Annotated in this window: 61 protein-coding genes (2 of these 61 only partly in view); 31 read left to right on the top strand and 30 right to left on the bottom strand. The window is 32.3% G+C overall.

Annotated features, from left to right (window positions below; genetic code table 11):
• From coaBC to V1T75_RS03535, 7 genes are all read right to left on the bottom strand, one after another.
• A protein-coding gene (gene coaBC, locus V1T75_RS03505; protein WP_330487182.1) for a bifunctional phosphopantothenoylcysteine decarboxylase/phosphopantothenate--cysteine ligase CoaBC crosses the window boundary here: on the bottom strand, positions 1-413 show its 5' portion. Its footprint begins 799 nt before the window's first position; 413 of the gene's 1212 nt are visible here — the first part of the coding sequence; its start codon is at positions 411-413; its stop codon lies beyond the left edge, outside the window.
• A gap of 1 nt (position 414) precedes the next feature.
• Complete coding sequence (locus V1T75_RS03510) at positions 415-735, bottom strand: DNA-directed RNA polymerase subunit omega (protein WP_125067943.1); 321 nt, start codon at positions 733-735, stop codon at positions 415-417.
• A 3-nt stretch (positions 736-738) separates the two neighbouring features.
• The gene (locus tag V1T75_RS03515; protein WP_330487183.1) at positions 739-1551 is read right to left on the bottom strand and encodes an outer membrane protein assembly factor BamD; all 813 of its coding nucleotides are present in this window, start codon (positions 1549-1551) and stop codon (positions 739-741) included.
• Positions 1552-1682: 131 nt separating this feature from the next.
• Positions 1683-2198, bottom strand: coding sequence for a ferritin (locus V1T75_RS03520; RefSeq protein ID WP_099216412.1), 516 nt, complete (start codon positions 2196-2198; stop codon positions 1683-1685).
• 101 nt (positions 2199-2299) lie between these two features.
• A complete protein-coding gene (dapA, locus tag V1T75_RS03525) occupies positions 2300-3175 on the bottom strand; it encodes a 4-hydroxy-tetrahydrodipicolinate synthase (RefSeq protein ID WP_330487184.1) in 876 nt (291 codons plus the stop codon).
• Complete coding sequence (locus tag V1T75_RS03530) at positions 3175-3687, bottom strand: DUF6913 domain-containing protein (protein WP_330487185.1); 513 nt, start codon at positions 3685-3687, stop codon at positions 3175-3177. The genes dapA and V1T75_RS03530 overlap by 1 nt, the downstream gene beginning before the upstream one ends.
• A 29-nt stretch (positions 3688-3716) precedes the next feature.
• Complete coding sequence (locus V1T75_RS03535; protein ID WP_330487186.1) at positions 3717-4790, bottom strand: esterase-like activity of phytase family protein; 1074 nt, start codon at positions 4788-4790, stop codon at positions 3717-3719.
• Positions 4791-4866: 76 nt separating this feature from the next.
• Between V1T75_RS03535 and V1T75_RS03540 the strand changes: the two genes are divergently transcribed.
• The gene (locus V1T75_RS03540; protein ID WP_330487187.1) at positions 4867-5265 is read left to right on the top strand and encodes a DoxX family protein; all 399 of its coding nucleotides are present in this window, start codon (positions 4867-4869) and stop codon (positions 5263-5265) included.
• A 30-nt stretch (positions 5266-5295) separates the two neighbouring features.
• Here V1T75_RS03540 and V1T75_RS03545 read toward each other — a convergent pair whose 3' ends face one another.
• The 10 genes from V1T75_RS03545 to V1T75_RS03590 all read right to left on the bottom strand — a co-directional run bounded on the left by V1T75_RS03545 (position 5296) and on the right by V1T75_RS03590 (position 14331).
• A complete protein-coding gene (locus V1T75_RS03545; protein ID WP_330487188.1) occupies positions 5296-5754 on the bottom strand; it encodes a GyrI-like domain-containing protein in 459 nt (152 codons plus the stop codon).
• A 15-nt stretch (positions 5755-5769) separates the two neighbouring features.
• A complete protein-coding gene (locus V1T75_RS03550) occupies positions 5770-6402 on the bottom strand; it encodes a hypothetical protein (RefSeq protein WP_330487189.1) in 633 nt (210 codons plus the stop codon).
• 75 nt (positions 6403-6477) lie between these two features.
• On the bottom strand, positions 6478-7158 hold the full coding sequence (locus V1T75_RS03555) for a helix-turn-helix transcriptional regulator (RefSeq protein ID WP_330487190.1): 681 nt from the start codon (positions 7156-7158) through the stop codon (positions 6478-6480).
• Between the two features lie 7 nt (positions 7159-7165).
• Positions 7166-7822 (bottom strand): lysoplasmalogenase, encoded by a 657-nt coding sequence (locus V1T75_RS03560; RefSeq protein ID WP_330487191.1) that lies wholly within the window; start codon positions 7820-7822, stop codon positions 7166-7168.
• On the bottom strand, positions 7806-8174 hold the full coding sequence (locus V1T75_RS03565) for a hypothetical protein (RefSeq protein ID WP_330487192.1): 369 nt from the start codon (positions 8172-8174) through the stop codon (positions 7806-7808). Before V1T75_RS03565 ends, V1T75_RS03560 begins: the two co-directional genes overlap by 17 nt.
• Before the next feature lie 3 nt (positions 8175-8177).
• Complete coding sequence (gene ligA, locus V1T75_RS03570; protein ID WP_330487193.1) at positions 8178-10175, bottom strand: NAD-dependent DNA ligase LigA; 1998 nt, start codon at positions 10173-10175, stop codon at positions 8178-8180.
• A 4-nt stretch (positions 10176-10179) separates the two neighbouring features.
• Entirely contained in the window at positions 10180-10743 is a 564-nt protein-coding gene (locus tag V1T75_RS03575; RefSeq protein WP_330487194.1) for a hypothetical protein, read from the bottom strand.
• Between the two features lie 131 nt (positions 10744-10874).
• Entirely contained in the window at positions 10875-11237 is a 363-nt protein-coding gene (locus tag V1T75_RS03580) for a hypothetical protein (protein ID WP_330487195.1), read from the bottom strand.
• A gap of 96 nt (positions 11238-11333) precedes the next feature.
• Entirely contained in the window at positions 11334-12776 is a 1443-nt protein-coding gene (locus V1T75_RS03585) for a glyceraldehyde-3-phosphate dehydrogenase (protein WP_330487196.1), read from the bottom strand.
• Between the two features lie 166 nt (positions 12777-12942).
• Complete coding sequence (locus tag V1T75_RS03590) at positions 12943-14331, bottom strand: trypsin-like peptidase domain-containing protein (protein WP_330487197.1); 1389 nt, start codon at positions 14329-14331, stop codon at positions 12943-12945.
• A 137-nt stretch (positions 14332-14468) separates the two neighbouring features.
• Between V1T75_RS03590 and dapF the strand changes: the two genes are divergently transcribed.
• From dapF to V1T75_RS03610, 4 genes are all read left to right on the top strand, one after another.
• Positions 14469-15245, top strand: coding sequence for a diaminopimelate epimerase (dapF, locus tag V1T75_RS03595; protein WP_330487198.1), 777 nt, complete (start codon positions 14469-14471; stop codon positions 15243-15245).
• Complete coding sequence (locus tag V1T75_RS03600) at positions 15245-15769, top strand: GNAT family N-acetyltransferase (RefSeq protein WP_330487199.1); 525 nt, start codon at positions 15245-15247, stop codon at positions 15767-15769. The genes dapF and V1T75_RS03600 overlap by 1 nt, the downstream gene beginning before the upstream one ends.
• Complete coding sequence (gene mltG / locus V1T75_RS03605; protein ID WP_330487200.1) at positions 15762-16790, top strand: endolytic transglycosylase MltG; 1029 nt, start codon at positions 15762-15764, stop codon at positions 16788-16790. The genes V1T75_RS03600 and mltG overlap by 8 nt, the downstream gene beginning before the upstream one ends.
• A gap of 168 nt (positions 16791-16958) precedes the next feature.
• Entirely contained in the window at positions 16959-17579 is a 621-nt protein-coding gene (locus tag V1T75_RS03610) for a peptidoglycan-binding protein LysM (RefSeq protein WP_330487337.1), read from the top strand.
• Positions 17580-17626: 47 nt separating this feature from the next.
• Here the strand turns inward: V1T75_RS03610 and V1T75_RS03615 are convergent, their stop codons facing one another.
• From V1T75_RS03615 to dnaA, 3 genes are read right to left on the bottom strand one after another with little or no spacing between them, the layout of a single operon-like run.
• Entirely contained in the window at positions 17627-18331 is a 705-nt protein-coding gene (locus V1T75_RS03615; protein WP_330487201.1) for an SAM-dependent methyltransferase, read from the bottom strand.
• A complete protein-coding gene (locus V1T75_RS03620) occupies positions 18321-18788 on the bottom strand; it encodes a low molecular weight protein-tyrosine-phosphatase (protein WP_330487202.1) in 468 nt (155 codons plus the stop codon). The genes V1T75_RS03615 and V1T75_RS03620 overlap by 11 nt, the downstream gene beginning before the upstream one ends.
• 36 nt (positions 18789-18824) lie before the next feature.
• Positions 18825-20249: a chromosomal replication initiator protein DnaA gene (gene dnaA, locus V1T75_RS03625; RefSeq protein WP_047789195.1), complete on the bottom strand. Its 1425-nt coding sequence runs from the start codon at positions 20247-20249 to the stop codon at positions 18825-18827.
• 172 nt (positions 20250-20421) lie between these two features.
• On the opposite strand from dnaA, the gene V1T75_RS03630 reads away from it, so the two are divergent.
• The 4 genes from V1T75_RS03630 to secA all read left to right on the top strand — a co-directional run bounded on the left by V1T75_RS03630 (position 20422) and on the right by secA (position 25221).
• Positions 20422-20841 carry an acyl-CoA thioesterase gene (locus V1T75_RS03630; protein ID WP_330487203.1) on the top strand — a complete coding sequence of 140 codons (420 nt, stop codon included), beginning with the start codon at positions 20422-20424 and terminating at the stop codon, positions 20839-20841.
• A gap of 8 nt (positions 20842-20849) precedes the next feature.
• A complete protein-coding gene (locus V1T75_RS03635; protein WP_330487204.1) occupies positions 20850-21422 on the top strand; it encodes a cob(I)yrinic acid a,c-diamide adenosyltransferase in 573 nt (190 codons plus the stop codon).
• A 100-nt stretch (positions 21423-21522) separates the two neighbouring features.
• On the top strand, positions 21523-21744 hold the full coding sequence (locus V1T75_RS03640) for a DUF2795 domain-containing protein (RefSeq protein WP_047789198.1): 222 nt from the start codon (positions 21523-21525) through the stop codon (positions 21742-21744).
• Between the two features lie 126 nt (positions 21745-21870).
• Positions 21871-25221 carry a preprotein translocase subunit SecA gene (secA, locus tag V1T75_RS03645; protein ID WP_330487205.1) on the top strand — a complete coding sequence of 1117 codons (3351 nt, stop codon included), beginning with the start codon at positions 21871-21873 and terminating at the stop codon, positions 25219-25221.
• A gap of 45 nt (positions 25222-25266) precedes the next feature.
• Here secA and V1T75_RS03650 read toward each other — a convergent pair whose 3' ends face one another.
• Positions 25267-25548, bottom strand: a complete 282-nt coding sequence (locus tag V1T75_RS03650; protein ID WP_330487206.1) for a hypothetical protein — start codon at positions 25546-25548, stop codon at positions 25267-25269.
• Between the two features lie 185 nt (positions 25549-25733).
• On the opposite strand from V1T75_RS03650, the gene V1T75_RS03655 reads away from it, so the two are divergent.
• Both V1T75_RS03655 and V1T75_RS03660 read left to right on the top strand, forming a co-directional pair.
• Positions 25734-26606, top strand: coding sequence for a UDP-2,3-diacylglucosamine diphosphatase (locus V1T75_RS03655; protein ID WP_330487207.1), 873 nt, complete (start codon positions 25734-25736; stop codon positions 26604-26606).
• Between the two features lie 95 nt (positions 26607-26701).
• Entirely contained in the window at positions 26702-27718 is a 1017-nt protein-coding gene (locus tag V1T75_RS03660; protein WP_330487208.1) for a glycosyltransferase family protein, read from the top strand.
• Here the strand turns inward: V1T75_RS03660 and V1T75_RS03665 are convergent.
• The gene (locus tag V1T75_RS03665; protein ID WP_330487209.1) at positions 27705-28370 is read right to left on the bottom strand and encodes a uracil-DNA glycosylase; all 666 of its coding nucleotides are present in this window, start codon (positions 28368-28370) and stop codon (positions 27705-27707) included. The genes V1T75_RS03660 and V1T75_RS03665 overlap by 14 nt on opposite strands.
• Positions 28371-28407: 37 nt before the next feature.
• Here V1T75_RS03665 and V1T75_RS03670 point away from each other — a divergent pair, with 37 nt between their 5' ends.
• Together V1T75_RS03670 and V1T75_RS03675 are read left to right on the top strand one after the other, a co-directional pair.
• Positions 28408-30615 carry an endonuclease MutS2 gene (locus tag V1T75_RS03670; RefSeq protein WP_330487210.1) on the top strand — a complete coding sequence of 736 codons (2208 nt, stop codon included), beginning with the start codon at positions 28408-28410 and terminating at the stop codon, positions 30613-30615.
• A gap of 96 nt (positions 30616-30711) precedes the next feature.
• Positions 30712-31056, top strand: a complete 345-nt coding sequence (locus V1T75_RS03675; RefSeq protein ID WP_330487211.1) for a 5-carboxymethyl-2-hydroxymuconate Delta-isomerase — start codon at positions 30712-30714, stop codon at positions 31054-31056.
• 73 nt (positions 31057-31129) lie between these two features.
• Here the strand turns inward: V1T75_RS03675 and hutH are convergent, their stop codons facing one another.
• Positions 31130-32635 carry a histidine ammonia-lyase gene (hutH, locus tag V1T75_RS03680; protein WP_330487212.1) on the bottom strand — a complete coding sequence of 502 codons (1506 nt, stop codon included), beginning with the start codon at positions 32633-32635 and terminating at the stop codon, positions 31130-31132.
• 168 nt (positions 32636-32803) lie between these two features.
• Between hutH and V1T75_RS03685 the strand changes: the two genes are divergently transcribed.
• Positions 32804-34192, top strand: coding sequence for a TlpA family protein disulfide reductase (locus tag V1T75_RS03685; RefSeq protein WP_330487213.1), 1389 nt, complete (start codon positions 32804-32806; stop codon positions 34190-34192).
• Positions 34193-34267: 75 nt separating this feature from the next.
• Here the strand turns inward: V1T75_RS03685 and V1T75_RS03690 are convergent, their stop codons facing one another.
• From V1T75_RS03690 to V1T75_RS03700, 3 genes are read right to left on the bottom strand one after another with little or no spacing between them, the layout of a single operon-like run.
• Complete coding sequence (locus V1T75_RS03690) at positions 34268-35068, bottom strand: TIGR00266 family protein (protein WP_330487214.1); 801 nt, start codon at positions 35066-35068, stop codon at positions 34268-34270.
• A 34-nt stretch (positions 35069-35102) separates the two neighbouring features.
• Positions 35103-35960, bottom strand: a complete 858-nt coding sequence (gene blaOXA, locus V1T75_RS03695; protein ID WP_443082040.1) for a class D beta-lactamase — start codon at positions 35958-35960, stop codon at positions 35103-35105.
• Positions 35961-35967: 7 nt separating this feature from the next.
• Complete coding sequence (locus V1T75_RS03700; protein WP_330487216.1) at positions 35968-36423, bottom strand: DUF4442 domain-containing protein; 456 nt, start codon at positions 36421-36423, stop codon at positions 35968-35970.
• A 155-nt stretch (positions 36424-36578) separates the two neighbouring features.
• On the opposite strand from V1T75_RS03700, the gene V1T75_RS03705 reads away from it, so the two are divergent.
• From V1T75_RS03705 to V1T75_RS03750, 10 genes are all read left to right on the top strand, one after another.
• Complete coding sequence (locus tag V1T75_RS03705) at positions 36579-37007, top strand: DUF4870 domain-containing protein (RefSeq protein ID WP_330487217.1); 429 nt, start codon at positions 36579-36581, stop codon at positions 37005-37007.
• Positions 37008-37023: 16 nt separating this feature from the next.
• Positions 37024-37368, top strand: a complete 345-nt coding sequence (locus V1T75_RS03710) for a PadR family transcriptional regulator (RefSeq protein WP_330487218.1) — start codon at positions 37024-37026, stop codon at positions 37366-37368.
• Complete coding sequence (locus V1T75_RS03715; RefSeq protein WP_330487219.1) at positions 37361-39337, top strand: PspC domain-containing protein; 1977 nt, start codon at positions 37361-37363, stop codon at positions 39335-39337. Before V1T75_RS03710 ends, V1T75_RS03715 begins: the two co-directional genes overlap by 8 nt.
• 19 nt (positions 39338-39356) lie before the next feature.
• Positions 39357-39863: a nuclear transport factor 2 family protein gene (locus V1T75_RS03720; RefSeq protein ID WP_330487220.1), complete on the top strand. Its 507-nt coding sequence runs from the start codon at positions 39357-39359 to the stop codon at positions 39861-39863.
• A gap of 166 nt (positions 39864-40029) precedes the next feature.
• Positions 40030-40647, top strand: coding sequence for a MarC family protein (locus V1T75_RS03725; RefSeq protein WP_330487221.1), 618 nt, complete (start codon positions 40030-40032; stop codon positions 40645-40647).
• Between the two features lie 935 nt (positions 40648-41582).
• Positions 41583-42410, top strand: a complete 828-nt coding sequence (locus V1T75_RS03730) for an alpha/beta hydrolase (RefSeq protein WP_330487222.1) — start codon at positions 41583-41585, stop codon at positions 42408-42410.
• A 491-nt stretch (positions 42411-42901) separates the two neighbouring features.
• Positions 42902-44332 carry a 2-oxoadipate dioxygenase/decarboxylase HglS gene (gene hglS, locus V1T75_RS03735; RefSeq protein WP_330487223.1) on the top strand — a complete coding sequence of 477 codons (1431 nt, stop codon included), beginning with the start codon at positions 42902-42904 and terminating at the stop codon, positions 44330-44332.
• Positions 44333-44453: 121 nt separating this feature from the next.
• Entirely contained in the window at positions 44454-44912 is a 459-nt protein-coding gene (locus V1T75_RS03740; protein WP_330487224.1) for an Lrp/AsnC family transcriptional regulator, read from the top strand.
• A 37-nt stretch (positions 44913-44949) separates the two neighbouring features.
• The gene (locus V1T75_RS03745) at positions 44950-47847 is read left to right on the top strand and encodes an FAD-binding and (Fe-S)-binding domain-containing protein (protein WP_330487225.1); all 2898 of its coding nucleotides are present in this window, start codon (positions 44950-44952) and stop codon (positions 47845-47847) included.
• Between the two features lie 63 nt (positions 47848-47910).
• Positions 47911-48363 carry a hypothetical protein gene (locus V1T75_RS03750; RefSeq protein WP_330487226.1) on the top strand — a complete coding sequence of 151 codons (453 nt, stop codon included), beginning with the start codon at positions 47911-47913 and terminating at the stop codon, positions 48361-48363.
• On the opposite strand, the gene ctlX is transcribed toward V1T75_RS03750, so the two are convergent.
• Positions 48360-49295, bottom strand: a complete 936-nt coding sequence (gene ctlX / locus V1T75_RS03755; RefSeq protein ID WP_330487227.1) for a citrulline utilization hydrolase CtlX — start codon at positions 49293-49295, stop codon at positions 48360-48362. The genes V1T75_RS03750 and ctlX overlap by 4 nt on opposite strands.
• Positions 49296-49441: 146 nt before the next feature.
• On the opposite strand from ctlX, the gene V1T75_RS03760 reads away from it, so the two are divergent.
• On the top strand, positions 49442-49927 hold the full coding sequence (locus V1T75_RS03760) for a DUF2938 domain-containing protein (protein WP_330487228.1): 486 nt from the start codon (positions 49442-49444) through the stop codon (positions 49925-49927).
• Between the two features lie 96 nt (positions 49928-50023).
• On the opposite strand, the gene V1T75_RS03765 is transcribed toward V1T75_RS03760, so the two are convergent.
• Complete coding sequence (locus V1T75_RS03765) at positions 50024-51067, bottom strand: flavin-containing monooxygenase (RefSeq protein WP_330487229.1); 1044 nt, start codon at positions 51065-51067, stop codon at positions 50024-50026.
• A 330-nt stretch (positions 51068-51397) separates the two neighbouring features.
• On the opposite strand from V1T75_RS03765, the gene V1T75_RS03770 reads away from it, so the two are divergent.
• The 6 genes from V1T75_RS03770 to V1T75_RS03795 all read left to right on the top strand — a co-directional run bounded on the left by V1T75_RS03770 (position 51398) and on the right by V1T75_RS03795 (position 56140).
• Positions 51398-52126: a DUF4272 domain-containing protein gene (locus tag V1T75_RS03770; protein WP_330487230.1), complete on the top strand. Its 729-nt coding sequence runs from the start codon at positions 51398-51400 to the stop codon at positions 52124-52126.
• A 67-nt stretch (positions 52127-52193) separates the two neighbouring features.
• Entirely contained in the window at positions 52194-52772 is a 579-nt protein-coding gene (locus tag V1T75_RS03775) for an Lcl C-terminal domain-containing protein (RefSeq protein WP_330487231.1), read from the top strand.
• A gap of 11 nt (positions 52773-52783) precedes the next feature.
• On the top strand, positions 52784-53338 hold the full coding sequence (locus tag V1T75_RS03780; protein WP_330487232.1) for a GNAT family N-acetyltransferase: 555 nt from the start codon (positions 52784-52786) through the stop codon (positions 53336-53338).
• Between the two features lie 551 nt (positions 53339-53889).
• Complete coding sequence (locus V1T75_RS03785; protein WP_330487233.1) at positions 53890-54906, top strand: TQO small subunit DoxD; 1017 nt, start codon at positions 53890-53892, stop codon at positions 54904-54906.
• A 194-nt stretch (positions 54907-55100) separates the two neighbouring features.
• On the top strand, positions 55101-55544 hold the full coding sequence (locus V1T75_RS03790; protein WP_330487234.1) for a DUF6892 domain-containing protein: 444 nt from the start codon (positions 55101-55103) through the stop codon (positions 55542-55544).
• Between the two features lie 83 nt (positions 55545-55627).
• The gene (locus V1T75_RS03795) at positions 55628-56140 is read left to right on the top strand and encodes a M23 family metallopeptidase (protein WP_330487235.1); all 513 of its coding nucleotides are present in this window, start codon (positions 55628-55630) and stop codon (positions 56138-56140) included.
• Between the two features lie 3 nt (positions 56141-56143).
• Here the strand turns inward: V1T75_RS03795 and V1T75_RS03800 are convergent, their stop codons facing one another.
• Both V1T75_RS03800 and V1T75_RS03805 read right to left on the bottom strand, forming a co-directional pair.
• Positions 56144-56368, bottom strand: coding sequence for a hypothetical protein (locus tag V1T75_RS03800; protein WP_299007500.1), 225 nt, complete (start codon positions 56366-56368; stop codon positions 56144-56146).
• Positions 56355-57671, bottom strand: partial view of an MATE family efflux transporter gene (locus V1T75_RS03805; RefSeq protein WP_330487236.1) — the 3' portion only. It continues 72 nt past the right edge of the window; the window shows 1317 of its 1389 coding nt (coding positions 73-1389); the start codon falls outside the window, past its right edge; the stop codon is at positions 56355-56357. The genes V1T75_RS03800 and V1T75_RS03805 overlap by 14 nt, the downstream gene beginning before the upstream one ends.

Consider the following 57671-nt stretch of genomic DNA (forward strand, 5'->3'; position numbering starts at 1 on the left):
TTAGTTGATGGATGTTGGTACATGTCTAAATCCATTGCAGGTGCAAAATACACTGGACATTTAGCTGACAAATAGGTTGCTAATAATAAATTATCGCAAGTACCATTGGTCATTTTAGACAAGGTATTTGCAGTAGCTGGGGCTATTAACATTAAATCTGCCCACAAACCTAAATCTACATGGTTATTCCACAATTCATTTTCATCTTCTTTATCATAAAAGGTAGAATGAACTGGATTTTTTGATAAGGTGGAAAGTGTAAGAGGTGTTATAAAATCTTTAGACGCAGGAGTCATAATTACTTTGACTTCTGCGCCCGATTTTATAAATAAGCGAACTAAGTTCGCTGTTTTGTATGCCGCTATACCGGCGGTAACACCAAGTAAAACTTTTTTACCGCTTAGTACAGACATATTATTTTGTCTCTGGAGTTCTATAATATACCTTGTCGTTTAACCACTCTTCTACTGCAATAGCATGTGGTTTAGGCAAACGCTCATAAAATTTAGAAACTTCGATTTGTTCTTTGTTTTCAAAAACTTCTTCTAAACTATCGTTATAAGTAGCAAACTCATCTAACTTATCAACCAATTCCTTCTTTAAATCAGAATTAATTTGTGTGGCTCTCTTTGCTATAATAGAAATAGCTTCATAAATATTATGTGTTGGAGCCTCGATAGCTTCTTTATTATAAGTTACGGTACTTAACGGCGCTTTCGTTTCTTTATAATCCATTTTTTAACTTTTAGCTAATTGTTCTTGTTCTTTGTTTAATGTTGCTAACATTTCGTTTGATTCTTCCATGAATTTCGATTCAGGAAAATTTCTTTTTAACTTATCGTACGCTTTAACTGCTTCTTTAATTCTTTCTGCTTTTCTACGTTGCGTACTTTTCATTGCAAAATCATGCGCTGCTTTTAAACGGTAGTACAAAGCTTCTTCTTTATACTTCGTTCCTAAATAATCTTCTAATAAATTATCAAAAGCAACGATTGCTGCTTTGTAATTTCTAGAATCATAGTCTGCAGTTTTATAATATGTTTTTGCTATCTCAAAAGATTTCTTTTCTAGTTTTGCTCTTAATTCAGCATGATACTTGTTAGCCTCTGCTACCTTATCTGAATCTGGGTAATTATCTATAAACTTCTGAAAGGCTTCTAATGCTTTGTTCGTATCTGTTGGATCTAAACTAAAGCTTGGTGCTGCTTTGTAATAACTTAAAGCTGATAAAAAAGCGGCCTCTTCTCTTTTTGAACTTTTCGGATAATTCCCTGTAAATCTATTAAAATAATAACCTGCTAATCCGTAATTTTTCTCATTAAAGTTAGCTTGAGAAACCATAAATTGAATACGCTCCATTTGAGGTTTTCCTCTGTATGAAGGTGTTATTTTTTCAAACAACCGTAAAGCTTTGCCGTACTTTTGAGCTTCGTACATTTTTACAGCCATTTTGTATTGTTCTTCTACAGTTCCTTTATTCAATACTTTTTGATATTCTCCACATGAAGAAAGTACTAAAAGCATTACAGCAATATACGCTAGATTTTTCATTTTTTGCATCTGGCAAAATTAGTGATTAATTATGGATTATTAAAACGATTTTTTTTCTCATAAATGAGAGAAACAAGAAACTACAAAATCTGTTATATTTTTTCCAAAGAACTCCTAAATGTTTGTTAATCTTATTGCTGAGCTCCAGCGGCAGATTGAGCTACTATTTGCTTTACATCGTTATCAAATAGATATAATCCTCCTTTATCGTCTCCTATTAAGTTAATTTTATCTAAAATGTTGCGTGCCAATGCTTCTTCTTCTATTTGCTCAGACACATACCACTGTAAAAAGTTATGGGTTGCATAGTCTTTTTCTTGTAGTGTGATATGTACTAAGTCATTTATCGATTTAGATACCATTACCTCATGATCAAATAATGTTTGAAACATATCTTTAAAAGATCCAAATTTTGCTGGAGGTTCTTTTAAATCAGAAATATGTGCATGTCCACCACGTTCATTTACAAACTTTATTAATTTTAGCATGTGCATACGCTCTTCATCTGAATGTGCATACATAAATTGTGCTACACCTTCAAATCCTTGAATTTCTGCCCAGCATGCCATAGCTAAATATACTTGTGAAGACTCAGCTTCTACTCTTATTTGATCATTTAATGCCTGTTCTATTACTTTTGATAACATATTTTTTACTTTAAAAAGTTACTCTTTATACAAAGATGCTAAAAAAAGACTACAATAACGAAATTGTAGCCTTTTGCATTCTTTATTTTTGTTTAGACAGCTTATAGATTATCTATAAAGTCTGATATTTTTGTTTGTAATTCTTCTGAAGCTGTTACTAACGGTAAACGTACTTCATCTAAACAAATTCCTAATTTTTGCAATACTGCTTTGATTCCTGCCGGATTGTTTTCTTCAAAAATTAAGCTTATTATATCCATTAGTTTATAGTGAAGTTCGTAAGCTTCTTTTGCTTTTCCTTCTAATCCTAACTGAATCATTTTTGAAAACTCTTTTGGCAATGCTTGTCCAATTACCGAAATAACTCCTGCTCCACCTGCTAAAGTTACTCCAACAGCCAAATCATCATCACCAGAAATTACTAAAAAGTCTTCAGGCTTGTCTTTTAACAACTCATAGTATTGTTGTTGGTTGTTTCCTGCTTCTTTTACTGCAACGATGTTTTCAAAGTCTCTTGCCAATCGTAAGGTTGTTGCTGGCTCCATGTTTTTTGCGGTCCTACCAGGAACGTTATACATAATAATTGGCTTAGGACTCGCTAAAGAAATTGCTTTGTAGTGCTGATAGAATCCTTCTTGCGTTGGTTTGCTATAGTATGGAGCTACTGATAAAACTCCATCTATTTCCGATAAATCTAAAGATTGTAATTCTTCTACAACAGTCTGTGTATTGTTCCCTCCAACCCCTAAAACGAGTGGTAAACGCCCTTTATTTTCTTCGGCAATTACTTTAATTATATCGATTTTTTCTTCTTTAGTAATTGTAGCACTTTCTCCAGTAGTTCCATTGATTACTAAATAGTTTGTACCGTTTTCAATATTGTAATTTACTAGCTTTTTAAGTGCTTCGAAGTCTACACTTAAATCTTCCTTAAAAGGAGTTACCAAAGCTACTCCAGTTCCTACAAACTTTTGCATTATATTTTATTTAAAATCGTTAGGTATTTTTTTAATTCTTGATTTAAAACAGCTTCGTTAAAACTAGCGTCAGACACCACTATATCGTATAATCTATCGTCAATTTCAGCAAAACCTACTTTAAAATCTGCTTGCGACAACAAAGTTACCATATTCGTTAATAAGTTTGACGCTTTTGTATAGTTTATGAGTAGGTCATATTTGTTTTTAACGAAATCTTTTAAATTGTCGGATTTTAAACTCGCTTTGAAGCCAAAATCTTTTTCAGTAAAAAACTCTGGAGAGGATTCCTCCTTTTTGGAGTACTCTTTACAAACCAGTACGCTTATGTCTGTTTTTTGAAAAGGAAAAATGTTTGTTAAGTTGGCTATTACTACATTTACTAAAGCTTCATTATCTAGTAGTATTGCTACACTTTTAACTTTGGTTTCTTTATGCGGAGTATTCTCTTTTTTTACAACTAGTTTGTCGTATGCTTTTTGAATGGATTTCTTCTTTAGGGTACTTATCATTTGTAAAAATTACGAGTAGCTAATTTATATTATTTCTCATCAATTTCTAATAATAAAAATTGATTTAACTGCTTTCCATACAATTGAAAATTATCATCAGCAACCAAAATTAACGATCTATTTCCGTTTTGTAATAAGGGACCTAGAGTAATTGCCTCAATATTATCTACAATTCCATCAGTTAATTGATTTTTAACAGTGCTAAAATCAAATAAGAGTTCTTTTTTTAACGGTGTATATTTTTCGTTTTTCAACGATTGTTTTTCTAGTGTATTTGTTGAAGTATTACCTATAGTAGCTTTAAAAATTCTAACTACATTTCCATGGCTACCATAACCACTTTGATAGGCTCTTTCAATTATAAAAAACTGATTTTTTCGGTATTCTAAAATAGCCGTAGTTCCGTTTAGGTTTATTTTTCCTTTAGCTGGTTTATCAATTTTCTCTAATTGATATGCGAATTGTTTGGTTGCTTTTTTTGATTCGTTATCAAAATAGGTAATTCTAATAGGAGATTGTGTTTCGTAAAAAGTTGGTTCTTCTCCATCTGCTTCTAAAGGAGCTTCCATTGCAACCCAAAAACCTTTGCCGTCAAAACTTTTTGAAGAACTTTCAAAAACACCGTTATGCTTTGGCTTCGCTTTGGATGTTGCTTTGAAATAGTTAGGTATTTCTATCTCTTGTTTAAAGTTTCCTTTCGTGTCTATTTCAAATATACTTGGGTCTTTTTTATAGTGAATAGATCCCTCACTTACTAAATTTATGGTTCCCTTATCTACAAAAATAGACTCTAAATCTAATACGTGGGTTTTAGTAAACTGACTTATTGTATCAACTATAATAACATCTTCAAAATTTACCGATTGTATCGAATCTTTTTTAACAGTAATACCTCCTACTAAAATTCTTGGGTTGGTAGCATCATCTACTACCATATAGTAGTTGTTATTATAATAATCAATTCCAGAAATACCACCGATAACAGTGTTATTAACAATTAAAGAATCTTTTACCAGATACTCATCTAAAAACTTAAGTGTTGTTTTTTGTTGTTTACAGGCTAATAAACCAAAAACTGATAAGGCAAATACTATTTTTTTCATACTTACAAAAGTATTGTTTTTAGTTCATGTAAGCATTAAAAATTGTAACGTCTAATCAAGTAGATTTTTATTATGTATGAAAAAATATATTCTTTTAATTTTAAAACTGGTTCCTGCTTTTATAATGCTTCAAACATTATTTTTTAAATTTACTGGGGCACAAGAAAGCATTGATTTATTTACTAAAATAGCCGGAGATAATGAGGTTTATATGCGAATAGGGACAGGTATTTTGGAATTCATTGCTTCCATACTTTTATTCATTCCAAAAAAAACTTGGCTAGGAGCCTTGCTTACTGTAGGCGTAATGATAGGAGCCGTTATGAGTCACTTAACCATTATAGGTATTGAACATGATGGCGATGGTGGTACCTTGTTTATTAGTGCTATTGTAACTTTTATCTCTGGTTCCATTCTATTAATTTTTAATAGAGCCAACATTCCTTGGGTTGGAAAAAACTTCAAAAAGAACTAAAAAAGAGCAGTTTAAAAACTGCTCTTTTTGTTAATTTATTCCTATACATATTATTACTTCTGCATTTGTTGGATCTGATGCTTTCGCTCCATACACTTCATAATCGGATGTATAAGCTCTATTGATATCTTTATTCCAAATCTCTAACCATTTATTGTAGACAATATTATCTGTTAAACTTCCTTTTGCTATGTATGTTTTATAACTTGGGGCTGTTATTTTTTTACTCACCAATCCTTTTGGAATAGCATCTATCTCACTTACCTTGCAGCCAATGATTGTTGTATATGGCTTGGTGTAATCTGATTCATAATCGGTATATACAGCATATATTTCATTTGAAAGTTTATTGGGTATTTGTTCAGCTATATTTTCAGACATAAATCGTTGCCATAAAGCAGGTATATCTTTTGCTGCTTGTTGATTTTCATTTGTTGTTCTTACTGAAATCCCTACCACGTAAAACGGTTCTTTTTGTTCTGTACTCATCTTATCTTTTTTTAATTAAGCTATCAAATACCAAAAATCAAGTTGAGTTGTGGATTCCTCTATTTTTTCTAAAAATGCTTTACAAAATTGATTCTCAAAATACCCAGAACAGAGTTGCTTTGTTTGCCCTAAAGTTTCTCCAAACACAACTTCAGCGTAAGTATCATTTGGTAGAATTCCTACAAAATGTCCTTTGGTATTATTAAAATTATTCAGGTAGTTGTTTTTTACTGCTTCTAAGGCTGGTAATAATGAGTCTAACTTTTCAGTTTCTTTTAATTTAAAAACACCATATTCTACACATGAAAAACTCTCTGGTACCTTAAAGTTTTTCTCATTTATTTTATTAAAGTTGACTTGTACACTACTTGATTCAACCATATCGAAAAAAAGATTTACTGACTCATTACTTTCTGCTGATTTTTCGAGTTGCTTTAAGGCCCCCATATTTTCTGCAAAAAGAACATTCGCAAATTTTCCTTCTATATTCCTTACCAAACAGTGAAATACAATTCCTTTTTGCTGCTTTAAAAAGTTTGATTCAAAATTCAATACTGCTTCAATTAACTGATTGACTGTTACACTACTCTTTACCTCGAACGTAGTAAACTCCATTACTGCTACATTACTATTATTAAGTCTTATCATTTATTAAGTTTTTAATTAATAATGCAATAATAGAATCTGGTAGTGTCAGCCTTATGTCAAGGGTACTAAATATTTTTAATAAGATTCGAAAAACTCCGCTAAGGTCATATTATGAGGTTCGAAAGTTATATAAGAAGTTACTAAACTCTTCATACAGTCTAACCTAAAAGCTCTAAATTCATTTCTCAATCGACAATACGCTATTAACAACCAATTTTCGTTGGTACTATATAATGCAAAAGGCTCTACTATTCTCTTCGTAAAATTATTTTCAAGAGACAAATAGTCTAACTCTAATAAATTAAAATTTGTAATTGCTGACTGAATTTGAATTAGGTAATTGCTCGATTGTTCTTTTTCTATATTGGCTCTAAAAGCTATTCTTTGAGATAGGAAATCGACTTTCCCTTTTTGTGAATACCTTAAAACTGCTTTGATCTTAGTAATAGCTTCACTATAATTTTTCACTAGTGAAGTATCTTTATTTTTCAAAATTAACTGCTCTGCTGTTATCAGTGCATTAGCTTCTTCTTCTGAAAACATAATTGGTGGTAACCGATACCCTTCTTGTAAAAAATATCCTCTTCCTTCTTCAGTAACTACCGGAACTCCTGAACTTTCTAGCGTTCTAATATCTCTATAAATTGTTCGTAAACTTACCTGAAACTTATTGGCTAGTTCTCTTGCTGTTAGCAATCTTTTTGATTGTAGTAAAGTTACAATTTGAGTTAACCTTATCAACCTCGGCTTTTCCATTAGAGAATTACTTTTCTTTTGCTACAACTGCCTTAACAATTAGATATTGAGAAACGATATACAGGATGATTATAGCAATATCAAACAACCTTTTTGGTGTATAAAAGTTATTCAATGCTATAAGGCTATCAGAAGCAATAAACAAAATAGCTCCTAACAACAACCATGAATTCACTGTATTTTTTTGCTGACGATAATTTAGTAATGCCGCTGTTCCAAATGTTGAAATAGCTATTCCATACACCAATACAGGTAGTAACATGTCTCCTAAATTATTATAAATTAAACCTAAGAGCCCCACAAATAACAATACAAAGGGAATTGCTGACGTTAGTATTTTAACTACTGAATCTTTATACAAAAAGCTTGTCGTTATTTTAATATAAACAACATGTGCTACTAAAAACGAGGCTAAACCAAACACAAAAAAGTTTGTTTTATCTAGCAGGAAAACATCACCCCAAAACGAAAAAAACAAGGCTGATAACAGCCAAAAACTTGGCTTTTTAACCGATACCAAATACACTACCGCTAGTGATGTCATTAGTAACGGTTTAAAAATCATTTCGATAGTTTTATTTTGAGTTATTACTGCATATACGTCAGCAATAGCGACCAATAAAAAAATAATGGAAGCTAGGGTTATTTTAGTTTGTTTGGTCATTTTCGTCTACTTTAAATGGGGTATATTTATTGTTCTTATGCCAATTTTTAACAATATGTAATTTTCTATATCTAGAACTTATTTCAAAATAACATTTCCCTTCAATAATCTTAATATTAACCCATAAAGGAATACAATTGTTTTCTGTAACTAAAACATCTAAAGCAGCATCTAGTGAAAGCTTTACACCAATGGAATTTTCAATATATTTTCTTTGAAAAACACCCATAACTCCCATATCTAGCCCTTTACCTTCTTCAAGTTTTAAGATTACTTGATCTATTTGTAGATTATAGTCACCCCTTATTTTATCTAGTTTAAATTTTAAAAAACTTATATTAGATTTTTGCACTTTTTATATAATCATATCCATAAAATCTTGTTCAGAAATAATTGGGATTCCTAAACTTTCAGCTTTGGTCAGTTTACTCGGTCCCATATTATCCCCTGCTACAATATAGCTCGTTTTTTTAGAAATGGAACTCGACACTTTTCCTCCGTTGTCTTCAATCGCTTTTTTGAGTTCAGTTCTACTCATTTGATGAAAAACTCCTGAAACAACAAATACTTTTCCTGCTAATTTATCGGTTTGCCCTTCTAAACTTTCTGCAGACACTTCTAGTTGAACTCCGTAAGATTTTAATCGATTTATCAATTCAACATTCCCTAAATCATTCGAAAAATCAATAATACTTTGTGCTATTCTATCTCCAATTTCATCAACCGCAATTAGCGTTTCGAAATCAGCATTCATTAAATTATCGATTGACTTAAAATGTTTTGCTAGTTTTTTTGCTACAGTTTCACCTACAAAACGGATTCCTAAAGCAAATAATACTTTTTCAAACGGAATTTCTTTTGACTTTTCAATTCCTTCAATCATGTTTTGCGCTGACTTTTCTGCCATTCTTTCTAACGGAATTACTTGTTCTACCGTTAAATCATACAAGTCTGCATAATTCTTTATCAATCCTTCTTTACGTAATAAATCAACCGTTTCTCCACCCAAACCATCAATATCCATGGCCTTTCTACTAATAAAATGCTTGATTCTACCTGTAATTTGCGGTGCACATCCAAATTCATTCGGACAATAATGTTTTGCGTCTCCTTCGGTTCTTACCAACTCTGTATGACATTCAGGACAGTTAATTGCATATTGTGTAGGAACAGAATCTGCTGGTCGTTTTGTTAAATCAACAGCTATAATTTTCGGAATAATTTCTCCTCCTTTTTCTACAAAAACAGTGTCTCCTACTCGTACATCTAACTTTGCTATTTGGTCTGCGTTATGTAATGATGCTCTTTTTACAATCGTTCCAGCTAATTGTACAGGTTCTAAGTTTGCTACCGGTGTAATGGCTCCAGTTCTACCTACTTGATAGGTAATTTCATTTAATACTGTAGAAACTTGTTCCGCTTTAAATTTATAAGCAATTGCCCAACGAGGTGCTTTTGAAGTATATCCTAGTTCGTCTTGTTGCTGAAACGAATTTACTTTTACCACTACTCCATCCGTTTCGTATGGTAAGATATGACGTTTACCATCCCACTCGTTTACAAAATCTAACACCTCATCAATTGATTTAGCTAAAACAATGGTGTCTGGAACTTTAAATCCAACTTTTCTTGCAGCTTCTAAACTTTCAAAATGCGAAGCATATTTACGTTCTCTTGTTACTAATTGATACAATAAACAATCTAGTGGTCTTTTTGCTACTTCTGCACTATCTTGTAACTTCAAGCTTCCACTAGCGGTATTACGCGGGTTTCGATATGGTTCTTCATCATTCGCAATACGTTCTTCATTCATTTTATGAAATCCGTCTAACGGTAAAATGATTTCTCCTCGCATTTCAAAATCTGTCACAAAATCACTATTTGGCAATAATGGAATGGATTTTATGGTACGAATATTGGTGGTTACATTATCTCCTTGGAAACCATCTCCACGAGTAACTGCTTGTACAAACTCGCCATTCTCGTAAGTAAGGTTTATTGAAGCTCCATCGTATTTTAATTCACAGGTATATTCAACTTCATCGGTTCCTAAAATTTTCTGAACACGTTTTTCCCAATCTAACAGGTCTTCTTTAGAATACGAATTGTCTAATGAATACATTCTATGCTTGTGTGTAACCGTTTCAAAATTTTTAGTTACTTCTCCTCCTACTCGTTGCGTTGGGGAATTGGGGTCAAAATATTCTGGATTTTCGTCTTCTAGCTGCTGAAGCTCTTTTAACTTAATATCAAACTCATAATCAGAAATAGTTGGTGCATCCAACACGTAATAATTATGATTATGTTTGTGTAACTCTTCTCTTAATAGTTGTATCTTCTCCTGAACTGTCATTAAATTATTTTCTAACGGTACCTGTAAAATGATTTATTTTCGAATTGATTGGGTTTCCTGAGGCTCTTCTGAATGAAGCTAACTGACCTGCATGCCAAATAGCATCAGCTATTGGACCATTAATTGCATTCCATATTGGATGTTTTTTATCTCCAAAAATTATTTTGTACTGCGATACATCTGTACTTTTTCTAAAAATATCGCTTGCTAACTTTAAGTTTTCTAAGGTTGTTTTTCGTTTTTCAACAAATGTCATTCCTGACTTTGCTTCTTTATGAGGAACTTTTAACGCTGCATTTTTAATTACTTGCGATAAACTTAACACATGATCTATTGTTTCTCCAGTAGTTTTTGCTTCTTCACTTGGTTTGTATGCTAAATCCTTTTCTGTTAAACCTTCGGTTGCCCAATAATAGCGAAAACCTAATCCATCTATCATTCTACTAATTACAGATCCTGTAGTAAATTCTTTGGCTTCTTTTGGTATTTCGTAGTAAGGTAATTTGGATTGTGCGTTTGTTGCTATTGCTGCAAACAACAATAGTATCGGTGTAAGTACTGCCTTCATTTAATTTTATTTTTGACGCTAATTTAAGGAAAAGATTTATGTAGTATAAGCAAAATACTTATCTATTAAAAATAAAAAAACCGAGGCAATCCCTTACCTCGGTCGTTAAAAAACAAACTATGTATGATAGTTTATTTTTTTAACCACATAGTATAGATGGTTTCTTTATTTCTTGCTGAAACTAACAACATGGTTTCACTAATTTTTTCAATCTTTAAATTTTCTTCAAAGCTTTTATCGTCAAATTCTAGCTCATTGGTATCGACTATTAATTTCCATCTCCCACTTTCCTCCTTATTACTCATCATAACTTGATATCTTCCATCAGGGCTTAACTCTAACCAATTCTCGCCATCAGAAAATTCAAATTTTTCGTTTCCAACTTTCATTGAATCGACAAACCATTTACCAGAAACTAATGTAGTTAATTCTTGGGAGTAACTTAGTGAAGTAACACCAAGCATTAGAAATAGTAATATTATTACTTTTTTCATAAAGGGGACATTTTAAGGGGTTGCTCTAGCCAAATATAACAAAAAAGCCGAAGCAAATCAATGCTTCGGCTTTTTTTTATCTGTTTTTACTTTATTTTAATAATAAGTATAACGACGTACTTTAGCAATGTGTTTTGCCAAACGCATTACTTGGTGTGAATAACCATACTCATTATCATACCATACATAAATTACGATAGTATCTCCGTCAGCTATTGTTGCTTTACTATCGAAAATAGACGGTGCTGTTGTTCCTACAATATCAGAAGACACTAATTCATTACTTAATGAATATTGAATTTGCTCTACTAAATCTCCTTCTAACGCATACTGTTTCATAATTGCATTTACAGACTCTACTGTTGCTGGAGTATTTAATTGCAAGTTTAAGATTGCTAACGATCCGTTAGGTACTGGTACACGAATGGCACTTGAGGTTAGCTTTCCTGCTAATGCTGGTAATGCTTTTGCTACTGCTTTCCCTGCTCCTGTTTCGGTAATTACCATGTTTAACGCAGCAGCTCTACCTCTACGATATTTTTTATGCATATTATCAACCAAATTTTGGTCGTTTGTATATGCATGAATTGTTTCTAAGTGTCCTTTTTTAATCCCGAAGTTATCTTCTAACACTTTTAATACTGGTGTAATAGCATTGGTAGTACATGAAGCTGCTGAGAAAATATCGATATTATCAGGATTATTTTCTTCATGATTTACTCCATGAACAATATTTGGTACTCCTGCACCAGGAGCAGTTAACAATACTTTGCTAGCTCCTTTTGCTTTTAAATGACGATTTAATGCTTCTTCATCTCTAAAAGCACCTGTATTATCAATAATTAACGCATCGTTAATTCCGTATTGTGTATAATCAATATCTTCTGGTTGTGCTGCTGAAATCATGTAAACAGTTGTACCGTTAATAATTAAAGCATTGTTATCAGCATCTACCTGAACTGTCCCTAAGAAATCTCCGTGTACAGAATCTACACTTAATAAAGAAGCTCTTTTTTCTAATACTGTTTGATCTATTTTGCCGCGAGTTACTACAGCTCTTAAACGTAATTGAGAACCTTTCCCCATTTTACTACTTAGTTCACGGGCTAATAAACGACCAATACGTCCAAAACCGTATAACACTACATCTTTTGGCTGAATATTATCTGCCTCTGTAGCATCTTTTAATTGCTCTTTTACAAAAGCTATTTTATCTGCCGATGCATCATCCTGCAAATGGTATTCGTACGCTAATTTACCTATATCTAATTTTGATGGTGGTAAATCAATTGATTGAATTGCTTTCGCTATTTCTAAAGCGTCTTCTATTGTTATTGGTTTTGCTACAAATTCTTTAGCGTAGTTGATTAAGTTTAAAACCTCACTAGCTCTTTTGTCTACTAACGGATTTCTAAATAATACTAACTCGATAGATTTATCATACCATAAATCGTTAACGATGTTAATAAACTCAACTGTAGCTCTACGAACTTGCGCTTGATTTACGACTTCTTTTTCGTAATTTGTTATTGTTGACATAGTTGTGTGTTAACTAAAAATTAAAAAATTTGTGCAAAAATAGGTATTTCTTCTCTATTTTTTATTGGTTTTACAAAAGAAAAAAACCTTGTTAAAACGATTTTAGCAAGGCTTTTTATTTTAAGGGATCTTATTAGTGCTCCCTTGAAGTTTTTTACATGTCAATTTAGTATCTAAACCTTTCTATTTGACCTGATGGATTAATCATCTCTAACAAAAGTCTATTTCCACTTCCGTACATACTATCTAACATGGTAACAGCTTCTTTTGCTGAACTGACTTTTTTTCCATTAACTTTCGTTAAAATATACCCTTCCCCTACTTCAAATTGTTTAAATGCTATATTTTGTGTTCTTTTAATCTTAGCACCCCCTTCTATATTGAACTTTTTTCTATCTTCTTTAGTAAGATCTTCAAACTCCGTTTGTAAAACTTTACTCACTGGTAATTTTATAAGCTTCGTTAGCTTAACGACTTTAGTCAACTCTTCTCCATCTCTATCAATTGTTACATTTACGTATTCTCCAGGTCTTTTTGCTGTTAACTGTCCTTTTAAATCAGAGAACTTAGAAATCTTCACATTGTTTACTTTGGTAATAACATCTCCTTGCTCTAGCCCCGCTTTTTTTGCTCCTCCTTCTTCTAAGACTTCTCCTATTTTTACTCCTTCGATGTCATTTGCTTCCACATCTATATTAATTCCTAAAACAGCTTGTTGTACCATTCCAAATTCTAACAAGTCATCCACCACTTTTTTAGCAATATTTGAGGGTACCGCAAACGAATACCCTATAAAAGAGCCTGTTCTTGAAGAAATAGCAGTGTTAATTCCTATTAATTCTCCTCGTGTATTTACCAGAGCTCCTCCACTATTCCCAGGGTTTACAGCAGCATCTGTTTGGATAAATGAGTCAATATTGGTATTTCCATCCAAGTCACGTCCTTTTGCACTTACAATACCTGCAGTAACGGTAGACGTTAAATTATATGGATTTCCTACTGCCAATACCCATTCTCCTACTTTAATATTATCAGAGTTTCCAAAAGGCAAATTTGGCAACTCAAAATCAGCCTCTACTTTTAACAAAGCGATATCATTACTCTTATCTGCTCCTATTAACGTTGCTTTTAACTTTTTCTGATTATTTAACGTAATTTCAATATCGCTTGCTCCTTCAATTACGTGATTGTTGGTTACAATATACCCATCAGGAGAAATAATTACACCACTACCTGTACCTACTTGTTGGTACTTTCTTGTTCCACTTCCTCTACCATAAAATAATTCTGCTAACGGGTTTTGTTGGGTTCTTATCGATGTGTTTTTAACATGTACCACCGCATGTACTGTTTTATCAGCTGCTTCCGTAAAATCGGTGGGTGTTGATGTTGAATTTATTACTGTAGGCGTATAGTTTGCCTTTACGGTTTGCATTGTTGGCTCTACCGATTTCTCAACAATTACTTGCGGCTCATCTATCAATGTCTTATATCCTGCAAGTGTTATTGCACCTCCTAAAATCGCAATTCCTAAAGTTCCAATTATTTTCTTCATATGCTTACAAAATTTTATACTCCAAATATACAATTTTAACATTTCAAGTAAATGTGTTTAACTTCTATTTAACTGATTTTAACCGCTATTTAACAGTCCTCTTTTACTTTATAAAATATGTATCTTTGTTCTTTATTATGAATTTAGAATTTTACAAATACCAAGGAACCGGAAACGATTTTATCATGATTGATAACCGTTCAAAAACCTTTCCAAAAAATAAAACTGACATAATTGCAAAATTATGTGATAGACATTTCGGTATTGGAGCTGATGGTCTTATCTTACTTGAAGAAGATAGTACCACCGATTTTAAGATGGTATACTATAACTCTGACGGTAATGAAAGTACGATGTGTGGTAACGGAGGTCGTTGTATTGTAGCTTTTGCTCATAAACTTGGACTTTTCGAAACCGAAACTACTTTTATTGCTATTGATGGATTGCATCATGCCTCTATTACTAACAACCTTGTTTCTTTACAAATGATTGATGTTGACAAGGTGAATATTTTTGACAAGTATGTTTTTACCAATACAGGATCGCCACACCATGTTCAGTTGGTAAACGATCTTGCAAATTATGATGTCTTTTCAAACGGAAAAGAAATTAGGAATGAGATTTATGGCACTGAAGGCAGCAACGTTAACTTTGTAGAACAAATAACTGACAATACTTTTAAAGTACGTACCTACGAACGAGGAGTTGAAGATGAAACTTTAGCTTGTGGTACTGGTGTTACTGCCGTTGCCATAGCCATGCATGCAACCCAAAAAACAAATAATTCTTCTATTATTTTACCTGTTGAGGGTGGAGAATTAGAAGTTTCTTTTAAAGAACAAAACGGAATCTATTCTGAGGTCTTTTTAAAAGGACCAGCTACTTTTGTATTTATAGGTAAAATAAATATTTAGTGCATACGTTAACTGGAACACATATCAAATTAAGAGCCTTAGAACCCGAAGACTTGGAATTTTTATTTCAAATTGAAAACAATGAGTCTTTTTGGGAAGTGAGTCATACACAAACTCCGTTTTCTAAATTTTTACTAAAACAGTATTTAGAAAATGCTCATTTAGATATTTATGAAGCCAAACAATTACGATTAGTTATTGATGATAAAGTGACTGGTAAATCTATTGGGATGATAGATTTGTTTGATTTTAACCCGCAACATAAAAGAGCTGGTATCGGAATTTTGATCCATCCTGACTTTCAGCAGAAAGGGTTTGCCTCTGAAGCTATACAATTACTAATTAACTATTGCTTTACACATTTGCATTTACATCAATTGTATGCAAATATTACGAATGATAACACCAATAGCTTACACCTTTTTGAAAAACAAAATTTTAAGCAAATTGGAATTAAGAAAGATTGGATTTTTTACAACGGAACATATAAAGACGAACTATTATTTCAACTAATAAATGAATAAGAAAATTATTTTAGGAGGTATTGCCGCCATTTTTTTAATTGGTGGAATTATTGGATTTAACTACTACCAAAAAATATTTGGTAAAGCAGTTACCAAAGATGGGGCTATATACATAGGTTCTAACGCTTCTTTTATAGATGTCAAAAAACAACTTTCTGAATTTGTTAAACATCCTGAAAATTTTGTTTGGGTTGCAGAAAAGAAAAAATTCACACAACCTAAAGGTGGAAAATACCTATTAAAAAAGGGTATGAACATGAATGATGTTGTAAACCTTTTACGCAGCGGAAATCAAACACCAATTACTCTATCATTCAACAATCAAGATACCTTAGAAAAATTAGCAGGAAGAATTGCTGAACAAATTGAAGCAGATTCTATTGCTCTATTACAGGCTATGAAAGATCCTGCTTTTTTAGCTACCAATAAATTTACTGAAAAATCAGCTTTAGGAATGTACATTCCGAATAGCTATGAGTTTTATTGGAATACTTCTGCTGAAAATTTCCGTGATAAAATGCTACGCGAATACAATCGTTTTTGGACTTCTGCTAGGTTAGACAAAGCTAAAAAACTGAACCTTTCAAAAGAAGAAGTAATTACATTAGCTTCTATCGTTCAGAAAGAAACAGCTAAAAAAGTAGAGCGTCCTATTGTTGCTGGTTTGTATTTAAATAGATTAAAAGATAACTGGCCTTTGCAAGCCGACCCAACAGTTATATATGCAATTAAAGAAGTTAAAGGGCAAGATTTTGTTGTCAAAAGGGTTTTAAACAAAGATTTAGGAATAGACTCTCCTTACAACACTTATAAAAACACGGGACTTCCTCCTACTCTGATTGCCATGCCAGATATTTCATCTATTGATGCTGTTTTAAACCATCAAAAACACAATTATTACTATATGTGTGCAAGTGTTGACAAGATTGGTTTTCATGAATTTGCGAATTCTTTAGCGCAGCATAATCGAAATGCTGTAAAATATCAACAGTGGATAAATCAACAAGGGATAAAGAGATAAATTAACAAAATTTTATTCTCATTAATTACAACAAAATATTACCAAAAAGTTAACAAAACATCTTTTTTTTTGTTTTTTACCTAAAAAAAACACCGGAAAACAACTTAATTATCAATAGTTAAAAAACTGTAAATTATTGATTTATAGTCTGTTATAAAAAAATACCGTATCTTTGCAGCGCTAAACAGAAAGTATTTAATTATCAGACATTTAGTATTAGTATTTTTAGGATTTGTATTATTAACCAGTTTTACAGAGACTACAGCTAAAAAAGAAAAAACTACTACAACAACGCCAATACCAATTCATAAGGTAGAAAAGGTTAACATTCCTTTTTTATTAAATGATTTTGTAGGATTTAAAGAAGCTTTGGCTTTTAAAGAATCACAAGGCAGGTATAGAGTAGTTAACACACTTGGATACTTAGGGAAATACCAATTTGGTAGGGAAACCCTAAAGAGATTTAGAATTTACAACACCACTCACTTTCTTAAAAACCCAAAATTACAAGAACGCACATTTGTTGCTTATTGTAAGTTAAACAAATGGATTTTAAGAAAAGACATTAAGAGAAGTGTTGGCAAAACCATCAATGGAGTTAAAATAACCGAATCTGGTATTTTAGCAGCAGCACATTTAAGTGGTGCAGGTAATGTAAAAAAGTTCTTACGTTCAAACGGGTCAATCCGTTTTAATGATGCCTATGGAACCTCTATACAATCATACCTTAAAAAGTTTGCTGGTTATGATGTTTCTAACATCAAAGCCAATAAAAAACCAACGGTTTAACTAATAAGAAAACAACAAAAAAGCATCGATTAAAATCGATGCTTTTTTTATTTATGAATGATAAAAATTGCTGGTCGCTTATGTAAATCGGTCTTCACATGCTTCCATTCTTTTACCGTTAGTGTTTTAATATACTCTGTTGGAAGTGTTATATCACACGCCACACAAACTCTTGTATCAGGAGATAAAGTAGCACGTAAATCATCTAGCATTTTTTCATTCCTGTAGGGAGTTTCGATAAAAAGTTGCGACTGATTCTTTTCTTTTGAAAGTTTTTCCAAATCCTTAATAGCTCTTTTTCTATCTGATTTATCAATAGGTAAATATCCGTTAAACGCAAAACTCTGCCCATTCATACCAGACGCCATAATTGCTAATAAAATAGAGGAAGGTCCTACTAGCGGAACTACTTGAATCCCTTTTTGATGCGCCAACTTCACAATATTTGCTCCTGGATCTGCCACTGCCGGCACTCCAGCTTCAGAAAGCAAACCTACAGACATTCCTTTTTCACAAGCATCCAAATAGTTCTTGGTTTCTAAATCGTCAGAATACTTGTCCAATAACATTAACTCCAGTGAAGGTTGTGATTTTGTCGGTGTAATTCGTTTAATAAATCTTCGAGCAGACTTCTCATTTTCAACAATAAAGTAATCTAATTGTTCTACCACTTTTTTTACTGATAATGGCATCACTTCTAATGGTTCAGTATCACCTAACGTAGTAGGAATCAAGTATAATTTACCTTTCATTTTTTTGTTCTAATTTTGAAGCTATCATTTCACACGCTTCGTCTAACATTTTATACACATTTTCAAAACCTTGATCTCCTCCATAGTACGGATCTGGAACATTCCTGTTTTCATTAGGATACAATTCGTTCAGAATCATCTTTACTTTTTCATGCTGTTTTTTATTTTTAGACAAGGCTACAATATCTGCATAATTACTCTGATCCATTGCAAAAATCGTGTCAAACTTATCAAAATCTGCTCTTGTAAATTTTCTTGACCGTTGACTGCTAAGATCTATTCCGTATTTTCTAGCCACTTCAATAGAGCGTCTATCTGGTAATTCTCCTACATGATACCCAGCAGTACCAGCAGAATCAACTATAAAACTTTCCGATGAAACTTTGGATTTTAAAATCCCCTCAGCAAGAGGAGATCGACAAATATTACCTAAACAAACCATTAATATTTTTTTCATATTCATAAAAAAACCTCACTTAGTGAGGTTCGTTATTTATAAAGTTAACTTTTTTGTTAAGTCTTCTACATACTTTTTAAACTGCTTATCAGTTTCAGTCAAATTATCTACAGTTTTACATGCATGTAACACCGTTGCATGATCTCTTTTACCTATTTGACTTCCAATACTTGCTAACGACGACTTTGTCATACGCTTCGCGAAATACATCGCTAACTGACGTGCTTGTACAATGTGACGTTTACGTGTTTTTGATTGTAAGGTTGCCACATCCATATCAAAGTATTTTGACACTACTTTTTGAATATAATCAATAGACAGTTCTTTTTTCGTATTTTTTACAAACTTATCTACAATTTGTTTCGCCAACTCAATTGTAAATTCTTTTCTGTTAAAAGAAGCTTGAGCTATCATTGAGATTATCACTCCTTCTAATTCACGAACATTAGACTTGATATTCTTTGCAATATACTCAACGATTTCTTCTGGCATCTCAACACCATCTCTATACAATTTATTTTGTAAAATAGAAATTCTTGTTTCGTAATCAGGCGCTTGTAACTCAGCCGATAATCCCCATTTAAAACGAGACAACAATCGTTGTTCGATATCTTGCATATCAACAGGCGCTTTATCTGAAGTTAAAATAACCTGTTTTCCGTTTTGATGTAAGTGATTAAAAATATGAAAAAACACATCTTGCGTACCAGCTTTCCCTGATAAAAACTGTACATCATCAATAATCAACACATCAATCATTTGATAGAAGTGGATAAAATCATTTCTAGTATTTGATTTTACCGAATCAATAAACTGCTGCGTAAATTTTTCAGAAGAAATATACAATACCGTTTTATCTGGATACTTATCTTTAATCTCAACACCTATAGCATGTGCTAAGTGTGTTTTTCCTAATCCAACTCCTCCATATATTAATAGTGGATTAAACGAAGTTCCTCCAGGCTTATTTGCTACTGCCATACCTGCAGAACGTGCCAACCTATTAGAATCTCCTTCTACAAAATTCACAAAATTGTAGTTAGGATTGAGTTGAGATTCTATCTTCACTTTTTGTAAACCAGGAATCACAAATGGATTTTTCAATTCTCGTTTTGACTCTAACGGAACTGTTACCTTTTGTGGCTTTAATGGGTTACGATTTGAACTAGGTATTTTTACTGTTTGAGGGCTATTACTACTGTACGTATTTTCCATACGTACATCGTAAATTAATTTAGCATCATTTCCTAGCTGACGAACCAAAGCTACTCTTAACAGTTTTATGTAATGCTCTTCTAACCACTCGTAAAAAAATTTACTTGGTACTTGAACTGTCAAAGCTTCCCCTGCCAATTTAATAGGCTTTATCGGCTCGAACCAAGTCTTATATGCCTGTGGTTTAATGTTGTCTTTGATAAAAGACAAGCATTCCATCCAAACTGAATCGGCTGTTTTAGTCATATTGGTAAAAAACAATTTTAGTTGTTAATTTTTATTCAGGTTTAGGGGACACCAAACATGAAAGTCTGGGCGAACAAAAGTGTGAATAAATTTTAGTATAAAAAAATCAAATCACTATTGACTTTTATTTTTTTTTTGCGTATCGTTAATGCTACTAAAATAAAAAAATCTTTTGCAAAAACATCACACATCTATACGTGTTCGGTATGCTGAAACTGATCAAATGGGAGTAGTTTATCATGGAAACTACGCACAATTTTTTGAGATTGGTCGTACCGAATGGCTACGTTCTCTGGGCGTTACCTACAAATATATGGAAAAAACAGGAATCATGTTGCCTGTTATTTCTTTATCTTGTAGCTTTAAAAAATCGGCATTGTACGACGACGAATTAACCATTACTACTATTTTAAAAAAGACCCCTTCAGTAAAAATTGAATTCGATTACGAAATTACCAACCAACATAACGAACTAATTTCTACTGGAAATACCGTGTTAGCATTTATTAACAAAAAAACAAAAAAACCTATGCGGTGCCCTGATTATATTTTAGATAAATTAGCTATCTTAAAAAATGAATCAAACACGTAAAAAAACACATGAAAATATATACCAAAACAGGAGATAAAGGTACCACTGCCCTATTTGGGGGGACTCGAGTACCCAAATATCATTTAAGAATAGAAAGCTATGGAACTGTTGATGAACTCAACTCTTACATTGGGTTAATTAGAGATCAAAATATTGACCATACTTTAAAAGAGAAACTAACAAAAATTCAAAGTGATTTATTCACATTAGGTGCCATGTTAGCTACACCACCTGAAAAGGAAACTTTAAAAAGTGGTAAAGAGCGCTTAAACATTCCTAAAATTAATGAAGAGTCTATTCAGTTTTTAGAAGACGAAATTGACCTTATGAATAAAGACCTACCTCAAATGACACACTTTGTATTACCAGGCGGTCATCAAACCGTGTCATTTTGTCACATAGCGCGCTGCGTATGCCGTAGATCGGAACGATTAGCTGTGGCTTTAAACGAAGAAGAAACAATTAGCAATACTGTTTTAAAGTATTTAAACCGACTTTCTGACTACCTTTTTGTGTTGGCACGGAAGTTGACCCAAGACTTACAAGCTGAGGAAATTAAATGGATTCCTGAAAAGCTATAACTAAGTTCTTTAATTATTGATTTCACATTTTTTAAAAAAAACTTGACTTTTTACAAAAAAAAATTATTTTTGCGGAAAATCTTATTAAACAGATAAAGAAATGTATTGGACACTTGAATTAGCATCTTATTTAGCAGATGCACCCTGGCCTGCAACTAAAGACGAATTAATTGATTATGCTATTCGTACTGGAGCACCGTTAGAAGTGGTAGAAAACTTACAAGATATCGAAGATGAAGGTGAGGCATACGATTCTATTATTGAAATCTGGCCAGATTACCCTACTGAAGAAGATTATCTTTGGAATGAAGATGAATACTAGAAAAAATAAATCATAAAAAGTCTCTTTTACAGAGGCTTTTTTTTTGCTTACTTTTAAGCACTCAATAAAAACACAAAAAACGCTAATTAAAAACAACTTAATTAGCTATAAAACAATATTTTACAAATGAGCGTTTTAAATTCGATTATAAAACTATTTGTTGGAGACAAACAACAAAAGGATCTAAAATCACTACAACCGATCGTTGAAAAGGTACGATCTTTTGAAAATTCTTTAAGCAGTTTATCAAATGATGAATTACGAGCAAAAACAATTGAGTTTAAATCAAAAATTAAAGACGCTACCAAATCTTTTAACGATAAAATAGCTGATCTTGAAGAAGAAGCTAAAAGTGCAGACATCGATCGTCAAGAAGACATTTATACAGAAATTGATAAATTAAAAGACGAAGCTTACGAAGCTTCAGAAGCTGTTTTATTAGACATTATGCCAGAAGCCTTTGCTCTTGTAAAAGAAACCGCAAAACGTTTTGCTAATAATACAGAATTGGAAGTAACTGCTACTCCTTTCGATAGAGAGCTATCAGCTACTAGAGAACACATTACCTTAGAAGATGACCAAGCTTTTTGGGCTAATTCATGGGATGCCGCTGGTAAAGAAGTTATTTGGGACATGATTCATTACGATGTACAGTTAATTGGTGGATCTGTATTACACCAAGGTAAAATTGCTGAAATGATGACAGGTGAAGGTAAAACCTTAGTTTCTACTTTACCTGTATACTTAAACGCTTTAACAGGTAATGGAGTTCACGTTGTCACTGTAAACGACTACTTAGCAAAACGTGACCGTGCGTGGATGGCTCCTATTTTTGAGTTCCACGGATTGAGTACTGACTGTATTGATTTCCACCAACCAAATTCAGAAGCCCGTAGAGAAGCTTATAATGCTGATATTACTTACGGAACTAACAATGAGTTTGGTTTCGACTACTTACGTGATAACATGGCTAACTCTAAAAAAGATTTAGTACAACGTGCACCAAACTATGCTATTATTGATGAGGTGGATTCTGTTTTAATTGATGATGCTCGTACGCCATTAATTATTTCTGGACCAGTACCACAAGGAGGTGATCATGAATTTAATGAGTTAAAACCGCTAGTTGCCGATTTAGTTTCTCTTCAAAATAAATACCTAGTAGGTGTTTTAGCTGAAGCTAAACGTTTAATTAAAGAGGGTGATACTAAAGAAGGTGGTTTTTTATTATTAAGAGTTTACAGGGGGCTTCCTAAAAACAAAGCCTTAATTAAGTTTTTATCGCAAGAAGGCGTGAAACAAATCCTTCAAAAAACGGAAAACTTTTACATGCAAGACAACAACAAGCTAATGCCTGAAGTTGATGCTGAATTGTGGTTTACTATTGAAGAAAAAAATAATCAAATTGACTTAACAGATAAAGGTATTGCACACCTTTCTGATATCACTAAAAATGAAACATTCTTCGTTTTACCAGATATTAGTGTCAAAGTTGGTCAAATAGATAATAGCGACATTACTCCAGAAGAAAAAGCTAATCAAAAAGAAGAATTATACCGTGAGTTTAGTGTAAAGAGTGAACGAATTCATACCATGAACCAACTTTTAAAAGCATACACTGTTTTTGAAAAAGATGTGGAATATGTGGTAATGGATAATAAAGTAATGATTGTAGACGAGCAAACGGGTCGTATTATGGACGGTCGTCGTTACTCTGACGGGTTACACCAAGCCATTGAAGCAAAAGAAAATGTGAAGATTGAAGACGCTACGCAAACGTTTGCTACCGTTACTTTACAAAACTACTTTAGAATGTACCGTAAATTATCTGGTATGACAGGTACAGCGATTACAGAAGCAGGTGAATTCTGGGAAATCTACAAATTAGATGTGGTTGAAATTCCTACAAACAAACCAATTCAAAGAGACGACAAACAAGATTTAGTTTATAAAACTACACGTGAAAAATACAACGCTGTAATTGAAGATATCGTAAAATTAGTAGGAGAAGGAAGACCGGTACTAGTAGGTACTACTTCTGTTGAAATCTCTGAATTATTAGGAAGAATGTTGCAAATCCGTAAGATTCCTCACAATATCTTAAATGCGAAATTACACAAAAAAGAAGCAGATGTAGTTGCTGAAGCTGGTAAACCTGGAGTGGTAACTATTGCAACCAACATGGCGGGTCGTGGTACCGATATTAAATTATCTGATGAAGTTAAAGCCGCAGGTGGTTTAGCTATTATTGGTACAGAGCGTCACGATTCTCGTCGTGTAGACCGTCAGTTACGTGGTCGTGCAGGACGTCAAGGAGATGTAGGTTCTTCTCAATTCTATGTAGCCTTAGACGATAACTTAATGCGTTTATTTGGTTCAGAAAGAATTGCGAAGATGATGGATAGAATGGGATTAAAAGAGGGAGAAGTTATTCAACACTCTATGATTTCTAAATCTATTGAAAGAGCTCAGAAAAAAGTAGAAGAAAACAACTTCGGTATCCGTAAGCGTTTATTAGAGTACGATGATATTATGAACGCTCAACGTGAGTTTGTATACAAACGTCGTCGTCATGCTTTAGACGGAAAGCGTTTACAGATTGATATTGCAAACATGATTTATGATACTTGCGATTCAATTGTAAGACAAAACAAGGCTACAAAAGACTTCCAAAACTTTGAATTCGAATTAATCCGTTTCTCTGCAATGACTTCTCCTTTTTCTGAAGAAGAATTCAATAAAACATCAGAGCAAGATTTAATTGACAAGCTATACAAAATAGTAACGGAACACTACAAAAACGATGCAGAAAGAAATGCAGAAAATGCATTCCCAGTAATTAAAAATGTTTTTGAAAACGAAGGTGATCGTTACGAGCGTATCGTTGTTCCTTTTACAGATGGTTCTAAAACATTACAAGTAGTTACCAACTTAAAAGAAGCTTACGAAAGTGAAGGAAAGTCATTAGTAAACGACTTTGAGAAAAACATCACTTTAGCGATTATTGATGAGAACTGGAAAGATCATTTACGTAAAATGGATGAGTTAAAACAAACTGTTCAAAACGCTACGTATGAGCAAAAAGACCCGTTATTAGTTTATAAATTCGAGGCTTTCGAATTATTCCAAGAAACAATTGATAAAATCAACAAAGAGGTATTATCTTTCTTATTCAAAGGAAAATTACCAAGTCAAGAAGCTTCACAAGTATCTGAAGCTCGTGAACAACAACGTGAGCAATTAGATTTACGTAAAGACGAGGTTCAAAACTCAACACAACAAGCCATTAGCAATGCTCGTAATCAACAAACACAAGAACAGCAAGCTGTAGAAACTATTGTGCGTGAACAACCAAAAATTGGTCGTAACGAAAAAGTTACTATCAAAAATGTAATGTCTGGTGAAGAAAAAGAGGTTAAGTACAAGCAAGCCATTCCTTTATTAGAAAAAGGAGAATGGGTATTGTACAACAAGTAACCTTGAAACAAATTATATAAAAAAGCTCGGTAAAAACCGAGCTTTTTATTTTTTCTTCCTACCTCCTCTAATTTCTATCATTCTGTACGCATAAGTTCCTGGGCTACTTATTTCCTCGTTTTTATCTATAATTTTTTTAGTAGTTTTATTATAAAAATCAGCATATACTTTCTGACTTTTATAATAGGGTGGTTTACCTTCTATATCTCCACCTTCTATAACTCCTTCAATCCCTATAACTTCAGCTGCAGTATTTCTCCAACTATTTCTTTGAACAAAAAAATTAAACCTCTTTTTATTCTTGTAATATATTTCATAAATATTCACAATCTTTTTAATTTTTCAAATTAAGACATTAAATCTAACGTTCTTTTCTCTGTTAACATAACTTTACTTTTACATAACCTTTACTACACTTTTAAGTAAAGATTTTATTACCAACATTTTATAATGACTTCACCTTATAAAAACATTCGAAAAGTAACTTTGATAAACATCGAAGTATACTTAGAATGAAAAGACACAAAAAACGTAAATTAGATATTGCTGTAATATCAGATGTACACTTAGGAACTTTTGGTTGTAGAGCTACCGAGCTTCATAATTACCTAAAAACCATCAATCCTAAAATATTAATCTTGAACGGAGATATTATTGATATTTGGCAATTTAACAAACGTTACTTTCCGAAACCTCACATGAAAATCATCAAACAATTGATGAACTTTATCACTTCTGGAACAAAAGTGTATTACATCACAGGAAATCACGATGAGATGTTACGTAGGTTTAAAGGTTTTCGCTTAGGAAGCTTTGAAATCGTGAACAAATTAGTGCTTGATATTGACGGTAAAAAGGGGTGGTTTTTTCACGGGGATGTTTTTGATGTGACCATGCAACATTCAAAATGGCTTGCAAAACTAGGCGGAATGGGTTATGATTTTTTAATCCTTATTAATACGATTGTAAACTGGGTAAGTCATAAACTAGGATACGGCAGACTCTCTTTCTCCAAAAAAATAAAAAACAGTGTAAAAAGTGCTGTTAAATTCATTAATAATTTTGAAATGACAGCTACCGAAATTGCAATTGATGAAGGGTACGACTATGTCATATGTGGTCATATTCACCAACCAGAAATAAGAACCGTAAATACAGACAATGGTACAACTGTATATTTAAATTCTGGCGATTGGATAGAAAACTTAACCGCTTTAGAATACAAAAACAACAATTGGTCTTTATACGAATACGAAAAAGACGAAATAGCTAAAAACATCCATTTAAATTATACCGTAAAAGATTTAGAGCTTGTAAGCTCAGAACACAATAATAGCGAGCTTTTTACTGAGTTACTTAAAGAATTTAACATTAAAACCCAATAACCATGAAGCCTATAATGGGCATTAAATTAGGAAATGGTCAGTACCTTCTAAATAGGTAATTTTCTAAAAACAACCATAATAAAAAATTTAAAAAGATGAAAATATTATACGCTTTTCAAGGAACAGGAAACGGACATGCAAGTAGAGCCTTAGAAATAATCCCATATTTACAGAGACGTGGTGATGTTGATATATTAGTTAGTGGTTCGCAATACGAAATAGGGCTTCCATTCGATATAAAATACAAATTACATGGCTTGGGGTTTGTTTTTGGTAAAAAGGGAGGAATTGACCTAATTAACACCTTAAAAGACTTAAACCTAAAGAAAGTTTACAAAGAAATTAAAACGTTACCCGTAAAAGAATACGATTTGGTCATTAACGATTTTGAGCCTATCTCAGCTTGGGCATGTTTATTTAGAAATGTCCCTATCATTTCTCTTAGTAATCAAAACGCTTTGTTAAACGAGAAAAACTCTGCTTTTAAAAGGTTTAGGTTAGAACGTTTAATTATTAAATACTATGCCCCTGCAAAAAACAAATTCGGATTTCACTTTAAAACTCATTCCTCTTCAACCTTCTTGCCTATTATTCGTAAGGAAATTCGTTATCGAAATATTACAAATAAAGGTCATTACACGGTATATTTACCCTCTTATAGTGACGAAAAAATAATCAAAGTACTTTCAAGCATAAAAGACATAAAATGGCAGGTATTTTCTAAGAAAACAAAAGAACATCAATTCTTTCATAATATTACTATCCTACCAATAAACGACGATGCTTTTATTCGTAGCATGGCTTCTGCTAAAGGAATAGTTTGTGGTGCTGGTTTTGCAACACCTACAGAGGCCCTATATTTACGTAAAAAACTGTTGGTTATTCCAATGAAAAATCAATACGAACAACAATGCAATGCTGTTTCCTTAAAAGAAATGGGGGTTACAGTTGTAAAAAAACTAAGCAAAAAACAATTGCCAAAAATTGAAAAATGGATCAACACTAACAAAGTTGTTAAAGTACACTACCCTGACGTTACTGAAGATATACTAGACGCAATTATTTTACCGTATTATAACAAAACCATTTTACCAGAAATTACCATCGAATAGTTGCCGAATCGATACTTTGTAAAAAATTGTTGGTTTTAGAAAAATGTTTGTTCTCAAACCAGTACCCTCTATTAGCACTTAATGGTGACGGATGACCTGAGGTTAAAATATGATGTTTATTTTTATCAATAAGTTTTGCTTTTTTCTTAGCAAAACCACCCCAAAGTAAAAATACTACATTTTCTTTTTCTTCAGAAATTTTCTGAATTACGGCATCAGTAAATTGTTCCCAACCTTGCTTTTGGTGGCTTCCTGCCTCCCCTGCTCTTACAGTTAAAGTTGCGTTTAATAACAACACTCCTTGTTTTGCCCAACGAGATAGATCGCCACTTTTAGGGTATGAAATATTTACATCTTTTTCTATTTCTTTAAAAATATTAATCAATGATGGAGGATGTGCAATACCCTCATGTACCGAAAAACACAATCCGTTTGCCTGCCCTACTCCATGGTATGGGTCTTGTCCTAAAATCACCACTTTCAAATCCTCTAACGCACAAAAATCAAACGCTGCGAAAATATCTGATCCTTTTGGATAACACGTATGTTTTGAATATTCATTTTTAACAAAACTGGTAAGATTTTCAAAATACGGTTTTTCAAATTCAGATTGTAAAATATTTTTCCAGCTATCATTAATTTTTACTTGCATTGTTTGTTATTTTTGTCGTGGTTTCAAATATACTATTTTGACTAAAAACATTACAGAAAAAACACTTCAAGATTTAGAATTTACAACGGTTTTAGAACAAGTTGCAACGCACTGTATCTCTAATTTAGGAAAAGAGAAAACAAGGCAAATTCAACCTATTTCAAACAAAAAAAAGTTATTTTTTGAGTTGAATATGGTAAATGAATATCTGTCTTCTTTTGAAAATGAAAACAGAATTCCAAATCATTATTTTGAAGATATTTCTGAAGAAAGTAAACGACTCGCTATTGAAAACAGTTTTTTAGAAACAGACGGTTTCTTAAAAGTTTCAGCTGTTTCAGAAACAGTAAATGAACAAAAGAAGTTTTTAAAAAAATTTCAAACCTACTACCCTACATTATTTACTTTAAGTGATCACCTTGAGTTTACAACAATAATTGTAGATAGTATAAAAAAAGTTATTACTCCGTATGGTGAGGTTGCTGACAATGCTTCTACAGCATTAAAACAAATACGAAAAGAAATTGGTTCCGTAAGAGGTAAAATTTCTGAGAGTTTTTCTCGTGCCTTGAGTAAAAATATAGCTAGTGGATACTTAGATGATATCAAAGAAACGGTAATTGATAATCAACGTGTGTTAGCTGTTTTAGCAATGCACCGTCGTAAAGTTAAAGGGAGTTTATTAGGATCATCAAAAACAGGAAATATTGTATATATCGCTCCGCAAGCTACCTTAGCTTACAGTAGAGAGTTACAAAACCTTTTGTATGAAGAAAAGCAAGAAATAGTACGCATACTAAGGAATCTAGCTACTGAAATACGTCCTTATACTCCGCTCTTAAATGAGTATGTTTCGTTTTTAACACATTTAGATATGGTGGGTGCTAAAGCAAAATATGCTAAGAGCATCAATGGATTGCTACCTAAAATCACTTCAGAGAAAAAAGTGTTTTTTAAAAATGCATTTCACCCTATTTTATGGCAAAAGAATAACGCTAAAAATATTGAAACTATTCCACAGACTATTCAGTTAAGTGAAGAGCAGCAAATTATTGTGATTTCAGGTCCGAATGCTGGAGGGAAAAGCATCACTTTAAAAACTATTGGCTTACTACAACTTATGCTTCAAAGCGGATTATTGATTCCTGTTCATGAGCGTAGTGAAACCACTCTTTTCAATACGATTTTAACAGATATTGGCGACAACCAATCTATCGAAAACCAATTGAGTACCTATAGCTATCGATTAAAAAACATGCGTTACTTTTTAAGAAAATGTAATGACAATACCTTGTTTTTAATTGATGAATTTGGTACAGGTTCTGATCCTGAATTAGGAGGTGCTTTGGCTGAAATTTTCTTAGAAGAGTTTTATGAAAAGAAAGCCTTCGGAATTATTACCACACATTATGCTAACCTAAAAGTATTAGCAGATGAATTGGATAATGTTACCAATGCCAATATGCAGTTTGATGAGCGTACTTTAGAGCCTTTATACAAATTGTATATAGGACAAGCAGGGAGTTCTTTTACGTTTGAAGTAGCACAGAAAAACGGAATTCCGTACAGCTTAATCAACCGTGCTAAAAAACGTGTAGAAACCGAAAAAGTTCGTTTAGATAAAACAATCTCAAAACTTCAAAAGGAACGAAATCGTTTACAAAAAACTTCTGAAAGCTTAAACAAACAAAAATCTAAAGGACAAGAGCATATTGAAAACTTACAAGAGAAAGAGCTTAAAATACGTGAAAAACTAGAAGGTTTTCAAGAATTATATGACAACAACCAACGTATGTTATCTTTAGGGAGGAATATTAATGAAATGCTTAATAAATACTTCCAAACAAATAATAAAAAAGAGCTTTCTGCTAGTTTTTTTAAATGGGCAATGGCAGAAAAGACTAAGTACATAAAGAAAAACCCTCCTAAAAAGAAAACCAAAACAGAAAAGAAAGAAGACAAAGTTGCTACACAAAAACAACAGGAGGCTATTAAAAAAGTAGAAAAAGAAGTGCTTCAAAAAGTGGTAAAGGTTCGCGAAGAAAAGAAAAAAGAAGCGGAAAAAATTGCCAAAGAAAGAGCCGCTTATGTTTTTAAAGTAAATGACAGAGTTCGTTTAATTGACGGAAATGCAGTAGGAACCATTGATAAAATAGAAAAGAAGAAAGCGTTTATTAATTACGGCTTGTTCACTACAGAAGCCAAAATTGAGCAGTTGGAATTAGTAGAGCGTGCTAAAAAATGATTTGTTAGTAGAAAAAAATCATGCAGCAACTTCCATGGTCATAATTTACAAAGAATTGTCATACGTTAACCTATAAAAACAACTAAATAAATAATTATGCCACATTTTGTAATTGATTGCTCTGAAAACATTATCAAATTAAAATCACCTAAAGAGATTATTCAAAAAGTTTATGATACAGCAGAATCAACAAATCTTTTTGATAATAGAGATATTAAGGTAAGAATTAATCCATTTGAGTATTATACTGTAGGAAATACTAGTGATGATTTTATCCATATTTTTGCTAATATTATGGAAGGAAGGAACACTGCTCAAAAAAAGAATCTTTCAGAAAAGATTGTTACTGAATTAAAATTAATGTTTCCTGAAGTTCCAATTATTTCTATTAATATTAGAGCTTTTGAAAAAGCTACTTATTGTAATAAATCTATGGTATAAGCAGTACAAATAAAAAGCTCAAATTGTAAAATTACAATTTGAGCTTTTTTATATTAATTTATGTGATGATTACTTAAAATAGTTCATCAACCTCAATAGTTAAGTTATTGATAAAGTTTTCTGCATTCTTTATATCAGTATGCAATACCCTATCGTCATTCACTACAGGCACATCTTGTCTAAACATACTTACAAAAGAAGTTAAAAACTCAGAAGTACTATGTTCTCTAAAAGAAAGTCCCTGAGAAGCATTCATTAACTCAATAGCTAATACTGAACACACATTATCTATTACTTTTTTAGCTTTAACAGCCGCATTAGCTCCCATACTTACATGGTCTTCTTGTCCGTTACTCGATACAATAGAATCTACACTCGATGGTGTACAGAATTGTTTATTTGCACTTACAATACTAGCCGCAGTATATTGTGGAATCATAAATCCACTATTTAAACCTGGGTTAGACACTAAAAAGTCCGGTAATCCTCTTAAACCAGAAACCAACTGATAAGTTCTTCTTTCTGAAATATTTCCTAATTCTGCAATTGCAATAGCTAAATAATCTAAAGCTAAAGCAAGCGGTTGCCCATGGAAATTTCCTCCAGAAACAATAATATCTTCATCAACAAAAATGTTTGGATTATCTGTTACCGAATTTATTTCTGTAATAAATGTTTTTTTCACAAACTCTAATGTATCTTTTGTTGCTCCATGAACCTGAGGCATACATCTGAATGAGTAAGGATCTTGCACATGTTCTTTTGGTTGTTCAATTAACTCACTTCCTTCTAATACTTCCTTAATACGTTTAGCGGTAGCTAATTGACCGTTATGTGGACGTACCAAATGTATCAACTCATTAAATGGCTCTATTCTTCCGTCAAAAGCTTCCAAAGAAACCGCCCCAATTACATCTGCTAAATAAGAAAGTTTATAAGCCTTTAATAAGTTATGCACACCATAGGCACTCATAAATTGAGTTCCATTTAATAGCGCTAAACCTTCTTTTGATTGTAAGTTTATTTTCTCCCAACCAAATTTTTCTAATAAGTTTTCTCCTGAAATTCGTTCTCCTGCAACGTGTACCTCTCCTAGACCAATTAACGGTAATGAAAGGTGAGCTAAGGGTGCTAAATCTCCAGATGCTCCCAACGAACCTTGTGTATATATAACAGGTAAAATATCATTGTTATAAAACTCAATCAAACGCTCAACGGTGGCCAACTGAACTCCAGAATGACCGTAACTCAGCGACTGTATTTTAAGCAACAACATTAACTTTACAACTTCATGAGGAACTTCGTCTCCTGTTCCACAGGCGTGGCTCATTACCAAGTTTTCTTGAAGCTGTTGTAAATTATCTCCACTAATTTTAACGTTACACAACGAACCGAATCCTGTATTAATTCCATAAATAGGATCGCTATGCGTTTTCATTTTCTCATCAAGATAAGCGCGACATTTTACTATCTTTTCTTTTGATTCTTCTGATAGAGAAAGCTTTTTATCTAGTAATACAATACGATGAATATCTTCTAAACCAACTGGTTGTGAATTTATTATATGTGTAGTATCCATTTTAATATTTTTAAGGTGTACAAAGAACCAAAAAAAAGATAAAACTTCAAGCTGATTTTTTGTAAAAAATAGAGTGTTGTTTAAATAAACTGTTAATTTTTTTGATTAAAAAGTTAAAAAAAGTAACTTCGGCGCCTTAAACACCATATTCTCACTAAACATTAAACAATGAAAAAACTAGTACTTTTAGCCCTCTTAGGAGTTACGATAATTTCATGTAAAAAAGAAGAAAAACCTGTTAAAGACTACTTAGTCTTCACTGGTAAAATTGAAAACTTCAAAAAAAGCAACATTACTTTAAATGGCTTTCGTTTTGAAAAGAAAATAAAATTTGATAGAAAGACTGGCTCTTTTATCGATACGCTTAGAATTAATAGAGATGGTTATTATACTTTATTATGTAATAAAAAACCAATTAATTTATACCTAACGAAAACGGACGATGCTGGTATTGTATTTGATTACAAAAATGCTGATGTGATAAATTTTGAAGGCACAAATGCAAAAATTAATAGCTACCTTCATGAAAAACAAAAAACATGGCCTGAAATACTTGTTAGCGCTAACAAATACTTTGCTTTAGATGAAGAAGAGTTTTTGAATAAAACTAATGAATATAAAGATGCTGTAACGGAGCTTTCTATTGCTAAGCAATTACCTGCTGATTTCTTAAAACAAGAAGTAAAAAACATTGATTATGAATGTTTAAGAAACATATATAATTATCAAGATTTTCATGCTACTTTAACTGGTAACAAAGACTTTAAAGTTTCAGAAGATTTTCCTGACCCATTAGAAAACTTTAACTACAGTAGTGGTTCTGACTATGTTAACTGCTACTTCTACAGAGCAATGTTAGAAACAGAGTTAAAAAACATGGCTAAAGAAAAAAATAAAGAAGGAGAAGATTATTATTTAACTTATCTAGAAACTGTACAAACTGAAGTAACTGATTCAATCGCTAAAAACGATTTGCTATACAATAGTGCTGAAAGTAGTATTACCTATGCCAGTGACTTAAAAGAGTTTTATAGAAAGTTCATGGCATATTCTACTAATAAAGCACACAAAAAAGAGATTACTAAAGATTACGAATTATTAAAAACTACTGCAAAAGGACAACCCGCTCCTAAGTTTAAAGATTATGTAAACTATGATGGAGGAACTACTTCTTTAGATGACTTATTGGGCCACGGAAAGTACTTATATATTGATGTTTGGGCTACTTGGTGTGCTTATTGTAAGAGAGAAATCCCTTTATTAAAGAGATTGGAACAAGAATACCATGGTAAAAACATTGAGTTTGTAAGCATTAATGTTGATGCTAAAGGGAATGATGAAAAATGGAAAGAAACTATTCAAGACAGAGAAATGACGGGTATACAGTTAATGGCTGGAGATAGCCATTTAAACTTAGACTGGGCTCAAAACTTCTTAATTAAAGGTTTGCCTAGGTTTATCATCATTGATCCAGAAGGTAATATTGTAAGTCCAAACGCTCCTGCACCATCAGAAGGAGAAAGATTAATCAATATGTTTGAAGAGTTAGGAATCTAAACCTTATTATCATAAACTAAAAAAAGCCGCTAAATTTAGCGGCTTTTTTTTAGTTTATATATTAAAACAATAATTTTAAAATCTATTATCTCCATCTAAGATATCTCCTAAACCACCCAAAACACTGCCTTCTCCTCTATCGCCTTTTCCTGTTTGTGGAGCCATAGCCAACACTCTACCTGCTAATCGACTAAATGGCAATGATTGAATATATACCGTTCCTGGACCTCTTAATTTTGCAAAGAACAATCCTTCTCCTCCAAAAATGGTATTCTTTATACCGCCTACAAATTCAACATCATAATCAACATCTTGGGTAAAACCTACAATACAGCCTGTATCTACTTTTAAAACCTCACCAGGTTGTAATACTTTTTTTGCCATGGTACCACCAGCATGCACAAAACCTATACCATCACCTTCCATTTTTTGCATGATAAATCCTTCTCCTCCAAACAGTCCTCTTCCTAAACGTTTTGAAAACTCAATTCCGATAGACACCCCTTTAGCTGCACATAAAAAAGCATCTTTCTGACAAATAAACTTCCCTCCAAATTCTGTTAAGTCAATTGGAATAATTTTTCCAGGATATGGGGAAGCAAAAGAAACTTGTTTTTTTCCTCGACCATCATTGGTAAAAACTGTCATAAACAAACTTTCACCTGTTAATATTCGTTTTCCTGCAGAAAAAATTTTCCCTAGCAACCCTTTTTCTTGATTTGAACCATCTCCAAAAATCGTGTTCATTTTTACATCGGCATCCATCATCATAAAACTACCACTTTCGGCAACAACTCCTTCTTGTGGGTCTAATTCTATTTCTACATACTGCATTTCTTCTCCAAAAATGCGATAATCAATTTCGTGTGCATTCATATTTTTTTGTTTTTATACTTATAAGAAGATTTTTTTATTGTTTTGTTACAAATGATTCATTTTCTCTTAAAATTTTTAATACATCAAGAGCTTTAAAAGTCACTTCTTTCCTTTCTTTATTAAAAAATTCCATAGAAAAACTCTTTTGAGGCACAACGTTTGTTGCAAAGAAAAAAACATTGCTTTTAACCAACACATAGCCAACAAACCAACCATTGTTTTCTTCACCTCTAATCGACCAACCTGTTTTACCTCTCAATGTAAACAAGTTGTTTTTAGATAATACCATCATTTTTTTTACAATACTATCGGTTCGCTTTGAAATAGGTAAACTAGAATTGTATAATCTTTTTAAAAAGTCGATTTGTTCAAATTGACTGATTTTAGATTTTCCTTCTAACCAAAAGTTATCTAAAGTTGTTTCGTTTACATCCATTGAACCAAAAGCTAACTTTTCTAAATTAGACTTCATTCTTTCAACTCCAATTTTTCTAGCAACTTCCTGATAACAAGGAACACAAGAATAATAAAAAGCCTCTTTAAATAGTAAATCTTGTTCCCAAACTTTTAAAAACCTTGATTCTCCATCCCATTTAAAAATTGTACTATCACTTTTAACGACTTCTGTTTCTAGAGCAATGATAGAATTTGGAATTTTAAATGTTGACGCTGGTAAATTTCCTTTTTTACACCAATCAAAATCATTAGAATAATACACATCTTTATACAAATCATAAACTAGTATAGCTCCTTCTAATTTTGCCTTATCAAGTATTTCTTGAAACTGATTATTAACTAAAAACTTTGTTTCAACTTTCTCTTTTTTACTCTTTTCTACACTCTCACAAGAAAATAGCAGTACTATAATTATAAAAATATAATTAAACCTCACCACAAAACTAATTTTTAACCTTTAAACTCCATTCATATTCAAATTTTGAAACAGAAATCTCTTCTTCGTTAAAACCTTCTGAAGTAACAGTTATTGTTTGCCCTTCACCTGTATCTATTGCTTTTTGTATAGTTTCTCTTATTAATTTACCATCGTTACATTCAAAACGAATTTTCCCTGTAGCTTTTTTAGTAAAGGTTCCATTCATATTAGTAACCAACATTGAAATTTTTTTGTTCGACGCATCTATTTCTTTCATTACCAAAATACCTGTTGATAATTCTGATGCCATTCCCTGTACCGCCCAGAACATCGATTTAAACGGATTTTGATTCACCCATCTATGGGTAACTTTAACCACTGCCGTATCGTTAGTAAGTGATTTTAATCGTACTCCAGTAAAAAAAGCTGAGGGTAACTTAAATAATAAAAAGGCATTAACTTTTTTAGGTGTAAACTTCATTTTTTTCAGTATTTACAGGCAATGTACAGCTTTTTATTTAATTATTTCGTTTCATTTAAATGTTAAATTTTGTTAATTTTTAGTACTATGTATTGCATAATACCTTTTAAAAGATATATATTTGCATTGTAAAGTATTATATAAATCATTTCACTATGCAACACAACGACCAAAATACCAATGCTTTTTTAATACATATCTCTGCTTTTGCAGGGTATTTATTTCCTTTAGGAAGCATTATTACCCCACTTATATTATGGCAAACTTTAAAAGAGCGAAGTCCCTTTTTAAATGAACATGGTAAAGAAGCCGTTAATTTTAACATCAGTTATAGTTTGTATATTTTTATACTAAGCCTCTCTTTTATCCCTTTTTTCTTCAGAAGAATTTTCAACGGATTTGAGGGGATGGACATCGACTTTGGTGGATATCACGGTTATGGAGGATTGTTTGGCATTTTTGGATTTGCTTCTGTTGTAAGCATTGTTGCTCTTATAAAAATAGCACTGATAATTATAGCTGCGATGAAAGCAAACAAGGGTGAGATGTATAGATATCCACTTACAATAAAATTTATAAAATAACCATAAACCGCATTACATGAAGATAGAAAACACAAAAGCACAAATGCGTAAGGGCGTTTTAGAATACTGTATCTTATCTATTTTACAAAAAGGAGATGCATACACCTCTGAAATACTCTCAAATCTTAAAAGTGCTGAAATGATTGTGGTTGAAGGAACCATATATCCGTTGCTTACCCGCTTAAAAAATGCAGGATTATTAAGTTACAGATGGGAAGAATCAACCTCTGGACCACCAAGAAAATATTACGTACTCACCGAGAATGGCGGAATGTTTTTAAAAGAATTAGATAAAACATGGCATAATTTAGTAAACGCAGTAAACCAAGTAACAAGCACAAAATCAACTAAAAATGAATAAGACAATAAATATAAACCTAGGCGGATTTTTCTTCCATATAGATGAAATTGCCTATCAGAAATTAAAACGATACTTAGACGCTATTGCTCGTTCGTTAAGCGATGACCCACAGGGTAAGAATGAAATTATAGCCGATATTGAAGCTCGCATTAGTGAGTTATTATCTGAAAGAATCACCGATGCTCGTCAAGTTGTAAATGAAAGCGATATAGAAGAAATTATTGCGATTATGGGGCAACCTGAAGATTATGCCGAAGCGGAAGAAGGATATAGCGAAAACACTTCTTACACCTATAAAAGAAATACAGCTAACAAAAAAATGTTTAGAGATGGCGATGATAAGTTTTTAGGAGGAGTTTGTTCTGGACTTGGACATTATTTCAATATCGATGTTGTTTGGATTCGTTTAGCTTTCCTTATTTTAACATTGGCCGGATTTGGTTTTGGAATTATAGGATACATTATTTTATGGGTTATACTACCAGAAGCTAAAACTACTTCCGAAAAATTACAAATGGAGGGAGAAGCAGTAAATATTGATAATATTGAAAAAAAAATTCGCAATGAATTTGAAAACCTTTCCTCAAAAGTAAAGGAAGGCGCCCATGATTTATCGGATAAAATTTCAAATGCTGATTATCAAAAACTACGCAACCAAACTAAATCTGGTTTTCAGGATTTTATAGACACTATGGGTAAAATTTTACTAGCCGTATTCAAAGTGTTTGGTAAATTCATGGGCGTTTTATTAATATTTATTGCTGGGATTACAATCATTTCATTATTACTGACCTTATTTTCGGTAGGTAGCTTAGAGATCTTAAATTTTGATGGAGACATGATTCATTATCCTCCTTTCTTTTACGATTCAGCAATGCCTAAATGGTTGTTAATGACATTTGTATTTTTCTTGATAGGAATTCCTTTTGTTGTCCTATTTATTTTAGGATTACGAATTTTATCTCCTAATATTAAAAGACTCGGTATTGCAACCGTTTTAACATTGTTTGGACTTTGGTTAATCTCTTTATTAGCAATCGGTTTCTCTGGTATTGAATATTTTACTACACATGCTTACGATGGTGCACATGTTTCAAAACATAGTATTACATACAACCAAGAAGAACCTTTAAAAATACGAGTAGTAAACGATGATAATATTTACTATCAACACAATTTACGCAATAGAGATAATTCAATATCTGTTCATGTAAATGATAAAGAAATGAAGTACTCTAATGATATAAATATTGATGTTCGCAAAAGTGAAACTGGCAGTGCTTATATAGAAATTAAGAAAACTTCTGAAGGAAGAAAGCGAAATGATGCCAATAGCAATGCAGAAGCTGTTCTATACAACTTTAAAACAGCTAACAACACTATTGTTTTTGATGCCTTTTTTATTAGTGAATACAAAAACATGTGGAAAGATGAAGAAATTGACGCTGTTGTATACATTCCTGAAGGAACAACTATATATTTTGAAGGTTCGTCTCGTAACTTTTTAGATGATGTAAAAAACGTTCAAAACGTATACGATCGTGATATGGCCAATCATCATTTTAAAATGACTTCTAAAGGTTTTGACTGTTTAGATTGTGACGAAGAAGACATCAACAATAATGAAGATTCTGATGATTGGGATTCTGATAATGACGATGAAGTAAGTTTCTTATTTGATAGTACAATTAATGATGCAAAAGCTGAATTTATCATCTCAAAGAAAACTACTGAAAATGAACTTAACAAATTAATTGACTGGTTTAAAGATCGCAAAAACATAGATATTGATATTGTTGACTCAAAATTTAATACTGACAAAACAATTAGCAATCTCGTTTTGGAAATTGATTGTAACGATGGATATGCAGGTAGTATTAAAATTTCAAACGGTACTTTAGATACTATATCAAAAGGTTTCCGTAGACTGTATAATGAAGAAGGAGCTTTGAGCTTTAAAACTTGGTAAATGCATAAACTGAAAAACTATGAACGATGTATTTGACTTCTTCTTTAAGGGTAACTTTTTTATGAAAATAGTTACACTTTTATACACGCTATTACTATCATGGGTAATGAACGGACAGGTACAAGAAATCCCTAACTACAAACCTGTTGATATTGATTTACACAATCAAATTACAACAATGGATAGCATATTCTTTAACGCTTATAATACTTGTGACATGAAAACACAGTCTGATATTTTAAGTGATGATATTGAGTTTTTTCATGACAAGGGAGGTTTATCTATTTCTAAAAGTGAAATTATAGCGGCCACTAAAAAAAATATTTGTGGTAAGGTCACTCGAACCTTAATAAAGGGAAGTATTGAAGTATACCCTATTAACAACTATGGAGCCGTTCAAATAGGTTATCATAAGTTTTTTAATAATAGAGAACCTAATGCTAAATCTACCCCTAGTAAGTTTATCGCCATTTGGAAAAAAGAAAACGCAAAGTGGTTGATGACAAAAGTAATTAGCTTACATTAAAAATATAGTTGATACTAACAACATTAGTTCATTGGTTTAGCTAACTCCGATGACACTAATACTTGGTTTTATTAGTTAAGCCAAAGCTGTACAGCTTTGGCTTTTTTCTTTTTATATTTGATACTACATTCAAAAAAAGTAACTTCGTTATCTAACAAATTTTACAATGGTAGCAGAAATAATTACAACTATCCTTTTTTTAATTGCAGTGATCGACCCTCTAGGAACAGTTCCTGTATATTTAGAAGCTACCAAACAATTAGATACATACCACAAGAAAAAAGTAGCTATCCGCGCATCGTTCATTGCTTTTTTAATTCTACTATTCTTTATTGTCGTAGGACAAATTATTTTAGAAGGTATGAAAGTTACTCTAGATGCTTTTCAAATTTCTGGAGGTGTTATCCTTTTCCTTTTTGCTTTAACTATGATTTTTGGTGAAGGAAAACCTGAATCTGAAAAACATTTAATTTCAGATTATAAACATGTTACTATTTTCCCTGTAGCAATTCCTTCAATAGCTTCACCAGGAGCTATCATGGCAGTAGTATTATTAACTGACAACCATATATATACTATTCAACAACAAACCATCACTACCTTACTCGTTCTTTTTGTAGTAGCACTCACTATGATAATTCTTTTATTGGCCAGCCGTATACAAAAAAGGATTGGCGAATATGGTATTACAGTTATCAGTAAAGTAATGGGGCTTATCTTGGCCTCTTATGCTGTACAAAGTATTTTAAGTGGGCTAAAAGGCTTTTTTTTAATGGCTAACTAAACTAGCACTTAAAAAGAGTAAAAAGAACATCTCTTTTAATTTTATCAACCTATTTTAAGGGTACCTTTTTCACTTACAAACCTTTATTTTTGTTAGATAATGATTTTTAATTACTAATGGTCTTTGAGATTGAAAAAGTACAACTAATGAAACTATTCTCATAAATTTCTAAATTTTTCGAAACAGAATTTCCATTAAATCAACATGGGCTTGATCAATTATTTTTTTTATTTAAGGTTGAAAAAACATGCTAAAGGAAGTATCTTACTTCAAAAAAAACCTAAAGAAAAACACTTATTCACTACTTAACAAAGTAACTCATTGTTTAATTGCTCATCAACATCCAAACCATATAAATAATGCTGGTGTACAGTTTTTAATTAAAAATAACATTCCTGTTACCTGTAGTATAAAAACATGAAGAAGCGTTTAAAAAACGAAAGATAAACATTGTACAAAGTTTAAAACACTGGGAAAAACAAGCTTTTTAGGAGGCAAAATTGAAGAAATACCTGCGAGACACGGTTATGGTTTTGCTGCTAAACTCATAGGAAATGTACTTGGTTTTTACATATAACTACCCAACCAAAAATCTATTTACCTCAGCTCTGATACCGCTTATGTAGCACATAAAATACTTACCAATTACAAACCTAAAATTAGTGTATTGCATGGGAAACTACCCAGTTTGATCTTTTTAAACAACTTATTAAGAATGTAGAAGATATCTTAAAATTTATAAAAACTCATCTGGTTCTGTCATCGGTAATCATATGGAAGCTATTAACCATTGTTCTTTAACTCGAGAAAAACTTAATTTAAAACTATACTGCAACAACATAATGTACATCACAATGTTTACCTTCCTGAAGATGGAGAGTTGTAACTATTGAGTAAAAGTCTCTTATATTTACATAACCATTATTATGAATAATATGAAACAGAAAACTTTAGTATTAGCTACTCTATTCATCACTATTGCAACCTTTACTCAAAACATTCCTAAAAAAATGAATGAAGGTGATTTTTCCATCGGAAAAACGGTTCAAATAAAATCGACCATTTTAAAAGAAAACAGAACGCTCAATATTTATTTTCCCGCAAGCTACGATATTGATAAATCAAAAAAATATCCAGTGATTTATTTACTAGACGGTTCTAAAGATGAAGACTTTATTCACATTGCTGGAATTGTGCAATTCGGTTCTTTTCCTTGGATAAACATGCTTCCTGAAACTATAGTCGTTGGTATTGGAAATGTAGATAGAAAAAGAGATTTTACCTATCCTTCTACTCTTGAAATTGATCAAAAAGAATTTCCTTCTTCTGGAAAATCTAAAGAATTCATTCAGTTTCTACAAAAGGAACTGTTACCCTTTATCGATGCCAACTACAGAACCACTAATAACAAAACATTAATCGGACAATCGCTAGGTGGTCTTTTAGCTACAGAGGTTTTATTTAAAACTCCCAATCTTTTTAACAACTACATAATTGTAAGCCCAAGTCTTTGGTGGGATGCTGAAAAACTTTTAACCTTTGTTCCTGCTAAATACAATACTAAGAAACACATTTATATTGCTGTTGGTAAAGAAGGACCTGTTATGGAGCGAACTGCTAGAGAATTATACGACAAACTGCTCCACAAAGCCGCTGATAACTCAAAAATTTACTTTGATTTTTTAGAAGATAAAACTCATGGTGATGCACTACACGAAGCAGTATACAATGCTTTTGGAAGCATTTATAAATCAAGAAAATAAAATATTCTAAACAACAAACTTTCTTTTTATTTAGTTTACCACTACAAGCCTTTGCCGAACCACCTTTTTTAAGCAAAATAAAACCAAAGTACAACTCACTATCGGCAATGAGATGCCCACAAGCAAACACATAATAGCAGAAAATAATCTCTTTTGTAAATTTTTAGTTAGGAACTCTATCTGCGAAAACACTTGTTTACTATGGTTCTTAAAATGACGAAACTTTTGAGTTGTTGTTTAGAGTATATATCTTATGTTTATTCTTTAATAGCATTAAAATTTCTGAAATATTTTACCAAAACTCATCCCCTAAAACAAAGTCAAATTGACTTTTAAAAAACCCTTTTTTAGTAAAAATTGTCTTTTTTTTAACCAAAAAGACAATCACCAAAGAAAACTGACTCAAAACAAACACTAATAAAACAAAATTCACTTTTATGTGTACTAAAAAAAATTAAATTCATTTAATTTGTAGCAAATTTCAATAAACTATGTCATCAAAAAATAAACTAGAACGTTTTGTTAATACAACTGAAGAATTGGTCTCTCCAGAGTACATTCGTAACCGCTTCTCTAAAATTATGTCGGATATGTACAAGAAAGAGGTACCGCTTTATGGTGAGCTACTTAATTTGGTTCATGACATAAATGATGCCGTTCTTTCAGAGTCTAAAGAAATTGAAGAACAGTTAGCACATACTGGCGAATTAACTCGACTAAATATGGAACGCCATGGAGCTATTCGTTTAGGTAAGCCCTACGAACTATTTACGATGAGGCGTTTGTTTAAGGTTATGGGAATGTATTCTGTTGGCTACTACGATTTAGCCCCAGCTGGTGTTCCTGTTCATTCTACGGCGTTTAGAGCTATTGAAAGCACTGCTCTTAATCAAGCTCCATTTAGAGTTTTTACCTCTTTATTACGTATCGATTTAATTGATGATGCTCAGCTTCGTAACAATGTTGAAACGATTTTAGAAAAACGTCAAATTTTTACAGAAAAAGTTTTGCAACTCATTGAAAAGTCTGAAAAACAAGGGGGGTTAAATAAAGAAGATGCCGAAACCTTTGTTCAAGAAGCTCTAGAAACTTTTCGTTGGCACGATACTGCTACTGTAGATTATGAAATGTACGAAGCTTTACTAAATCAACACCGATTAATTGCTGATGTCGTTGCTTTCAAAGGTCCTCACATTAATCACTTAACTCCTAGAACTTTAGACATAGACAAGGTGCAAGTAAGCATGGAGGCTCGTAACATTCCACCAAAAGACAATATAGAAGGCCCTCCGGCAAGAAAATGCCCTATTTTACTACGCCAAACGAGTTTTAAAGCATTAACTGAAAAAGTAACTTTTAAGAACAATGTTGAAAAAGAAGAAATAGGCGAACACAAGGCTCGTTTTGGTGAGATTGAACAACGGGGTGCGGCATTAACTCAAAAAGGACTTGATTTGTATCATGAGCTGTTAGGCAAAACACGTAAAGCTATCGGTGGATCACCAACTGCTGAAAACGCCTCAGAATACAATGAATTATTAGTAGAAAACTTTAAAGTTTTTCCTGATAATTACAACGAATTACACTCAAAAGAGTTGGCTTATTTCCATTATTTCACTACCGATAAAGCAAAAACGTTATCTAAAGAAAAAGTGTATACAAAAGGTGATGTAAATCAATTATTAGAGGGGGGGTATTTAAGCATAGAACCTATGGTTTATGAAGATTTCTTACCTGTAAGTGCAGCAGGAATTTTTGCTTCAAACTTAGGTACAGATGATGCTAAGCGTGAATATGAAGGAACCTCTAATCAATCATTATTTGAAAAAGATTTGGGAGAACCTGTTTATAAGTTAACAAAATGGTATGAAGATATGCAAGATGAAAGCATACATAACTGCTTGGCAGAAATAAATGCTTAATCATAAAATTAAGTATTGAAAAAGTGTAGCCGTATATTTGCATTATCGGCTACACTTTTTCGTTAAAAACGATTGTTTATCTTGTAGCTTATATTAAGTTTATCCTAATAAAATTATTCTTTTGGAAAATCAATTTGATTATATAGACAAACAAATACTTTCAAAATTACGTTTAGATGCACGTAAACCTTACTCACAAATTGCGGAAGAATTAAAAGTTTCCAACTCCTTAATTCATCAGCGTATTAAAAAGCTAACCGCTGAAGGTGTAATTAAAAATGCAGAATTTGTTTTGGAAGAAAAAAGCTTAGGCTATAAAACCAAATCATACACTGGGATTCGACTTCGAGAAGCACGTTTTGCAAAAGATGTTCTAAAAGAACTAGAAAAAATTCCTGAAATAACCGAGTGTAATTTTGTTTCGGGTTACTACGCTATCTTTATTTTGATTTATGCAAGAGATAATGAACACTTGCAAAAATTACTATACGATAACGTACATTTGATTAATGGAGTAGCTGGAACCGACACATTTATTTGTTTTGATACTTGCTTTAAACGAAACATTCCTATTGAATAATTTAACAATACAATACCTTTTCTAGCTTATTATATAAATGATACAGACAACACAACTAGAAACCTTCAAAAAATTATTAGCTGGCGAATTATTTTTTGACAACTTACATAAAAATATTTATGCCACTGATGCTTCGGTATATCGTAAAATCCCATTGGCAGTTGCCTATCCTAAAAATGCACAGGATATTCAACTATTAATTGATTTTGCTACTAAAAATAACATCACCTTAATTCCACGAACCGCAGGAACTTCGTTAGCTGGACAGTGTGTTGGAGATGGAATTGTGGTAGACGTTTCTAAGTACTTTACCAACATCTTGGCCTTTGATGAAATGAACAAAACCATTACGGTAGAGCCTGGAATTATTCGTGACGATTTAAACCGCTTCTTACAACCTTTCGGATTGTTTTTTGGGCCGAATACCTCAACCTCTAACCGTTGTATGATTGGTGGAATGGTAGGTAACAACTCTTCAGGAAGTACTTCTATACGTTACGGAGTTACTCGCGATAAAGTCATTGCTATTCAAGGGGTGTTAAGTGACGGTAGTGAAGTTACCTTTTCTGAAATTACTTCAACTGAATTCAATCAAAAGAAAATACAAAATTCGTTAGAAGGAAACATCTATCGAGCAATTTATACTGAACTTTCTCAAGAAACCGTTCAACAAGAAATAAAAAAAGAATTTCCGAAAGAAAGCATCCACCGAAGAAATACAGGATATGCAGTTGATGAGTTTTTAACTTCCGAGTTATTTGGTGGGACAGAACCAACTATCAATCCTGCTAAATTTTTATCAGGAAGCGAAGGAACCTTAGTCTTTTCAACAGCTATTACCATTCAACTAGACGACCTACCTCCTACACAAAGTATTATGGTATGTCCGCATTTTACTAGTGTAAACGAAAGTTTAAAAGCCACTGTTACTACCATGAAACACACGCTCTATGCTTGTGAATTAATGGATAAAGTAATTTTAGATTGTACTAAAAACAACCGTGAGCAAGCTAAAAACCGTTTCTTTTTACAAGGTGATCCTGAAGCGGTGTTGATGTTAGAAGTTTCGGCAGATACTATTGAAGAAGCAGAAGTACTAGCCGATACACTTATTGAAGATTTAAAAGCAAATAACTTTGGATACCACTATCCTAAAGTATATGGCGAAGACATTGCTAAAGTACATCAACTACGGAAAGCTGGTTTAGGACTACTAGGAAATATTGTTGGAGATGATAAAGCGGTAGCTTGTATTGAAGACACAGCTGTGGCTTTGGAAGATTTACCTATCTATATTGAGGAATTCACCAAAATTATGGATAAATATCAGCAAAAAGCAGTGTATTATGCACATGCAGGAGCTGGTGAGCTACACTTACGTCCTATTTTGAATTTAAAGAAAAAGGAAGACGTAGTACTGTTTAGAAAAATAACTACTGAAACTGCGGAGTTAGTTAAGAAATATCAAGGATCATTTAGTGGTGAGCATGGTGATGGTATTGTACGTGCTGAATTTATTCCGCTGATGATTGGTGACAACAACTACCAATTATTACGAAGAATAAAAAAAGCATTTGATCCGAACAATGTGTTCAACAAAGGAAAAATTACCGATGCTTTTCCGATGGATCAAAGTTTGCGTTATGAGGTTGACCGAAACGAACCTATTATTGAAACTATTCAAGATTTTTCAGATAGTGAAGGTATATTAAAATTAGCCGAAAAATGTAACGGTTCAGGTGATTGCCGTAAGTCTCCCGAAGCTGGTGGAACCTTGTGTCCGAGTTACCGAGCAACTCGTAACGAAAAGGAAACTACTCGAGCTAGAGCCAATACACTACGTGAAGTTTTGACTAATAACACCGCTCAAAACAAATTCGACTCAAAGGAATTAAAAGAAATTCTCGACCTGTGTTTAAGCTGTAAAGCTTGTGCTAGTGAATGTCCGAGTAATGTAGATATTGCTTCTATGAAAGCAGAATTCTTGTACCAATATCAAGAAACAAATGGATATTCTTTTCGTAGTAAATTGTTTGCTAACAATGCTAAGTACAACAAATTAGGAAGTAAGTTTCCTGTGCTAACAAATTTCTTTACCAATACTACCTTAGCTAAAAAGGTTATGGGAGTTGCCACAGAACGTTCTGTTCCTAAGTTAGCAAAACAACCTTTAAGTACTTGGTTAAAAAAACATCAATCAACCAACTCAACAAAAACCATCTACTTATTCAATGATGAGTTTACCAACTATTACGACGCAGAAATTGGAAAAGATGCAGTTGTTGTATTAGAAAAGTTAGGATACGAAGTAAAAACAATAAACCACGAAGAAAGTGGACGTAGTTATATCTCGAAAGGATTTTTAAAAGAAGCTAAAGAGATTGCTAATAAAAACGTAGACACCTTTAAAGAATTAATTTCTAAAGAAACGCCATTAATAGGAATAGAACCTTCGGCTATTTTAACCTTTAGAGACGAGTACTTACGCTTAGCGGATGATAAAACGTCAGCCAAAAAACTTTCTGAGAATTCTTTTACTATTGAAGAGTTTTTGGCAAACGAACATGCCAAAGGTTCGGTAGATACCACTAAATTTAGTAATGAAACAAAAGAACTTAAAATACATGGGCATTGTCACCAAAAAGCTTTGTCTAGCACACATGCTTCTTTTTCTATATTAAATATTCCTAAGAACTATAAAGTAACAATTATGAATACAGGTTGTTGTGGTATGGCGGGTTCTTTTGGGTATGAAAAAGAACATTATAAAGTAAGTATGCAAGTGGGTGAAGACACGTTGTTTCCTAAGGTTAGAAACTGTTCGGTTGATACAGAAATAGTTGCTGCTGGTACGAGTTGTCGTCATCAAATTTATGATGGAACAAAACGTTTAGCAAAACACCCTGTAACAATTTTAAGAGAAGCTTTACTATAAATAATTGATTTTCATATCTTTATTTTGTACTTTTAAGACGATTAACTCTTAAAACGTACTCTTATGGCGAGCAATAAAATCATATTTAGCAATGCACTGCTAATTTTTGCAGGTATTGTTGGCTTCTTTCTCATTATGAAAATTTTTGGATTGGAAGATGTTTCTGAACTGCGTTTTTTAAACTTTGCTTTCGTTCTTTATGGTATTAACAGAGCTATAAAAACCAATATTGTCAAAAACCATGAGTCGTTATATTTCAGCAACTTTTTATTAGGGATTGGAACCTCTATAATTGCTGTAGCCTTAACTATTTTGGGGCTAATTATATATGTAGATTTTATAGATGCTGGTTTTATGACAATACTTGAACAGTCTTCTTTTTGGGGACAAAATTTAAGTTTACCCCTAGTTGTATTTGCATTAGCTATAGAAGGGATTGCATCTTCTGTAATCTGTTCTTTTATTTTAATGCAGTACTATAAAAATTATAAAGTTTCTAACACAATGGTTACTTAAGCTTTTGGTAAAAAAACCTCAGCCATCATGCAACGAGCACTTCCACCACCACAGGTTTCTATAGTTTCTAGTGAACTGTGTAGTATTTTGCAATGCTTTTCTATAGCTTTAATTTGATTTGGGTTTAATGAATGAAAGGCGGAAGAACTCATTATAAGGTAACGCTCATCATTTGTTCCTTTAACTTGCAACATATTTCCTGCAAATTGTGTTACTTGTTGTTCTGAAATAGCAATAACTTCTTTTCCATCCGACTTTAAGTGTTTTAATAAGTTTTTCTTTTCTTTTTTATCATCTATCGAATCTAAACACACCACCGCAAAACTTTCAGCAACACACATCATTACGTTTGTATGATAAATAGCTTCTCTCCTTCCCTCAACTGTTTGGTTTGCTGTAAAAATTACAGGAGTATATTCAAAATCTTCACAAAACTCAATAAATAATTCTTCATCTGCACGAGGAGACAGAGCGCAATAGGCTTTTCTGTTATGCCTATCTAAAATCATGCTTCCAGTTCCTTCTAAGAAAACCTCCTCCTCTTCTGCTTCAGAGTAGTCTACAACATTTTCTATTACAAACCCTTTTTCTTCCAAAATCTCTAGTACATCTTCTCTACGCTCAAAACGTCTATTCTCTGCAAACATCGGATAGATAGCTACATCTCCGTTTTCATGAAAAGAAATCCAGTTATTTGGAAATAATGCATCGGGTGTATTAGGCTCTTTAGTGTCTTCAACAACTACTACAGTAACACCAACAGCTTCCAATTTTTCTACAAAAGCATCAAATTCTTCTTGCGCCTTAGCATTGATTGATGCAGGTAACATTCCTGACAACTCTTGCTGGTAATAATTATTTACGGCTGTTTGCTCATTCATCCTAAAGTTTGCGGGACGAACCATTACTATTGTATGTGTTATTTGTTGCATACTGCGAAGGTAATAAGATTTTGGATTTTTATTACAGCAAAAGAGAACAACTAAATTTTAATTATACGATGTTAATTTATCCTATTTTTTCTCTGATTTGTCCTATCGCAACCACCTTCTCTCATTTTACTTTTGTTTAAAAAAACATGAATCATTTATTTCAAACAATTTTAGTAGGTATTGGTGCTACAGCAACCATGGATGTTTACTCTATCATTTTAAATTACTTTGGTATCAAAACACTTGATTACAAATTTTTAGGCCGTTGGATTGGTTATTTTTTTGACGGTAAATTTTCTCATCATACAATATTTACCGCTCCTTCCATAAAACATGAGCACCTAATTGGTTGGGTTGCACACTATACGATTGGAATTATGTTCGCTTTACTTTTAGTACTTATTTTTGATAAAAAATGGCTTGAACACCCTACTCTTTTACCAGCTTTAATCATAGGGATAGTAACTGTTATAGCTCCTTTCTTTTTTATGCAGCCTGCGTTTGGATTAGGAATTGCTGCTTCTAATGTTCCTGATCCAATCAAAGCTAGAATAATGAGTTTAATAACACATACCGTATTCGGTTTTGGATTATTTTTAAGTGCAAAGATTTTAAATATTCTAATTAAGTAATTAAGCTTAGTTTATTAGATATAACATTTTATCTCTTATGCAACAAAACCACTAATACTATTAGTTATTAGTGGTTTTGTTTTTTACATACGAAGTTTATTTTTCACTAATTATATCTGCCAAATAGCTTGCATCTTTTGATACACCTCCTAGAGTGGCAGAACCACGAGTATACATCCAAGGTAAGCCTATAAAATATAATCCTTTAATATTACTCACTCCCCTGTAATTTTTTGGGTAATTATCTGCATCTAACTCCAACCCTTCTATCCACTTAAAGTTTGGACGATATCCCGTTGCCCAAATAATATTTTTTATTGATGTTACTTTCTTGTTTTCAAAAACAACTTCATTATCTAACGCATCTTTAGTTCTTCCTACTGTAACTACATTTTCACGGGATAGAATTTCTTTTACATCCGTACCAATTACAGGCTGTAAAGAAGTGCTTATTTTTTTCCCTATCCAACTGTATTTGCTAAATTTTAAAAATCCAATTAGAGTAAACCACCACCATAACGTTTTTCCTAAAAACTGCTGGGGTAAAGTTTTTACTTTAGTAGTTCCCGAGAAATATACCGTCTTTGACTTTTTATCCTTAGATATCTCATCCAAAATTTGATATCCTGAATCTCCTCCTCCAACAACTAGCACATCTCCTTCTTGTAACTGTTCACTGTTTTTATAGTAATTACTATGCATTTGTAACACCTCATCTGATAATTTTGTATGACAGGGAGGCGTATATGGTATGTGAAATGGCCCCGTTGCTACAATTACATTTTTTGCTACAAGTGCTCCTTCATTATATAATGCATGAAATCCTTTTGCTGATTTTTTAACAGAAGTTACCAATGTATTCAGTTGTACAGGAATATCAAATTTCTTTACATACGATTTAAAGTAATTGCTAACCTCGTATTTAGAAGGATAATGACCTTTTGGAGCATTAAATTTTAAACCTGGTAAGTGATTATATTCAGTTGGTGTAAATAGCTTTAAAGAGTCCCATCTATTGAGCCAAGAGGCTCCAATTTCTTCTTCTCCATCTACTACTATAAAACTTTTTTCCATCTTTTTTAAGTGGTAAGCCATGGATAAGCCTGCTTGCGCACCACCAATAATCACAAAATCTAACATCTAAAATCATTTTCATTAAGGCTCAAATATAGATACTTTAAACAAGCACGTCAAACTTTTCTTGGAACTGAAGACTTTCTTAAGAATTAAAAGACCAGTCATTTACAGCATACTAAACTTAAGATGAGCAAAGTAACCTAAAACAAATTACACACATAAAAAAAACATAAGCACCATATAATCAATCATTTTCTATTTCAAAAAGCAATAACAGCATAAAACACTTATCAACCTTTCATATATTTTAACAAATTTCATATCAATACCTGTTGCTTTTATAAATATTTTCACCAAAAATAAGCTGTAGGCTTACAAACCTAAAAAAACACTATGGGATGGTTTAAAAGAAAAAAGACTTCAAAAAATATTACCCCTAAAACTGAAGCAACTCAAAGAAATTCTTCCATTGTAAGATCTCAATCAATTACTATTTGTCATGATGCTGGATTTCAGCCTGCAAGTTCTCTTCCTACAATTAGGGAAACAAAATTAAGACCCGCTAACGAAATTGCAGGAAGACTCCACGCCATAAAAGCTCTTGTTTTATGGTTAATGGTACCTACAGAGAATTTACCTGATGAAAAAATTATAAATTTTATTAATCAGAATAAACTTCTTGATTTTATGACTGAAGAAGAAAAAGAAATACTCAATGTATCTAGAAATAATATAGAATTGAGAAATTCTATTGGTTGGAAGTTTGAAAACGCATGGCCACTTGCTTGGTACTTTGGTTATAATGAACCTGAAATTTCTGGTCAAATGATGACTGGTGAGCAAATGCAAGAAATTTTAATAAATCATACATGTTCACTTGATTCTTTAATTAGTGAATGGCTTCCTAATCAACATACCCTAGAAGAGGAAAAATTAGTAGAAAAAGAAGATTTATTTTACTGTTTACATAATGCAGTAAGAAGTGCCCAATTAGGAGGAAATACTGTTCCTGATGGTTTTGATCCTATTGGAAATGGTGGGGTTATTCATGAACGTAGACATTCGTTAACATGGATGCTTTCTAACGGTACTGAATGGGAAGATACCGATCTTAGCACATAAACTTAAATAAAACAGGAGAAGTTAATTTATAGACTCATAAATTTGCAAAAATTGAAGTTTTAAGAAAATGAGAATACTTACCCTAATTGTTTTACTACTTAGCTTTTCATCGTGTAAGAAGGCTCAGAAAGAAAATAACACCCCTAAAAAGAAGCCTGAAGTAAAAATAGAAGTAGTTACTCCTAACAACCACCAAAAAACAATTGACACTACTTTAATTGTGTTAGACTCTACCACAAACTTAATTTGGATGAAGAACGATTTTAGTGTCATTGAAAAAAAGTTTTTAAATAAGTGGGACGAAGTATTTGAATGGCAAGAAAAAATGAACTCTGATAACTATGCAGGATTTAACGATTGGAGAGTTCCAACTATAAAAGAATACCGATCTATTAATAAAAATAAAAAAGATAGAGTTACTTACAAACAATTTTTTACAGAGATTGACTCTACTTTCTTCTGGGGAAAAGGAGCTTATGCTTTCTGGAGTTCAACAACACCTAATAAAAACACTGCTAGCTACATGAGTTTTAAAGAAGGATTTGCTGTATCTGGGAACAGAGAAAGAAATATAACATACATGAAAGGTCATAAAGGCAAATCATTGGGTATGAGTGTTAGACTAGTTAGAAATAAAGTCAATTAAAAGATTTTACAATGATTATTAGAAAAGCTACCTCTAAAGATTCCAAAGAAATTGCTTTTTGTATGCTATTAGCAATGAAAGACATTGTTTATACATTTATTGGAGAAAACACTACAGAAAAAGCACTTGCCTTTTTAGAGTCTTTAATTATTCAAAAAAACAACCAGTACTCTTACGAAAACTGTTGGGTTATAGAAAGTGACAATAAAGTCATTGCTGCAGCTAACATCTATAATGGTGCCGATTTAAAACAACTTAGAAAACCGGTAGCTGCCTTACTAAAAACTAGGTTTAATCAAAAGCTAACATGCGAAGATGAAACCCAGTTTGGAGAATATTATATTGATTGTATTGGTGTAAGTTCTAGCTACCAAGGTAAAGGTGTTGGTTCTAAAATACTAAGCTTTTTAATTGATGAATATGTTCATAAAAATAAAGAGACATTAGGACTTTTAGTTGATAAAGAAAACCCTAACGCTAAGAAACTATACTTAAAGCTAGGTTTTAAAATTGTTGGAGAAAAAAGATTCGTTGGTAAGGCAATGGAACATTTACAGATACACTAACTTTATTAAGAAAATTATAACAAACTACACTCCGTTTATTTTATAAGTTTACCTTGTGAGAAAACTTAACAAAATACCAAACACTTCTTCGCTACTTCCTATAATAGGTCTAGTTATTTTATTATTTTTTTCTCCCTGTAAAGTTAGAAACTTTATACAAGCAGAACTTAATCTTCCGCTTACTGAAGTTTCAAACAAAAGTCAAACTACCACAAGTAAGCTTAGTTGCTATAGTAGTGAGGTTACAGATGTTTCGCTACTACAAACAATGCCTTTTGTTAAAATTTTGCCTGTTTTTATAGGTAGTTTTTTTAACACCTCTTCTCAGTTTGTTGCAAATTTCCCTAATAAAACAAGAATTAACTATCAAAAAAAGAGACATGTAACATCTTCAGTTCCTCTTTATATTTTATTTAAAAACTTTAAAGCCCACCTTTAGCCTCCTCTTCTTAACAATTACAAATAAAAATAATAACCTACATAATACTTACTTATGTAGCTATCACTTGTACTATAAACTACAAATAGTATAAGTTCTAACACAAAACATAATGATTAACAACAATATAAAAAACGATTCAGGGCTTTTGGTTCTGGCAATACGATTGGTTATTGGTTGGACCTACTTCTCTGCCTTTTGGAGAAGAACAATTTTAGCCAATAAACTTGACCCTGAAGTAGCAGGATACATTGGAGAAAAATTCAACCATTTTCTTCCTAATGCATTAGGTATTAAACCTCTTATTCAATACTTAGTTGAAAACCCTGACATTCTTTGGCTAAACATGGTAATATTTACTATTATTGAAGGAATTGTAGGACTATTCATCATCTTTGGTTTATTTACTAGAATAATGAGTATCGGTGTATTTGGTCTCGCTATGGGAATTCTTTTGGGTTCTGGTTGGATAGGAACAACATGCCTTGATGAATGGCAAATTGGTGTGCTTGGCATCGCAACAGGATATGTACTTTTTTTAACCGGAAGTGGTAAATACTCGCTAGATAACTACTTTATAAAAAACAATTTTTCCTTCACTAATAAAAAATGGTTTGCATGGCTAGGATCAGGGATCTTACCGATTAAAAACAACATTTTTCCAAGGTTTGTTTTAATAGGATCCTTAACTATTTTAGGAATGACTTTATTCACCAACCAAGTATTTCATGGTGGTGTTTGGGGAACACTTCATAACAAATCGGTTAAACCTAAATTAGAAATAACAGAAGGTAAAATTAACAACGATATACTTTCTTTTAACCTCTTTAGAACAGAAGGTGTTGATGTATATGGATCGTGGGTTATTGCTATTGAATTACTTGATCAAAATGGTAATATTGTTGTTCAGTATGCACAAAAAGAATTAGCTTCATTAGCTCATCAAAATATATTAAATTATTACGTTGCTAAAATAAAACCTGGTAAACATAGTTTGGTTGTCCCTTTAGGAGCCAAAGCAAAAATGACTTTTAGTAATCAAACTCTTTCACAGGTTTCTAACGGAACATATACCCTAAAAATAACAGATATTAGTGGTGCTTTTTGGACACACCAAATAACTAACTAAATCTAAAACGCAATAGTGTTGAAACACTATTGCGTTTCTTTCAAAACTTCAATTATTTCCCAAAAACCAACCTTATGCTTTTTTTAACAAATTTCATATCGATTACTTTTTCTTTTGTAAATAATTTCACCAAAAAAAGCTATTAAGTGTTTCTTACACTTAACTTCTCATTAAATAAATATAAAAAGTAGACTATGAACAATCAATTAAATTTTAAAGAATTAAACTTTAAACTAGCTGTAATTAACGAGTTAATGTACGTTCAAGAAGTGTTACAACCTAAATTAGAGGTATATGAGTTTATAGAAAAGCAACGGAACTTAACTTCTTCAGAAGCTTATGATATTATTGAAGAAGAAGGCTATGAAATAATTCCTGAAGTACTGGAATACTTTAAAAACTTAGAACTCACTTCTGAAATGGTTGAAAACATTGAAGAACTAAACATGGATGGAGGTGACGAAATCTATGGTCAAATTATCCCTTTTTGGGACGGTGAAGATGATGTATTTAGTGTGAACTCTGCTGTTGATTCTACATTACTACCCAACCTAAAAAGGATTTCTCTTCTTTATAGCGAAAATGATTCTTTATTAGACGAATTTCAAGAAAAAGGAATTGAAGCTGATTGGCTTTAAGAAAGTAAAACGTATTTAATGAAAACTCTTAAAACAAACGATAAAGAAGAAACAGAACTTTGGTGGTAAAACTATAAAACAACATGTTTAAAATAAAAAAGAAACTACTTATTCTTTTAATAATTCTATTAACAGGCTTTTTAATTCCTCAAAACTTAAAAATGCCTGTTAATGGAGCTACCAAATCTGATTACAATCCAAAATCATTTTGGTATTACCCTTGGGGTAAATCAGTTACCCATAAAGGGGTTGATATTTTTGCTAAGAAAAATACTAAAATCACCTCTTCTACTCTCGGAGTAGTTTTATTTTCTGGAAAAATAAGTATGGGCGGAAATACCGTAGTAGTTCTAGGTCCAAAATGGAGGTTACACTACTATGCACATTTAGAAAGTGTAAAAACAACTTCTTTAACTTTTGTAAATACCAATTCGATAATTGGAACTGTTGGCACGAGTGGAAATGCCGCTGGAAAAGCTCCACATTTACACTACTCTATATTTACTCTAATACCTTATGTATGGAAGATTGATTCAGACAAACAGGGATGGAAAAAAATGTTTTACCTAAACCCTATTGATTATTTAGAAGAATAGTTCTTATTCTAATCCTTCCATTTCAGCATCATAAAATAATCCTGCTGCTTCAATTAAGCCTTCTAACTCATTAGCTAAGTCTTGTTCATTTTCGTTAGACAAGTCTTCAAACCACTCAATTTCATCATCTTTTAAATTGATTAAAAAACGAGGATACTCTGTATGCAAAACAAAAATATCTTCTGGGTGATTGCTATTATCAGCTAATAAAAATTTAGGTAAGTTCATTATGTTTTGTTTTAATCAATTGTAAAGTTAATTTATTAAATCGTATAAATAGTAAAATTGATGCTGTGGTTAACCCTGCAAGCAACCCTAACCAAATACCAAAGCTGCCATATCTCTCTTCTGATCCGAAGAAAAAACTAATAGGAAAACCTACCACCCAATACGATATAAAAGTGATGAATGTAGGTATTTTAACATCTTGTAAGCCACGTAAAGCTCCTAACATTACTACTTGTATACTGTCACTTATTTGAAAAATTGCCGCAGCAATTAATAAGTTTGCTGCTATACTCATTACTTCCATATTATCTGCATAATTTTCAGCATCGCTTAAATCAACATATAAATTTGGTAACGATTTGTGAAAAACAAAGAAAAAAGTAGCAAATATAACTGCGAGTATAGTCCCTAGGAAAAAGATTGAAAATGCTATTCTTCTCAATTCTTTATAATTTTGCAATCCTTTTTGATTTCCAACTCTAATCATAGAAGCAACGCTCAATCCAGTGGCTACCATAAATGTCATTGAAGATAAATTCAACGCTATTTGATTTGCCGCTTGAGGGTTTTTTCCCAACAATCCACTTAACCAAATTGCTGCTGTAAAAATAGCTACTTCAAAAAACATTTGCATAGCACTTGGTGTACCTAAGTTTATAATTTTTCGAATCATTAAAGTATCTAACACAAAAAACTTAATATTGGTAACCAAACGTTTTGAACGCTCTTTTTTACTTAACAACCACCATAAATATACCACCATTACAAACCTTGAGAGCAACGTTCCGTAAGCAGCTCCCACGATGCCTAATTGAGGAAAACCAAACTTCCCGTAAATTAGTAGGTAATTCAGCAATACATTCAACACATTAGCAAGTAATGTGGCATACATAGGATAGCGTGTCATTGACATTCCATCACTAAATTGTTTAAATCCCTGAAAAATAATCATCGGAATTAATGAAAAAGCTACCAAATCTAAATATGGAATCGCCAACTCAACCACTTCTATAGGTTGTTTCATTAAATACATTAATGGTTTCGAAAAGAAAACTACTAAAAACAGCATAATTCCCATCATAGTGCACAAGAAAAGCCCGTGCTTAAAAGTAGATTTTGCTTGTGTAAAATTATTAGAAGAGTCTGCTTCGGCAATTAAAGGTGTTATTGCAGTAGAAAAACCAATTCCTAACGACATTGCTATAAACATAAAACTGTTACCTAATGAAACCGCTGCTAATTCGGCAGTTCCTAGTTGACCTACCATTATATTATCTATAAAACTCACAAAAGTATGCCCTAA

This window comes from Tenacibaculum sp. FZY0031 (assembly GCF_036350695.1).
GTDB lineage: Bacteria > Bacteroidota > Bacteroidia > Flavobacteriales > Flavobacteriaceae > Polaribacter.

What these genes read in the sequence shown, in the direction of transcription:
- V1T75_RS03510 (WP_125067943.1), bottom strand. Translation starts at nt 735, where the DNA reads ATGGATTATAAAGAAACGAAAGCGCCGTTAAGTACCGTAACTTATAAT.
- V1T75_RS03515 (WP_330487183.1), bottom strand. Translation starts at nt 1,551, where the DNA reads ATGAAAAATCTAGCGTATATTGCTGTAATGCTTTTAGTACTTTCTTCA.
- V1T75_RS03520 (WP_099216412.1), bottom strand. Translation starts at nt 2,198, where the DNA reads ATGTTATCAAAAGTAATAGAACAGGCATTAAATGATCAAATAAGAGTA.
- dapA (WP_330487184.1), bottom strand. Translation starts at nt 3,175, where the DNA reads ATGCAAAAGTTTGTAGGAACTGGAGTAGCTTTGGTAACTCCTTTTAAG.
- V1T75_RS03530 (WP_330487185.1), bottom strand. Translation starts at nt 3,687, where the DNA reads ATGATAAGTACCCTAAAGAAGAAATCCATTCAAAAAGCATACGACAAA.
- V1T75_RS03535 (WP_330487186.1), bottom strand. Translation starts at nt 4,790, where the DNA reads ATGAAAAAAATAGTATTTGCCTTATCAGTTTTTGGTTTATTAGCCTGT.
- V1T75_RS03540 (WP_330487187.1), top strand. Translation starts at nt 4,867, where the DNA reads ATGAAAAAATATATTCTTTTAATTTTAAAACTGGTTCCTGCTTTTATA.
- V1T75_RS03545 (WP_330487188.1), bottom strand. Translation starts at nt 5,754, where the DNA reads ATGAGTACAGAACAAAAAGAACCGTTTTACGTGGTAGGGATTTCAGTA.
- V1T75_RS03550 (WP_330487189.1), bottom strand. Translation starts at nt 6,402, where the DNA reads ATGATAAGACTTAATAATAGTAATGTAGCAGTAATGGAGTTTACTACG.
- V1T75_RS03555 (WP_330487190.1), bottom strand. Translation starts at nt 7,158, where the DNA reads ATGGAAAAGCCGAGGTTGATAAGGTTAACTCAAATTGTAACTTTACTA.
- V1T75_RS03560 (WP_330487191.1), bottom strand. Translation starts at nt 7,822, where the DNA reads ATGACCAAACAAACTAAAATAACCCTAGCTTCCATTATTTTTTTATTG.
- ligA (WP_330487193.1), bottom strand. Translation starts at nt 10,175, where the DNA reads ATGACAGTTCAGGAGAAGATACAACTATTAAGAGAAGAGTTACACAAA.
- V1T75_RS03575 (WP_330487194.1), bottom strand. Translation starts at nt 10,743, where the DNA reads ATGAAGGCAGTACTTACACCGATACTATTGTTGTTTGCAGCAATAGCA.
- V1T75_RS03580 (WP_330487195.1), bottom strand. Translation starts at nt 11,237, where the DNA reads ATGAAAAAAGTAATAATATTACTATTTCTAATGCTTGGTGTTACTTCA.
- V1T75_RS03585 (WP_330487196.1), bottom strand. Translation starts at nt 12,776, where the DNA reads ATGTCAACAATAACAAATTACGAAAAAGAAGTCGTAAATCAAGCGCAA.
- V1T75_RS03590 (WP_330487197.1), bottom strand. Translation starts at nt 14,331, where the DNA reads ATGAAGAAAATAATTGGAACTTTAGGAATTGCGATTTTAGGAGGTGCA.
- dapF (WP_330487198.1), top strand. Translation starts at nt 14,469, where the DNA reads ATGAATTTAGAATTTTACAAATACCAAGGAACCGGAAACGATTTTATC.
- mltG (WP_330487200.1), top strand. Translation starts at nt 15,762, where the DNA reads ATGAATAAGAAAATTATTTTAGGAGGTATTGCCGCCATTTTTTTAATT.
- V1T75_RS03615 (WP_330487201.1), bottom strand. Translation starts at nt 18,331, where the DNA reads ATGAAAGGTAAATTATACTTGATTCCTACTACGTTAGGTGATACTGAA.
- V1T75_RS03620 (WP_330487202.1), bottom strand. Translation starts at nt 18,788, where the DNA reads ATGAAAAAAATATTAATGGTTTGTTTAGGTAATATTTGTCGATCTCCT.
- dnaA (WP_047789195.1), bottom strand. Translation starts at nt 20,249, where the DNA reads ATGACTAAAACAGCCGATTCAGTTTGGATGGAATGCTTGTCTTTTATC.
- V1T75_RS03635 (WP_330487204.1), top strand. Translation starts at nt 20,850, where the DNA reads ATGAAAATATATACCAAAACAGGAGATAAAGGTACCACTGCCCTATTT.
- V1T75_RS03640 (WP_047789198.1), top strand. Translation starts at nt 21,523, where the DNA reads ATGTATTGGACACTTGAATTAGCATCTTATTTAGCAGATGCACCCTGG.
- secA (WP_330487205.1), top strand. Translation starts at nt 21,871, where the DNA reads ATGAGCGTTTTAAATTCGATTATAAAACTATTTGTTGGAGACAAACAA.
- V1T75_RS03655 (WP_330487207.1), top strand. Translation starts at nt 25,734, where the DNA reads ATGAAAAGACACAAAAAACGTAAATTAGATATTGCTGTAATATCAGAT.
- V1T75_RS03660 (WP_330487208.1), top strand. Translation starts at nt 26,702, where the DNA reads ATGAAAATATTATACGCTTTTCAAGGAACAGGAAACGGACATGCAAGT.
- V1T75_RS03665 (WP_330487209.1), bottom strand. Translation starts at nt 28,370, where the DNA reads ATGCAAGTAAAAATTAATGATAGCTGGAAAAATATTTTACAATCTGAA.
- V1T75_RS03675 (WP_330487211.1), top strand. Translation starts at nt 30,712, where the DNA reads ATGCCACATTTTGTAATTGATTGCTCTGAAAACATTATCAAATTAAAA.
- hutH (WP_330487212.1), bottom strand. Translation starts at nt 32,635, where the DNA reads ATGGATACTACACATATAATAAATTCACAACCAGTTGGTTTAGAAGAT.
- V1T75_RS03685 (WP_330487213.1), top strand. Translation starts at nt 32,804, where the DNA reads ATGAAAAAACTAGTACTTTTAGCCCTCTTAGGAGTTACGATAATTTCA.
- V1T75_RS03690 (WP_330487214.1), bottom strand. Translation starts at nt 35,068, where the DNA reads ATGAATGCACACGAAATTGATTATCGCATTTTTGGAGAAGAAATGCAG.
- V1T75_RS03700 (WP_330487216.1), bottom strand. Translation starts at nt 36,423, where the DNA reads ATGAAGTTTACACCTAAAAAAGTTAATGCCTTTTTATTATTTAAGTTA.
- V1T75_RS03705 (WP_330487217.1), top strand. Translation starts at nt 36,579, where the DNA reads ATGCAACACAACGACCAAAATACCAATGCTTTTTTAATACATATCTCT.
- V1T75_RS03710 (WP_330487218.1), top strand. Translation starts at nt 37,024, where the DNA reads ATGAAGATAGAAAACACAAAAGCACAAATGCGTAAGGGCGTTTTAGAA.
- V1T75_RS03715 (WP_330487219.1), top strand. Translation starts at nt 37,361, where the DNA reads ATGAATAAGACAATAAATATAAACCTAGGCGGATTTTTCTTCCATATA.
- V1T75_RS03720 (WP_330487220.1), top strand. Translation starts at nt 39,357, where the DNA reads ATGAACGATGTATTTGACTTCTTCTTTAAGGGTAACTTTTTTATGAAA.
- V1T75_RS03725 (WP_330487221.1), top strand. Translation starts at nt 40,030, where the DNA reads ATGGTAGCAGAAATAATTACAACTATCCTTTTTTTAATTGCAGTGATC.
- V1T75_RS03730 (WP_330487222.1), top strand. Translation starts at nt 41,583, where the DNA reads ATGAAACAGAAAACTTTAGTATTAGCTACTCTATTCATCACTATTGCA.
- hglS (WP_330487223.1), top strand. Translation starts at nt 42,902, where the DNA reads ATGTCATCAAAAAATAAACTAGAACGTTTTGTTAATACAACTGAAGAA.
- V1T75_RS03745 (WP_330487225.1), top strand. Translation starts at nt 44,950, where the DNA reads ATGATACAGACAACACAACTAGAAACCTTCAAAAAATTATTAGCTGGC.
- V1T75_RS03750 (WP_330487226.1), top strand. Translation starts at nt 47,911, where the DNA reads ATGGCGAGCAATAAAATCATATTTAGCAATGCACTGCTAATTTTTGCA.
- ctlX (WP_330487227.1), bottom strand. Translation starts at nt 49,295, where the DNA reads ATGCAACAAATAACACATACAATAGTAATGGTTCGTCCCGCAAACTTT.
- V1T75_RS03760 (WP_330487228.1), top strand. Translation starts at nt 49,442, where the DNA reads ATGAATCATTTATTTCAAACAATTTTAGTAGGTATTGGTGCTACAGCA.
- V1T75_RS03765 (WP_330487229.1), bottom strand. Translation starts at nt 51,067, where the DNA reads ATGTTAGATTTTGTGATTATTGGTGGTGCGCAAGCAGGCTTATCCATG.
- V1T75_RS03770 (WP_330487230.1), top strand. Translation starts at nt 51,398, where the DNA reads ATGGGATGGTTTAAAAGAAAAAAGACTTCAAAAAATATTACCCCTAAA.
- V1T75_RS03775 (WP_330487231.1), top strand. Translation starts at nt 52,194, where the DNA reads ATGAGAATACTTACCCTAATTGTTTTACTACTTAGCTTTTCATCGTGT.
- V1T75_RS03780 (WP_330487232.1), top strand. Translation starts at nt 52,784, where the DNA reads ATGATTATTAGAAAAGCTACCTCTAAAGATTCCAAAGAAATTGCTTTT.
- V1T75_RS03785 (WP_330487233.1), top strand. Translation starts at nt 53,890, where the DNA reads ATGATTAACAACAATATAAAAAACGATTCAGGGCTTTTGGTTCTGGCA.
- V1T75_RS03790 (WP_330487234.1), top strand. Translation starts at nt 55,101, where the DNA reads ATGAACAATCAATTAAATTTTAAAGAATTAAACTTTAAACTAGCTGTA.
- V1T75_RS03795 (WP_330487235.1), top strand. Translation starts at nt 55,628, where the DNA reads ATGTTTAAAATAAAAAAGAAACTACTTATTCTTTTAATAATTCTATTA.
- V1T75_RS03800 (WP_299007500.1), bottom strand. Translation starts at nt 56,368, where the DNA reads ATGAACTTACCTAAATTTTTATTAGCTGATAATAGCAATCACCCAGAA.